This is a genomic window from Pseudonocardia sp. CA-107938, assembly GCF_050936315.1.
GTDB lineage: Bacteria > Actinomycetota > Actinomycetes > Mycobacteriales > Pseudonocardiaceae > Pseudonocardia.
Window position 1 is genome coordinate 229,091 of the sequence record NZ_JBNJNA010000001.1, and the last position, 54,957, is coordinate 284,047.

Consider the following 54,957-nt stretch of genomic DNA (forward strand, 5'->3'; position numbering starts at 1 on the left):
AACTGCTTCCTGGCCATGAAGCTGTCGTTCGTCAACTCGTTGGCCGACCTGTGCGAGCGCCTCGGCGCCGACGTCGTCGAGGTCACCGAAGGCATGGGCCACGACCGCCGCATCGGCCAGACCTTCCTCTCCCCCGGACCCGGCTGGGGCGGCTCCTGCTTCCCCAAGGACACCCACGCCCTGCTCCAGATCGCCGAGGCCGCCGGCATGGACTTCGACCTCGTCCGCGCCAGCCTCGCCGTCAACACCAAGACCCGCGCCCTCGTCGTCGACAAGATCCGCACCGCCGTCGGCGGCACCCTCACCGACAAGCGCATCGGGCTGCTCGGACTCACCTTCAAAGCCGGCACCGACGACCTGCGCGACTCCCCCGCCCTCGCCGTCGCCGCCCTGCTCCGCGCCGAAGGCGCCCACCTCACCGGCTACGACCCCGCCCACCCGGCCGGCGTCCCCGGCGTCACCGACGACGTCACCGTCGTCGACGACCCGCTGACCATGGCGAAGGAGGCGGACGCGCTCGTGGTGCTCACCGAATGGCCCCAGTTCCGCACCCTCGACTGGGCCGCCCTGGCCGGGGTCACCACCACCCCCGTCGTGATCGACACCCGCAACCTCCTCGACGCCGACATCCTCCGCCGCGCCGGCTTCACCTGGATCGGGATGGGCCGCGGGTAGGCCGGGATGCACCTCGCTCGTCTCCTCTGAGACGTACCCAGCGTGAGGTCGTCCATCGGATCACCGGCTCGAGCAGTACCTGGACGACACTCGGCGCCGGGATGCGCGGAGTCAGCCACGGCTTCGGCGCGCCGTGCACCGGTCCACGACGAAGAAGTAGCCGTCCTCGTCGCGGTAGGCCAGGTCGCCGGTGTGGAACCACCCGTCGCGGACGGCCTGCGCCGGGGCCTCGGGCTTCTTGTGGCACCGCGAGCGTCTGCTGGACCTGACCAGCGCGGCGTCTGCCTCGCCGAGGTGCTCGATCACGTGGTCGCGCAGGTCCGCGCCACCGCAGGGCTCCCCCACCGGACCGCGACGACTGCACTCCTCAACCAACTCGGACGCGGACGGGGATGCTCTCCCAGGCTCGCAGGGTGTTGTTGTGGTGCCGCGCGGTCGGGCCGGCGAGCTCGATGGTGCGCACCCTTCGGGCCAGTGCTGTGAGCAGCGCCTCGGCCTCGAGTCGCGCGACGTGCTGGCCGACGCACTGGTGGAGCCCCATGCCGAACCCGACGTGGCCGGAGGGGTCGCGGGACAGGTCGAACGCGTCGGGGTCGTCCCAGCGCCGCGGGTCGCGGTTGGCTGCCCCGAGGAACATGAGGATCTTCTTGCCCTCCGGGACGACGTGGTCCCCCACCCGGACGTCGACGGTGGCCGTGCGGAAGAAGGTCTGCACCGGTGACTCCCAGCGCACCGCCTCGTCGAAGGCGACGCGCGCCAGCGGCGGCTGCTCGCGCAGCCGCTGCCACTGCTCGGGGTGGGTCGCGAATCCGTAGAGCGCTGCGGACAGGCCGTGCACGGTCGTGTCCACGCCCGCGGTCAGGAGCGAACGGACGATGAGGGGTGCCTGCTCGGGGGTGATGTCGCCGCGGTCGGCCGCTGCCCAGATCTGCGCGCCGAACCCGCCGTCGGTGAGTGCCTCGCGGGCGCACTGGGCGTTGAGCCACGCGGACAGTTCCGCGATCCGGGGCGCGCCCTGCGCGACCAGGTCGTTGTGGGGACCGAAGGCGTTGAACGCGAAGTCACCGTAGGGCAGCAGGTTCTCCCGCCCCTCCTTCCCGATGCCGACGGCGTCGGGGAAAACCCGCAGGGGGAACACCGTCGCCAGCGACGCGACCACGTCGAACTCGGCGCCGCCGGCCAGGACCTGCTCGACGAGGTGCTCGGCGTCGGTGAACCACTGCTCGCGCAGCCGGCGCAGCGACCGCGGACCGATGATCTTGCTGAGCACGCGACGCGGCGCGTCGTGCCGCGGAGGGTCGGCCTCGAGCAGCAGGCTGGGCGGGCGCCACGGCTTCTCGTACCGGAAGTTGGACAGACCCACGCCGGCCGCCGACTGGAAGTCCTGCCAGTCGACCAGTGCGGCGTGCACCTGCTCGTAGCGGGCGAACGCGTACACGTCGTAGGTCGAGAGGTGCACCACCGGTCCGGCGTCGCGCAGCGCCGCGTGCAGCGGCAGCGGGTTCTCCAGCACGTCGTGGCTGAACGGATCGGTGTCATTCGTCGGCAATGTGGTGCCAGAACCCATGATCGCGGTCACAGCAACCCCTCCGTGGTCAGAGATCGAGGACGAGACAGTCACTGCGGGCACGGGACACGCAGATGAACATGCAGTCGTTCGCCTGGCGCTCGTGGTCCTCCAGCAGCGCGTCGCGATGGTCGGGCTCGCCGGCCAGCACCGTGGTCTCGCAGGTTCCGCAGATGCCCTGGCGACAGGAGGAAAGGACCTCCACCCCGACCTTGCCGACGGCTTCGAGGACCGTCATCCCGGGTGGAACGGTCACCGTGACCCCGGTGCGGGCCAGCTCCACCTCGAACGGGGCCCGCCGGGCGGCGGCAGCGGGTTCGTCGCTCACGAACCGTTCGGTGCGCAGGGTGTGCGGGCTCCACCCGGCGCAGGCGGCTGCCGTGGCCGCCAGCAGCGGGGCGGGCCCGCAGGCGTAGATCTTGACGCCCGGACGGGGTGCGCCGAGGAAGCCGGGCACGTCCAGCAGGCCGAACTCGTCCTGCGGAACGACCCGGACCCGGTCGCCGTAGCCCGCCAACTCGTCGAGGAACGCCATCGACGCCCGCCGACGGCCGCCGTAGAGCAGGCGCCAGTCGGTGCCCAACATGTCGGCCTGCCGCACCATCGGCAGCAGCGGCGTGATGCCGATTCCTCCCGCCAGGAACAGGTACTGCTCCGACGGCACCAGCGCGAAGTTGTTCCGCGGACCGCCCACCCCGACCGGGTCCCCGACCGCGAGCTCGTCGTGCACGTAGGCGGACCCACCGCCGCCGGCCTGCTCGCGCAGCACCCCGACCCGGTAGGTGAACGGGTCCCAGCGGTCACCGCACAGGGAGTACTGGCGGGTCATCCCGTTCGGCAGCAGGAGATCGATGTGGGCGCCGGGCGCCCAGTCCCGCAGCCGCAGACCCGACGGCGAAGTCAGCTCCAGCACCACCACGTCCTCGGCCACGAGCTCCTTGGCGGTGACGCGCAGCGTGGCGACATCGGCGGAGACGGCGCCCTTCTCGCTGCCGATCACACCCGTCAACGTGTGGATCACTCGACCTCCTCGTCGTTGCCCGAAGGGTCGGGCACCCCGCCCGGGCGACCAAGCCCGTTCTCAATGGACGAGAGACCTGCGACACTGCCTCCGTGCCGCGCACCGCCACCGGGGAGTCGTCCCTCGCGCGCGCCGTCCGCATCATCGCCGCGTTCACGCCCGAGGAGACCTCCCTGCGGGTGTCCGAGATCGCCCGCCGGACCGGCCTGCACATCGCGACGGCGTCCCGGCTGGTCGCCGAGCTCACCGCGCACGGGCTGCTCGACCGGGGACCCGACCGGGAGGTCCGCATCGGGGTCCGGCTGTGGGAGCTCGCGGCCCGGGCGTCGCCGACCCTGTCGTTGCGCGACGCGGCCCTGCCCTACCTGGAGGACGTGCACGCCGTGGTCGGCCACCACGCCCAGCTCGGCGTGCTGGACGGCGCGGACGTGTTGTTCCTCGAACGGCTGTCGGCACGCGACGCGGTGATCAACTACACCCGGATCGCCGGCCGCCTACCGCTGCACCTCTCCTCGTCCGGGCAGGTGCTGCTCGCCCATGGCCCACCCGAGCTGCAGGAACGCGTCCTGCAGGGACCGCTGCAGCGCTACACCGCCGCCACGATCACCACTCCCGAAGCGCTGCGGGCCGCGTTGGCCGAGGTGCGCCGCCGCGGCTACGCCCTCACAGCGGGCCACGTCCACGAGGACGCGACCGGGGTCGCCGTGCCGGTGCGGGGTGCCCTCAACGAGGTGGTGGCAGCGCTGTCGGTGATCGTCCCCAACGACGGCCACGCGGAGGCCCGCGTGCCGGTGCTCATGGCCGCCGCCCGCGGCATCAGCCGATCACTCGCCGCCGCGCGCCCTCCCGCCTGAGCGGCATCTCCGCTGCTGCCGAGCAAAGGAAGGTAGGACCTCCGGCCGCGGCGGGTCGGGCGCGCGGAACTGGCGGAAGGCCCGGACGTACACCTCTCTCGTCTCTTCTGAGACCGTACCCAGCGTGAGATCCCACTCCTCGGCCAGCTCGAGAAGCTCGTCCATCGGAAGATTCCTCCCTGATGGTCTCGTCGCCGACGAGCGCTGTGCGGAACCGGCGGAGGGCGGCACAGCATGAGCGACGACGGCATCGTCGCTGGTCACGTGGCTGAGCTGCCGCTCACCGGCGAACGCACGGTGCCCGGCATCGCCGAGGAGAACTACTGGTTCCGCCGGCACGAGGTGGTCTACGAAGCCCTGCTGCCGCGCTGCCGGGACCTCGACGTGCTGGAGGCGGGCTGCGGCGAGGGCTACGGCGCCGACCTGCTGGCCGGGATGGCGCGCCGGGTGCTCGCGCTGGACTACGACGCGGTCACGACGGCGCACGTGGCGCGGCGCTACCCGCGGCTGGACGTGCTGCGCACCAACCTCGTCGCGCTCCCGGTGCGCGACTCGTCGATGGGTGCGGTCGTGTCGCTGCAGGTCATCGAGCACCTGTGGGAGCAGGAACGGTTCCTGCGCGAGTGCCGGCGCGTGCTCGCGCCCGGGGGTCAGCTGCTGGTCTCCACGCCGAACCGGATCACCTTCTCCCCCGGCCGCGACACCCCGCTCAACCCGTTCCACACCCGCGAGCTCGCCCCGGCCGAGCTCGCCGGGCTCGTCGCCGACGCCGGGTTCACGCAGGTCGAGCTGCTGGGTCTGCACCACGGCCCCCGCCTGCGGCAGCTCGACGCCGCGCACGGCGGGTCGATCGTCGACGCGCAGACGGCGGTGGTGCTGGGCAGCGGCGAGTGGCCGCCGCAGCTGCTCGCCGACGTCGAGTCGGTGGCGTGCGCGGACTTCGACCTCACGGCCGACGATCTCGACGCCAGCCTGGACCTGCTGGTCACGGCGGTGCGCCCGTGATCCCCGGCGCGTTCTGCCTGGTGCTGCACAGCCACCTGCCGTGGCTCGCGCATCACGGGCGCTGGCCCGTCGGCGAGGAGTGGCTGTACCAGAGCTGGGCGCACGCCTACCTGCCCGTCGTCGACGTGCTGGAGCGGCTGGCCGCCGACGGGCAGCGCGACGTGCTCACCCTCGGCGTCACGCCCGTACTGGCGGCGCAGCTGGACGACCCGCACTGCCTGCGCGGGATGCACCACTGGCTGGGTGACTGGCAGCTGCGCGCGCACGGCGTCGCACCGCGGCTGCCGGAGCTGGCCGTGCACGAGCACCGGGCGGCCGCACGGGCGCTGGAGCTGTTCGAGACCCGGTGGCGGCACGGCGCGTCGCCGGTGCTGCGGCCGCTCGTCGACGGCGGCGTGATCGAGCTGCTCGGTGGCCCGGCCACGCACCCGTTCGGCCCGTTGCTGCTGCCGGAGGTGCGCGCGTTCGCGCTGGCCGCGGGCCTGGCCGACACGTCGCGTCGGCTCGGGTCCCGTCCGGCCGGGATCTGGGCGCCCGAGTGCGGCTACGCGCCCGGCATGGAGACCGGGTACGCCGCGGCCGGCGTGCAGCGGTTCCTCGTCGACGGCCCGTCGCTGCACGGCGACACCGCGCTCGCCCGGCCCGTCGGCGGCTCGGACGTGCTCGCGTTCGGCCGCGACCTCGACGTCACCTACCGGGTGTGGTCGCCGAGGTCCGGCTACCCCGGCGGGCGCGACTACCGCGACTTCCACACCTACGACCACGAGTCCGGCCTCAAACCGGCGCGGGTCACCGGCCGGCACGTCGAGCCGCACGACAAGCGGCCCTACGACCCGGAACGGGCCGCCGCCGCCGTGGCCCGCGACGCCGCAGAGTTCGTCGACGTCGTGCGTGACCGGCTCACCGAGCTGCACGCGCGGCACGGACGCCCTCCGCTCGTCGTCGCGGCGTTCGACACCGAGCTGTACGGGCACTGGTGGCACGAGGGCCCGGCCTGGCTGGAGGCCGTGCTGCGGGCCCTCCCCGAGGCAGGGGTGCAGGTCACGACGCTGCGCGGCGCCGCGGACGCGGGGTTCGTCGGCGAGCCGGTGGAGCTGCCGGCGTCGTCGTGGGGCTCGGGCAAGGACTGGCGGGTGTGGGCGGGCGAGCAGGTCACCGACCTCGTCGAGGCCGGTGACCGGGTGCAGAAGACGCTGGTCCAGACCGTGTCCGACACCCTGGTGGCCGACGGGCTGGCGAACCGGCTGGCCGAGGAGGCACTGCTAGCGCTGTCCAGCGACTGGGCGTTCATGGTGAGCAAGGACTCCGCCGCCGGCTACGCCCGCGACCGCGCGTACGGGCACGCCGGCCGGGTCGGCGAGCTGGCCGAACTGCTGCAGGCGGGCCGGCGCGACGCGGCGCACCGGCTCGTCGCGGACTGGGCTCCGGCCCCGTTCGGCCACGTCGACGCCCGCGCACTGGCCCGCCCCTGACGACGTCACGTCGGCGGGGACCGCCGCTGGTCCCGCGTGACCCAGTCGCGGTAGGAGACGTCGAGGATCACCCCGTCGATCCCGCTGCACCAGGTCGGTTCGAGGTGGACGAACTCCCTGGTCAGCACGTCGAACCGGACCGGTCGCAGGCACACGTCGCACGGCGGGCGGCTACCTGGCTTCGGCACCATCCGCACGCACCTCCTCCGCTGCGGCGGCCGCGGCGTAGATGGAGCAGGGCCACCGGCTGCGGCCGGCCTGCGCACCGAGCTGGCACGCGGTGCAGCGACCCGTCCCGTCGTCGCGGTGCTGCGCGATCAACCGGCCGGCCATCCCCGGTTGGGAGACGATCAACGTCACCAGCGGGGTCATCGTGCCGGCCTGCACCGGCACCTCACGTACGCTCTCCATCGACCTGGGACTCCTCAGTTCGGGTCACCGAGGCCTCGGCGGCCGCAACCCGCCGGGGCCTCACCTGTAGCCGCGGTCCTCTGCGGCCACGGCACAAACTATGCGAGTTCTATGCAGATATCAAGCAGCGCTAGACAGAAGCCTCCCAACCTTGCAGAATCGCCATCTCGGACTGATTCAGCATGGAAGGAACATCATGCGACTTACGACCCTCGCTAAGGACAAGAACAGCGGCACCGAGGGGTGCAAGTCAGTCCATCGGAACGAGGACACCGGGCGACTCGTCTTCCAAGGCCCTGGCGTCGATATGAAGTACCTACCCAACGCGCTGCCCGGCGAGCTGGCCGTCGAGCTCGACGAGGAGATCGTGCGCGACGCCGCGCACGCGTTGGGGTGGCTGTGATCGGTACGCCCGAGTTCCAGGCAGCCTTTGAATCAGCCCAACGGACGATCTTCCGGCTGGAGACGCTGCAGTACTACGACGCCGACCCCGGCTTCGATCGTTTCCTGGCCGGGGAGGCCTGGGAGGCCACCGACTCCAAGCAGCACTGGGTGGATCGAGTCCGCCGGATCGTGGATCGGGGCGTCCCGATGCAGCGGGTGCACGTCGTGACCGAGCCATGGACGGACTACATCCGCTTCGAACTGACCCAGTCGTACCCGCCCAACGTGGAGGCGGGCGAGGACATCCGGATCATCACGGCACCCGAGCCCTGGCCTGGTCCCGACTTCTGGATGTTCGACGACGAGTGCGTCTGGCTGATGCATTACGACGAGGCCGGCGTCCTGGTGGGAGTGGAGGACGTCTCGGCGTCGACCGCTACCGTCCGGGCATGTGTGGCACGCAAGGACGAGGCCCTCGCGAAGAGCACGCCGCTGCGCCAGGTCGTCGACATGACAGGCTGATCGCGGGCGGACGCTCATGACCCATCCGGCGCGGATACGTCTCGCCGAGCGGCTGCGTGCTGTCCGCGCACCCCGGTTCCGCTCCGGATCGGCACTCGCACGCCATCTCGGATGGCAGCAGAGCAAGGTGTCCCGCATAGAGCTTGGCCAGCAACTGCCGTCCCGCGAGGACCTCGACCAGTGGATCGCAGCCGTCGGCGCCGACAGCGAGGAGCTGCACCAGCTCCTCGACGACGCGCATGTGCAGACGGTGTCAATTCGCGCCGCAGCGCGCAGCGCCGCGGGCGTGCCCGGTGTCCAGGTCGATCTCGCCGATCTCGAACGACGCTCAACCCTCGTGGCCGAGTACCAGCCCCACATGGTGCCCGGTCTCGCCCAGACCGCAAGTTATGCACGCAGCTGGCTCACCCAGGCCGATCGACCGGAGGTTCTGGCGAGCGTCGACGTCGAAGGCGTGATCAACGCTCGTATCGCCCGGCAAGCGATCCTCTACCAGCCCGGACACGACGTAGTGATCGCGATCGGGGAGGCAGGTCTCCGCAACAGCCATGGCGATCCCTCCGTCCAGCGACAGCAGCTGGGGCATCTCCAGGTACTGGCCGAACTGCCCACCGTCACGCTGCTGGTCGAGCCGGCACACGCAGCGATGGCCACGATGCGCGGCTTCCGAATCCTCGACGACCGAGTCGTTCTCGAGGACACCGAGGGCGCGCGGCACCTCACCGATCCCGCCATCGTGGGCCGCTTCACCGCCGCGCTGGCGGCACTGCGCAGCCGCGCCCTCGCAGGCGAGGACGCCGTCGCGTTCATCCGCAAGGTGGAGCGCGCCCTCTGACCCCGGCGACGTCACACACCGTGCGGCCACCTCACACAGCGCACAACCTGTGTGACGTGGCCGCGCGTTGTGTGACGTCACCATCGGGTGCGTTTGCTACCGCGGGTAAGTTGTGGCGATGCGGGTGCTGATGCTGTCGTGGGAGTACCCCCCGGTCGTGATCGGCGGGCTGGGGCGGCACGTCCACGCGCTGGCCACGCACCTCGCCGCCGCCGGGCACGACGTCGTCGTGGTCTCCCGCCGCCCGGCCGGCACCGACGCCGAGACCCACCCCACCACCGACGACATCGTCGACGGGGTGCGGGTGATCGCCGCGGCCGAGGACCCGGCGCACCTGGAGTTCGAGCGTGACCTCGTCGCCTGGACGCTCGCCATGGGCCACGCGCTGCTGCGCGCGGCCCTCACCCGCCTCGACGGCTGGCGGCCCGACGTCGTGCACGCCCACGACTGGCTGGTCGCCCACCCCGCCGTCACGCTCGCCGACACCCTCGGGGTGCCGCTCGTCGCCACCGTGCACGCCACCGAGGCCGGACGGCACGCCGGCTGGCTCTCCGGCGCGCTCTCCCGTCAGGTGCACTCCGTGGAGTGGTGGCTGGCCCGCCGCGCCGACGCCCTGATCACCTGCTCGGCCGCGATGCGGCAGGAGGCCGTCGAGCTCTTCGACGTCGACCCGGCGACCGTCACCGTGCTGCACAACGGCATCGCCCCGCAGGCGTGGGCGGTGCCTGCGAGCCGGGTCGCGGCCACGCGGCGCCGGCTCGCCCCAGGGGGCGCGCCGCTGCTGCTGTACTTCGGCCGCCTGGAGTACGAGAAGGGCGTGCAGGACCTGATCGCGGCGCTGCCCCGGATCCGGCGCACCCACCCCGGCACGCGGCTCGCCGTCGCCGGCACGGGCACCGCCACCGACATGCTCGTGGCCAACGCCCGCACGCACCGGGTCCGGCGCAGCGTCGCGTTCCTCGGCCACCTGCCCGACGGGGAGCTGCCCGCGGCCGTCGCCGCCGCCGACGCGGTGGTGCTCCCGAGCCGCTACGAACCGTTCGGCATCGTCGCGCTGGAGGCGGCCGCTGCCGGCGCGCCGCTGGTCACGTCCACCGCGGGCGGGTTGGGCGAGCTCGTCGAGGACGGGTGCACGGGCGTCTCGTTCGCGCCTGGCGACGTCACCGGTCTCGCGAACGCCGTGCGCACCGTCCTGGACGACCCGGCCGCCGCCGCGCAGCGGGCCACCGCGGCCCGTGCGCGGCTGGCCACCGACTTCGACTGGCAGCGGATCGCCGCCGCCACCGCCGACGTCTACGCCGGAGCGCCGACGGGCGGTCCGCAGGAGCTGCCGCGCCCGAAGATCCCGACGGGCAACGTGTTCGGCCGCACCTGAGTCACGCCGGCGGGTAGGCGCGCACGAACACGTCGGCCAGCTGCGGCAGCATGCTCGTGAACACGCCGTCCTCGAACGAGAGGTGCGGCTCGTTGGCCATGTGCTGGCTGAGCGCGCCGGTGAGCAGCACCCCGATCAGCCGCACCCCGTCGTCGGACGCGCCGGCGGGACCGATCTCGCCCTGCGCGGCCGCGTCGTCCAGCGCAGCGGCGAACCGCGCCACCATCTCCACGCTGGGTGCGAACGCGTCCGGTTGCGGTTCGAAGCCGGCGATGGGCCGCCAGAACAGCAGCTGCGCGAGCGGGCCGTTCGCCACCGACCAGCGACCGGCGGCATCCATCCCGGCCCGGACGGCCGCCATCCCCGCCGGTGCGGCGTCCATCGCGGCGGCGACCACCCCCAGGTGCTCCTGCTGGCCGCGCCGGAACAGGGCGTCGTAGATCGCGCTGAGCGAGGGGAAGTACTTGTAGAGCGCCGGCGGCTGCACGCCGAGCCGGCGGGCGACGGCGGCGAGGCTGAGCCCGCCGACGCCCTCCTCCGCCATCACGTCGACGGCGAGCCGCAGGATCTCCTCGATGGTCTCCTGGCGGCGCCGGGCGCGGCGGTCGGTCGGCGCGGCAGCGGGGGGCACGGCGCTACGCTACCCGATCGGTTCCGGTTGACAACTTTGGTTAATGGTCGTAACTTTTGCGACGACCCACAACCGAGGAGGGGCCATGCGCCGGTTGACCAGCGACGAAGTACGCGCCCACGTACCCGCGCCGCCGGAGCGCGTGTACCAGCTCGTCTCGGACGTGACGCGGATCCCCGAGTGGAGCCCCGAGGTGGTCCGCTGCACCTGGCTCGACGGCGCCACCGGGCCGGCCGTCGGCGCCCGGTTCCGCGCGACCAACAAGAAGCGCTGGTTCCGCTGGTCCAACAAGCCGGTCGTCGACGTCGCCGATGCACCCCGCGAGTTCGCCGTCACCCGCACGGAGCCGGGCGGCGGCAGCATCCGCTGGACCTACCTGCTCAGCCCGGACGGCACCGGCACCGAGGTGGCGCTGCGCTACGACGTGCTGCAGCCCGTTCCCGTGGGCCTGCACGTCGTGCTGCGCGTGCTGCTCGGCGTGCGCGACCTGCACGACGACCTGCACGCCAACATGGAGACCAGCCTGCAGCGCATCGCGCAGATCGTCGCCAGCGCGGCCCCGGTCGCCGACTGACGCGCTCAGAACGACCGGCGCACGGCCTGCCACTGCCGGCGCACCGCCTGCCCGCAGCGGCGACCCAGCCGGCCCGCAGCCGCGACGCCCCGCCCGGCCCACCGCAGCGGCGCGCTCACACCGCGCCAGAGCCACCGCAGGAACCGCGCGGCGATCCGCAGCACCTCCGGCCCGTACGCGGCCCGCCACAGCCACGCGATGCCGGCGCCGACGGCCCGCAGCACCCGCCCGACCAGCCGGACGAACCAGGCCACGCCACGTCCCGCTGCGGCGAACGCCCGGCCGATCAACCTCAGGACCTCCGGCCCGTACGCGGCGCGCCACAGCCACGCGACGCCGGCGCCGAGGGCGCGCAGTGCCTGCCCGGCCAGCCGGATCGACCACACCACGCCGGCGACGAGGCCGGACAGGACCCGGTCGATCCCACGTGCCACGGCGAGCAGCGCCCGACCGACCGGCGCCAGGACCGTCCGCAACCGGACGGAGATCCAGCGCAGGCCGCGACCCAGCCACCGCACCATGGCGCCGATCCCGCGTGCGACCCGAACCAGCACCCGCCAGATCCAGCGGCCGACGGCGGCGAACCCGCGGCCCAGCCACCGGAAGAACGGAGCCGCCCAGCGGACGAGCCGCCGGCCGGCGGCGATCGCCGCGCGAGCGGTGGAACGCAGCAGCTGCCAGCCGGCGACGAACGGCACGACCAGCACCGCCACGGCGATGACCAGCGGGTTCGACTCCGGCTCGGCGGGCTCGCGCGGGCGCAGCGGCGCCTCGGGTGCAGGCGCGTCGGTCCTGGCGGGCACGAGTACTCCGATCGGTGACGCCGAGTGGATCACCTCAGCCGTCGTGCCCGACGGCACCCGCGTTACCTCGTCAGGCGGCGGCGGTGTGCCCTTCCGCCCGCTCCTGCTCCACCTGCGTCGGCTCGATCGAGGTGTCGAGCTCGTCGATCTCCAGCACCAGCGCTTCGAGCCGGCGCACCGTGTCGTCCTTCATCGGTCCATTCCTCCCCCGAAGAAACCCTGCACCCGTTAGACGAACGAGACCACGGATTTGATTCAGCAGGGGACACAATTCACACTTCAGGGCCCCACGGACTCCGTGCGCTGCAGCCGCTGCTGCACCGACGCGGCGGTCTTGCGGGCGATGTCGGCCAGCGCAGCGCGTTGCTCCGCGGCCGCCTCGTAGTCGGCGAGCCGGTTGCGCACCACCCGTGCCGGCGCCCCGACGGCGATCGAGTACTCCGGGATGTCCCCGCGCACCACGGCGTGCGCGCCGAGCACGCTGCCGCGCCCGACCCGGGTGCCGCGCAGCACGCTCACCTTGGTGCCGATCCAGCAGTCGGGCCCCACCCGCACCGGCGTCTTGACGATGCCCTGGTCCTTGATCGGGATGGTGACGTCGGCGATGCGGTGGTCGAAGTCCGTGATGTACACCCAGTCGGCGACGATCGTGGTGGCCCCGATCTCGATGTCCAGGTAGCAGTTCACGGTGTTGTCCTTGCCGAACACCACCTTGTCGCCGATGCGCAGCGAGCCCTCGTGGCAGCGCAGCGAGTTGCCGTCGCCGATGTGCACCCAGCGGCCGATCTCCAGCCGCCCGTAGCCGGGGCGGGCGTGCAGCTCCACGCGCTTGCCGAGGAACACCATGCCGCGCAGGACGACGTGCGGGTTGGCCATGCGGAACCGCAGCAGCCGCCAGTAGCGCACCAGGTACCAGGGGGTCCACGCGCGGTTGCGCACGATCCAGCGCAGCGACGCGAGCGTGACGAAACGGGCCTGCTCGGGATCGCGCCTGGCCCCCCGCCGGTAGCGGCTCCACATCGACGCGCCCCACATCGTCGTCATGCCGCGAGCCTAATCAGCGGCCGGTGATCACCTCGTCCAGCCGTCGCTGCAGGAACGCGCGCGCCTGCTCGTTGGCCGCGCCCGCCACCGCGGCGCGGTAGGCGATCTCCGCCTCCGCGGTGCGGCCGGCGCGGCGCAGGAGGTCGGCGCGGGTGGCCGTGACCTGGTTCGATCCGGCCAGCCGCGGGTGGTCGGCGACCTCGTCGAGCGCGGCCAGCCCGGCGGCGAACCCGTCCCGGAACCCGACGGCCAGCGCGCGGTTGACCAGCACCGCCGGCGACCTCGACCAGGTGGCGAGCTCGTCGTAGGCGTCGACGACCGCGGCCCAGTCGGTGGCCTCCCAGCTCGGAGCGACCGCGTGCGCCCCGGCGATCCGGGCCTGCGCGAGGTACGGGCCGCGCCCCCGCTCCGCCGCCGACACGAGGTACTGCAGCCCCTCCCGGATCGCCGCGCGGTTCCAGGCGGAGCGGTCCTGCTCCTCCAGCGGCACCAGCTCGCCGGACGGGGTGCGGCGCTGCGCCCGCCGGCTGTCGTCGAGCAGCATGAGCGCGAGCAGGGCCGCCGCCTCCGGCTCGTCGGGGAGCAGCGCCACGAGCAGCCGGCCGAGCCGGATCGCCTCGTCGCACAGCTCGTCGCGCACGGCCTCCGGCCCGTCCGTGGCGAAGTAGCCCTCCGCGAACACCAGGTAGATGCAGGCGAGCACGGCCGGGGTGCGTTCGGGCAGCAGGTGCGCCGGCGGCACCCGCAGCGGGATGTTCGCCTGCCGGATCTTCGCCTTGGCCCGGGTCAACCGGTTGGCGACGGTGTGCTCGGGCTGCAGGAACGCGCGCGCGATCTCCGCGGTGCGCAGCCCGCAGACCAGCCGCAGGGTGAGCGCCACCCGCGACTCGGGCGCGAGCGCCGGGTGGCAGCAGGTGAAGATCATCCGCAGCTGGTCGTCGGCGACGGGGGTCATCTCGGGCTCCTCGACGGGCGGGGCGAGGAGCACCGCGTCGGACTCCTTGCCCTCGCGGGCGGACTCGCGGCGCAGCCGGTCCAACGCCCGGTTGCGCGCCACCGTGGTGATCCACGCGCCGGGGTTGCGCGGTGTCCCGCGCTCGGGCCAGCTGCGCAGCGCGTCGGCGAACGCCTCCTGCACCGCGTCCTCGGCCAGCCCGATGTCCCCGACGAGCCGCGCCACGGTGGCGAGCGCCCGGCCGAACTCGACGCGGTACAGCGCCGCGAGGTCCGTCACGTCACCCGCCGAGGTGCACGACCCGGCGCAGCTCCAGGCGGCCCTTCGCACCGAGCGGGATCTGCACCGCGATCGCCGTCGCGGCGGCCTCGTCGGGCGCGGCGAAGAGGTAGTACCCGTTCGCCACCTCCGCGGCCTCGGTGAACGGGCCGTCGGTGAGCAGGGCCTGGCCGTCGCGCACCCGCACCGTCGTCACCGACGAGGCAGCGAGCAGCGCACCGCCGCCGCGGATCGCGTCGGCGACCTTCGCGCCGAACGCCATGTGCCGCGCGACGCCCGCCTCCCACTCGGGCGTGCCGGGCGCGACGACGTCGCCGGGCGGCTCGAGCAGCAGCGCCATCCACCAGTCCGGGCCGGACTCGGCGACCTGCGAGAACTCCGCCATCGGCCACACCTCGACGTAGCCGTCCTCGGCCGCGGGCAGGCCCTTCGCCAGCTGCAGGCAGTCGTCGAGGTGATCGTTCTCGAACACGGTGAAGCCACCGACCACCTCGGCCTGCTCCACGAACGGACCGTCGGTGACCACGCCGTCCCGGACGTGCACCGCCGTGCTGGACGGGTACAGCGCGGCGCCGCCTGCGATCGCTTCGCCTGCTGCCGCCTCGAACGCCGCGTACCGGGCCAGCTCCGCGTCGAACTCCGGGGTGCCGGGCTCGACGGGCGACGCGTCCTCGCGGCCGTACAGCAGAGCCATGTAGTGCATGTCGTCATCCTTCCTGGGTGGCAGATCCTCCTGCCATGACGACGAACGGGCTCCCCGGTTCTCCTAAGCGAGGCCGTGCTCGATCGCGTACCGCACGAGGGCGGCCCGGTTCGGCAGGCCCAGCTTGCGCAGCGTGTTCTGCACGTGGTTCTCGACGGTGCGCGGCGAGAGCACCAGCCGCGCCGCGACCTGCTTGCCGGTGAGCCCCTCGACCACCAGCCGCAGCACGTCGGCCTCCCGCTCGGTGAGCCGCTCGACCACCGAGCCCGCGCGGCCGTGCTCCTCCAGCACCAGCTCGGCCAGGCCGGGGCTGTACACGGCCTCGCCGGCCGCCAGCCGGCGCACGGCGTCGGTGAGGCGCAGCATGCTCACCGGCCCGACGAGGTAGCCGGCCGCCCCGGCCCGGACGGCCGCGAGGACCGTGCCGTGCTCGGCGCTGCCCGACACCGACAGCACCGGTGCGTCGGCGAGCCGGCCGATCGCGTCCAGCGCGTCGAGGCCGGGCGTTGCCATGTCGACGACCACGACCTGCGGTTCCTTCGCCGCCGCCGCGGCGGCGGCCTCGTCCACGTCGGCGGTGCGGACGAGCAGGTCGATCTCCGCGGCCGCCAGTGCGGTCGCGGCGCCGGAGTCGGCCGCGCAGACCGCCACGACCGTGATCGAACCGCTCAATCCGCCAACCCCTGCTCGATGGCGTACCGCACCAGCTGGGCCCGGTTGTGCAGCTGCAGCTTGCGGAGGGTGTTCTGCACGTGGCTCTCCACCGTGCGGTGCGACACGACGAGCCGGTCGCCGATCTGCTTGGCCGTGAGCCCCTTCGCGACCAGGCGCAGCACCTCGGTCTCGCGGTCGGTGAGCGCCGGGACGGCGGGCGAGCCGTCGCGCGGGGCCGGTTCGTCGGCCAGCCGCCGGTACTCGCCCAGCACGAGCCCGGCCAGGCCCGGCGTGAACACGGGGTACCCGGCCGCGGTGCGCCGCACCGCTTGCAGCAGCTCCTCGGCGCCGGCCGACTTCACCAGGTACCCGGAGGCGCCGGCCTTCACCGCCGCCAGCACGTCGGCGTGCTCGCCGCTGGCCGACAGCACCAGGATCCGCGTGTCCGGGTGCTTCGCGAGGATCCCCTCGATCGCCGTGACCCCCGACGTGGCGCCCAGGTTGAGGTCCATCAGCACGACCTGTGGACGGGTGGCGTTGGCGATCCGCACGGCCGCGTCGGCGTCCGGGGCGGTGGCGACGACCTTCAGGCCGCGCTCGGTGAGGTCGCGCGCCACCCCTTCCCGCCAGATCGGATGGTCGTCGACGACCATCACGGTGATGTCCGCGTCCTCTTCGCTCATGATCCGTGCTGCCCTCTCCCCGTTGGAGGGCCCGGCAGGTGAGGGTCCGGGCTTTCGGCGCCCAGGCGGCCCCTCGCGGCGTTGCCGCCCTTGCAAAGACGCCCGGTCTGAGCTGCGGGCGGCGCCTTGCGAGGAACCACCTGGACACCGAAAGCCGCACGAACCCTCACCTGCCGGACCCTCCTACCTTGATGATCCACTCCGTGCCCTGGTCCGGGCCCGTCTCGCACTCGATGGAACCGCCCAGGTCGAGCACCCGGCCGCGCATCGACCGGACCACCCCCATCCGGCCCTCCTGCTCGGCGGCGGCCAGCCGCCCGGGCGGGATGCCCGGCCCAGCGTCGCGCACGCTGATCTCCACCCCGTCACCGAGATCTTCCAGCAGCACCCACGCGGGCGCGTCCGGGCCGACGTGCACGGCGACGTTCGCGAGCGCCGCCCCCACCACCGCCACCAGCTCGTCGACGGTGCGGGCAGGCAGCAGCACCGGGTCCGCAGGCGCCGACACGCTCACCCGGGACGTGCCCAGCAGCCGCAGCGCGGCGGCCAGATCACGGTCGCCGTTCGCGTCCACCGACGACGGTCCGGTCACCAGCAGCGTGCGCAGCGCCACCTCCTGCTCACCGGCCAGCACGCCCAGCTCCCGGGCCTGCCCGTCCAGCTCGGCGGCCCGCCGCTTCACGTACCCCAGCACCTGCAGCACCCCGTCGTGGACGGCGCGGGCCAGCCGCTCGCGCTCCGCCGCAGCGGCCTCCGCAGCGGCCGCCTCGCGCACCCGCTGCGCGGAGCGGCGCAGCACCGTCGCGGCGTAGCCGACGGTCACCCCGGCCACGACCAGCAGCTCGACGTCGCCGAGCTCGTTGGCGATGCTCGCCTGCGTCAGCAGCAACGTCACCGAGATCGCGAGCGCGGAACCGATCCCGCCGCGCACCCCGTAGACCAACGCGCACGCCAGCACCGCGCACGACGTCCAGAACGAGCCCATGATCGGCTCGTCGGCCTGCAGCTGGGCGGCGGTCTGCACGAACGGCGTCGTGGCCATGATCGCGATCGTCACCGCGACGTCGACGGGCGCGACCCACCCGCGCCGGCGCGGAGCCCCGGTGCCCAGGTAGGCGAGACCCGTCACGCCCGTCCAGACGACCATGGCGCCGCACACCACGACCGCCGCGACCGGCTGCGCGTACTCGTCGAGCCGGGCCAGCACCACCCCGACCGCGCCCACCACCGTGAGCACCCGGTACACCAGCAACCCTCGCCACAGCGGCTCCAGCGGCCGGCCCAGATCGGTCTCCGTGGCGCCGATCATGGTGGTCGTGGAACCCGGTGCCGGCACCGGCGCAACACTACCTGTGCAGGTCAGAGACATCGGGCCAGCGTCACCGACCCGTGCGCCCGACGGATCGGTAGTACTACCTGCCGCGCGGCTTCGTGCCCGTCACCAACGCGTTGTAGAACCAGGCGCGCGGCACGATCCGGGACAGCTCGCGGTCGAGCCGGGACAGCCGCATCCAGCTGTGGTAGGCGAACATCGCCCAGCGCATGCCCAGCTTGCCCGGCGGCACCGCCGCCTCGAACGTGCGCACCGGCCAGCCCAGCATGGCCGCGGTGAACTCCTCGGTGGCCACCCGCACACCGGACGCCCCGGCCGCGGTGGCGTAGCGCTCCAGGTCGGCCGGGTCGAACACGTGGATGTCGACCAGCGCCTCCAGCGCGGCCGCCCGCGACGACTCGTCCAGCTCCTGCTGCGGACGCCGCCACCCCTGCAACGGGCCGAGCCGCGTGACCGTGGTGGTGGCCTTCCAGGTCAGCGCGCCGAGGCGGCGGGCGTACCAGTCACCGATCTTCGTCGGCTCGCCCGCGAACACGAACCGGCCACCCGGCTTCAGCACCCGCAGCACCTCGCGCAGCGCCAGCTCGACGTCCGGGATGTGGTGCAGCACCGCGTGCCCGACGACCACGTCGAACGTGTCGTCGTCGAACGGGATGCGCTCGGCGTCGGCCACCCGGCCGTCCACGTCGAGGCCGAGGTGCTCGGCGTTGCGCAGGGCCGCCGCCACCATGCCCGGCGACAGGTCGGTGACCGAGCCCTTCTTCGCCAACCCGGCCTGCATGAGGTTGAGCAGGAAGAACCCGGTGCCGCTGCCCAGCTCCAGCGCCCGCTCGTACGGCCACTCCCGGTCGCCCGCGACGTAGCGGAACCGCTCGGCCGCGTACTCGATGCAGCGCTCGTCGTAGCTGATCGACCACTTGTCGTCGTACGACTGGGACTCCCAGTCGTGGTAGAGCACGTTGGCCAGCTTGCGGTCGTGGCGCGCCGCCTCGACCTCCTCCGCCGTGGCGTGCGGGTTGGGTGCCGGATCGCCCTCGCTACTCATGGGTAGCAGCATTGCAGAACTGTCGGTGGCACCCGCCACCCTGTCACCATGACAGCCATGGCGGTGCAGGCGCAGGACCCGCGGATCTCCGCCGAGGATTTCTTGACGCAGGACTACCCGATCGGCTCCGAGCTGATCGACGGGGTGGTCCACGTGAACGACGCGAGCTTCCGGCACAACCGGCTCTGCCGGCGCATCCTCCGCGCATTGGACGACTGGGCGAGCTCGCCGAACGGCCATGGCGAGGCCGGATGGGGCGGCAACTGGGTGCTCTCCGCCGGCAACGTCTACAAACCTGACGTGTGGTGGGCGGCTCACCCGCCGGACGGGACCCGCCATGACGGCCCACCGGACATCGCGGTCGAGGTGCGGTCACCGAAGACGTGGATGCTCGACATCGGCCGCAAGCGCAACGAGTACTTGAGGTCAGGGGTCGGCGAGCTGTGGCTGGTGGACACCCCGGCCAACACCGTCTTGGTCTACCGCAAGGACGAGGACCTCGACGACGCGACGGAGGTCGGGCCGGGCGAGGTCCTCACCTCGCCGCTGCTGCCCGGATTCGCGCTCCCGATCGACGAGGTGTTCGCCTGATCACCGCGTGATGCCGGTGTGCCCGAGCGAGTAGCGCCCCGGTTGCGGCCACACGCACAGCCCGTGCGGGCCGTTCCCCACCGGGATCTGCTTGATCAGGTGGCCGTCGGCGGTGGAGAGCACGTACACGGCGCGGTCGTAGCGCCCGGAGAGCCACAGCTGGGTGCCGTCGGCGCTGACGTTGCCCATGTCCGGGCTGGCGCCGTCCCCGATCGTCCAGGTCGCCGTGATCGCGCCGGTGTAGGCGTCGAGCACGGAGACGGTGCCGGCGTGCCGGTTGGTGACGTACAGCTTGGTGGCGTCGCGGGAGAGGTAGAGCCCGTGCGCGCCGTGGCCGGTGGGGATCTCGCGCAGCACCTTGGTGGCGGCGCCGTCGAGCACCCACACGCCGTTCTGGTCGGAGTCGGCGATGTAGAAGACCGAGCCGTCCGGGGCCAGCTTGATGTCCTGCGGGCCCATCTCCGTGTTCCGCGTGGGCAGGTCGATCATGCGAAGGAGCGTGTGCTCCGCCACGTCGACGACGGCGACGCGACCGGCGAACTCGCAGGTGAACACGGCCGTGCGGCCGTCGGGGGTGAAGTCGGCGTGGTCGATGCCGGCGCAGTCGGGCGTGTTCAGCGTGGTCTGCACCGCCCACGTGTGCGGGTCGTAGAACACGAGCTGCTTCTTGCGCTCGGCCACCGAGATCGCCGAGCGGCCGTCCGGGGTGAAGTACATGTTGTACGGGTCGACCACGGGGAACGTCTTCCCCGGCAGCCCGGTGCGGGGGTCGAACGGGGTGAGGTGGTCCCCGGTGTCGTCGCTCGCGTAGAGGGTCTTCATGTCCCACGACGGCACGACGTGCTGCAGCTCACCGCCGAGCTGGTACTTCCCGACGACGGCGAACGTGGCCGGGTCGATCGTCCACACCTCGCCCGACTTCGTGTGCGGCACGTACACCAGCGGTTTCGCTGCTGCGGCCTCAGGGGAGAGCGCGCCCGCGCCGGCTGCCGCGTACACGTTGTGCGGATCGGTGACGGGCGGCATGCCGGGCAGGGCCGCGACGGCGACCGGTGCGGGGGACGGTGCCGGGGCGGGCGCCGGGACCGGGGCAGGGGCGGGGGCGGCGCAGGCCGTCACGACGGCGAGCAGGGCGGCGACCAGCACGGGTCGGACGATCGGGGACACAGCGGTTCGTCAGGCCTCTCAGGTGAACAGCCGGGTCGCGGTGACCGGGCTGAGGCCGCGGGCGGCCAGGTCGTCGAGCAGGCCGGGCAGCGCGGCGAGCGTGCCCGGATGGCCGAGGTGCAGGCTGACCACGCTCCCGGCGCGGGCGGCGGCGACGTTGCGGCGGATCGCGGCGGCGCCGGGATCGGTGAAGTCGCGGGAGTCGACGTCGTAGGACAGCACCCGCGGGTAGCCCGCCGCCCCGGCCAGCTCACGCACCTGCTTGGTGGCGTGCTGAGCCGCCGACGGGCGGAAGAACGCGCCGGGCCCGCCGGTCAGCGCGACGAGCCGGTCGCGGCAGCGCTCGATCTCCGCCCGCACCCCGGCCTCGTCGAGCGTGGTGAGGGTGGGGTGGGACCAGGTGTGGTTGCCCAGCTCGTGACCGTGGTCGACGGTCATCCTGGCCACATCGGGATAGCTCTGCAGCCAGGTACCGACCGCGAGGACGGTGGCCGCGGCCCCCCGGTCGGCGAGGCCGGCCAGCACCCGCCCGGCCAGCTCCGGGTCACCGGCGCCGTGGAACGTGAGCGCCACCTCGGCCCGCCCCGTGCTCGCCGTCACCAGCTCCTGCGCGGGTCCGGTCGGCGGCGCGGACGTCGTCGGCGGGGCGGTCGTCGGCGGGGCGGTCGTCGCCGGCGGCAGGGCGGCCGGGACCGGTGACGGGGCCGCACACGCGGCGACCAGCGCGGGCGCCGCGAACAGCACGGCCCGGCGTCGCACGCCCGGCCCCTCGACAGTCACGCCGCGACCGTACTACCACCCCTGACCTGGGAATTCCTTTACCCGGCCGCCGGCCGGAAACCCCACGTCACACAGTGTGGGGGTGGCGAGATGGGCCGTGAGCCGGCGGCCCGGCCAGTCCTCGCGCGACCTCACACAGCGCTGGGCCCCCTCACACAGGTCCGGACGTGTGTGAACGGGCCCGGCGGTGTGTGGCGTGGCACGTCAGCGGCCGGTGAACTGCGCCTTCCCCGGACCGTTCTCGACGAAGCTCGTCAAGCCGGCGCGGCCGTCCTCGGTGGAGAAGAGGGCGGCGAACAGCTCAGCCTCCAGGTCGAGTCCGGTGCGCAGGTCGGCGTCCAGCCCGCCGTCGATGGCCTTCTTCGCGGCGGCGAGCGCCATCGCCGGCCCGCTCACGAACTGCTCGGCCCAGCGCCGCGCGGCGGCGTAGACGTCGTCGGGGGCGACGACCTCGTCCACCAGCCCGATCGCGAGCGCCTCGTCGGCCTTCACCATGCGACCGGTGTAGATGATGTCCTTCGTGCGGGACGGGCCGATGAGCCGCGCCATGCGCTGCGTGCCACCACCGCCCGGGATGATGCCGAGCAGGATCTCCGGCTGACCGAGCTTGGCGTTGTCGCCGCAGATGCGCCGGTCGCAGCCCAGCGCGACCTCCATGCCGCCGCCGAGCGCGTACCCGGTGATCGCGGCCACCGTGGGCTTGGGGACCTCGGAGAGCGCACCGAAGCACGCCGAGAGCCGCCGCGCGACAGGCGCCATGTCGGCGTACGACATCTCCGCCATCTCCTTGACGTCCGCCCCGGCGGCGAAAACCTTCTCGCCGCCGTAGACGATCACGGCGCGGACGTCGGCGCGGCGGGTGGCCTCCTCGGCGCAGGCCTTGAGCTCCTCCTGCACCTGGCGGCTGAACGCGTTCATCGGGGGCCGGTCCAGCCGGATCGTGCCCACGCCGCCGTCGACCTCGAGCTTCACGAACTCCGTCACCCGCGGGACAGTAGCAACCGATCGACCAATGCGTCCGGTTCCGAGAGCGCGACGAGGTGCCCGCCCGGGAGCTCCTCGACCGCGATCCCCAGCCGCTCCGGCACCACCCGCTGCTGGAGGGCCAGCGGGAAGAGCCGATCGAGTTGGCCCGCGAGGAACCGGGTGCGCACATTGGGCCACGCAGGGAGCGGCCACGGGTCCCCGAACGGCCGGTCGGCCTGCTCCGGTGGCGGGCCGGCCTGCGCGGCCGCGGTGACGTCGGCGGGCACGTCGTGGAAGAACGTCTCCCACGGATCGAACGGCGCGTCGGGATCGCGGCCCTCGGCGAGGGCGAAGGCGCGCGCAGCACCGGACTGGTCCACGGACTCCCACCACTGCCCCAGTGTCTCCCCCGGCACCGGAACCATGGCGTTGACCAGCACGAACTGCGTGACGGGCAGCCGATCGGCCACCAGCGGGGCGGAGAACCCGGCCATCGACTGCGCCACCACCACGACCTCGCCCTCCGGGGAGGCTTCGACGATCGCGTCGGCGTACTCGGCCAGGCCGGCCGTCTCGTCGGTGGCCGGCAGCTCGACGGCGACGGCGGTGTGACCGTGTCGCTGAAGCAGCGGCACGACCCGGTGCCAGTACCACGCCTGCCCGCCTGCCCCCGGAACCAGAACGAAGGACGTCATACTCCTAATCTAGGAGTGATTGCTACTATGTGGCAATGCCTGAACGGCGCAGTTACGACGACCCCTGTGGCATCGCCCGCGCCCTCGACGTCATCGGCGAGCGGTGGGCCCTGCTCGTCGTTCGCGAGCTGCTGCTCGGCCCGAAGCGCTTCTCCGACCTCGTCCGCGGCCTGCCCGGCACCAGCCAGAACGTGCTGTCGCAGCGGCTGCGCGACCTCGTCGACGCGCAGGTGGTGGGCCGGCGCAGGCTCGGACCGCCGGTCAGCGCGCAGGTCTACGAGCTCACCGAGCGCGGGCGGGCGCTGCGGCCGGTGGTGGTGGAGCTTGGCCGCTGGGGCGGCCGGATCGCCGCAGGCACGAGCGGCGAGCTCTCCCCCGACGCGTTCGCGATCGCCCTCCTGACGACCTTCGCCGGCGCACCCGACTCCCGGATCGAGCTGCGGATCGACGACGACGTCATCGGCGTGACCATCACGGACGGGCAGGTCGACGTCGCCCGCGGCGCGCCGGATCGGCCCGATGCCGTCCTGACCGGACCGGTCGCCGCACTGCGCGGGGTCGTGTTCGGTGGGGCGCCGCTCGCCGAGCTCGACGTGACCGGCGACCGGACGGCTGCGGAACGGTTCGTGCGGGCGTTCCCGCGGCCCGTCCCGTTCGCTACTTGAGCCAGGCCGTGTAGCGCCCGCGGCGGCGCTGCACGGCGAGCGGCAGGCCGAACGTGGCCGTCAGGTTCTCGTCGGTGAGCACGTCGTCGAGCAGCCCGGCCGCCACCACCCCGCCCTCGCGGAGCAGGATGCCGTGGCTGTAGCCGATCGGGATCTCCTCGACGTGGTGGGTCACCAGCACCGACGCGGGCGCGTCGGCGTCGGCGGCCAGCGCGGTGAGCCGGGCCAGCAGGTCCTCGCGCCCGCCGAGGTCGAGCCCGGCCGCCGGCTCGTCCAGCAGCAGCAGCTCCGGGTCGGTCATGAGCGCGCGGGCGATCATGGTGCGCTTGCGCTCGCCGTCGGACAGCGTGCGGAACTCGCGGTCGGCCAGGTGCCCCACGCCGAGCGCGGCGAGCAGGTACTCCGCCCGCGCGTCGTCGGTCTTCTCGTACTCCTCGCGCCACCGCCCGAGCACGCCGTAGCCGGCGCTCATGACGACGTCGCTCACCTTCTCGTCGCCGGGCACCCGCTCGGCCAGCGTGCCGGTGCACAACCCGATGCGGGTGCGCAGCTCGAACACGTTCACCCGGCCCATCCGCTCGCCCAGCACGTCGACGGTGCCGGTGGTGGGATGCAGCTCGGCGGCGGCGAGCCGCAGCAGCGTCGTCTTGCCGGCGCCGTTGGGCCCGAGGACCACCCAGCGCTCGTCCAGCTCGACGTCCCAGTCGACGTCGTGGACGAGAGCCGCGTGGCCGCGGCGCACCGCGACACCGTTCATGTGCACGACGAGGTCGGTCAGGTCGGGCTCCACGTGCCTATCCTGTCCGATCGTGCCGGTCTTCCCGTTGGGTGCCCATGCCGATCACGACGGGGTTCGGTTCGCCGTCGCCTCCACCAGCGCGGAGCTGGTCGAGGTGTGCCTGATCGACGGCCCTGCCGGGGCGCTCACCGAGCGCCGCTTCACCCTGCCCGAGCAGACGTTCGGCGTGTGGCACGGGCGGATCGACGGTGTGCGGCCGGGGCAGCGCTACGGCTACCGCGTGCACGGCCCGTACCGTCCGTGGGACGGCGTCCGGGCCAACCCGGCGAAGATCCTCGTCGACCCGTACGCGCGGCGGATCGTCGGCTCCGTCACCGATCTGGACGCGGCGCGGGGCTGGTTGCACGACCCGATGTCGGGGGTGCGCAGCGAGATCGACTCGCTCGGGCACGTCCCGCTGTCGGTGATCACGGAGCCGGACGAGCCGGTGACCCGCGCCCGGCCGGACGTGCCGTGGTCGGAGACGGTGATCACCGAGCTGCACGTGCGCGGGGCGACGATGCTGCACCCGTTCGTGCCGGTCGAGCTCCGCGGCACCTACCTCGGGCTCGCCCACCCCGCGTTTGTCGACCACCTGAAGCGCATCGGCGTCACCGCGGTCGAGCTGCTGCCCGTGATGGCGATGGCCGACGAGCCGTCGCTGCTGGCGCGCGGCGGCACCAACTACTGGGGCTACGCGACGCTGGCCTTCCTCGCCCCGACCGCGCGGTACGCGAGTCAGCCGGGCGCGGAGATCGAGGAGTTCCGGGCGATGGTGGCCGGCCTGCACGCGGCCGGCATCGAGGTGATCCTCGACATCGTGCCCAACCACACCGCCGAGGGCGGCGTCGGCGGCACCACGCTCTCCTACCGCGGCCTGGACGCCCCCGCGTACTACAGCCTCGGCGGGAACGGCCACGACGCCGACATCACCGGCACCGGCAACACGCTCGACTCCGGCTCTCCCACCGTGATCCGGCTGGTCTGCGACGCGATGCGGCACTGGGTGGTGAACTTCGGCGTCGACGGCTTCCGCGTCGACCTCGCGAGCGTGCTGGGCCGCCCGCACGCCGGCCCGTTCGACGCCAGCTCGGCGCTGCTCACCGCCATCGCCACCGACCCGATCCTGTCCACGGTGAAGCTGATCGCGGAGCCGTGGGACGCCACCGGCGAGGGCTACCGCGTCGGCGGTTTCGGGGTGGCGTGGTCGGAGTGGAACGGCCGCTTCCGCGACGCCGCCCGCGACTTCTGGCGCGGGCGGGGCGGCATCGGCGAGCTCGCGTCCCGGCTGACGGGCAGCTCCGACCTGTACGCGCTCTCCGGACGCCGGCCGTGGGCGTCGATCAACTTCGTCACGGCGCACGACGGGTTCACCCTGCGCGACCTGGTCTCCTACGAGCGCAAGCACAACGAGGCCAACGGCGAGCAGGGCCGCGACGGCACCGACGACAACCGGTCGCAGAACTTCGGCGTCGAGGGCGACCCGGCACCGCCCGGCGTCCAGTGCCGGCGGGCGGCCACCGCGCGGGCGCTCTACGGCACCCTGCTGCTCGCCACCGGCACCCCGATGGTGCTCGGCGGGGACGAGCGCTGGCGCACCCAGCAGGGCAACAACAACGCCTACTGCCTCGACGACGAGACGTCCTGGATCGACTGGACCGACGACGACACCACCCGCGCCATGACCGCGTTCGCCGAGCGCGTCGCCGCCATCCGGCGCAGCTCCCCCGCGCTGCACCGCGACACGTTCTACCGCGACGGGGAGGTGCTGTGGTGGCACCCCGACGGACGGCCGCTGGCCGGCCACGACTGGCACGACGGCACCCTGCACAGCCTCGGCGTGCAGCGCGCGGAGTGGCTGCTCCTGCTGCACGCCGGACCGGCCGCGATCGCGTGCACCCTGCCGGCCACCGGCCCCTACACGCCGGTGCTCGACAGCACCCGCAACGACGGGTCACCGATCTCGGTCCGGCCGCTGCCCGGCGGCACGACGATCACCCTCCCGCCCCGCAGCCTGATCCTGCTGCAGGACCAGCCGCGGTAGGGCGCGGCTCACGCACACCGTCGGGTGCCCACGCACATGCTGGGACGTGTGCGTGGGCACATCAGGCTGTGCGTGAGCGGCGGTCTCAGGCGCGCAGGCCCGCCAGGACGGCCTCCGCCTTCGCCCGGATCCGGCCCACGGCGTCGGCCCCGACCGGCAGCCGCAGCGGCGGTTCCGGCGCGTCGGCCAGCCCGATGACGGCCGCGGCCAGGTCGGCCGGGTCGCCCGGCGGCTCGCCGTCGTCGTACCGGTCGACCGCCTCGGCGGCGACGACGTAGTCGTCGATCACGTCGCTCGCCATCTCCGAGCTCGACACCGCGAACCCGGTGCCGAACACCCCGGGCTGCACGATGGTGACCGCGATCCCGAACGGCGCGAGCTCCTCGGCCAGCGCCTCGCCCATGGCCTCCACCGCAGCCTTGCTGGCCGCGTAGACCCCGAAACCGGCGCCCGACGCGAAGCCGCCCATCGAGCTCATCAGCACGATCCGGCCGCTGCGCTGCGCGCGCATCACGGGCAGGGCGGCCCTGGTCACGGCCAGCACGCCGAGGACGTTCGTGTCGAACAGCGCGCCGGCGTCGGCCGGCGTCGTCTGCTCGACGGCCCCGAACAGCCCGCGTCCGGCGTTGTTCACCAGGACGTCGATGCGACCGAACCGCGCCACCGCGGCGTCGACCGCCGCCCGGCTCTCCTCCTCCGATCGCACGTCGAGCGGCGCCACCAGCAGCCGCTCGTGCTCGCCGCCCAACGCGTCCAGGGCCAGCTGCGGTCGGCGGGCCGTCGCCACCACCGCGTCGCCCCGTCCCAGCGCCTGGCGGGCGATCTCCAGACCGAACCCGCTCGACGTGCCCGTCACGAACCAGACCGTCATCGTTCCTCCGTTTCCCAGTTCAGCGCTCCGCTGGCGATGTCCTCGCGCAGCGCGCGCGTCAGCTCGACGTCGGCCCGCAGGTGGGCCTGCATGTGGCGCATCTCGACGAGCGCGACCGGCGGTGTGCCGGCGTCGATCAGCGCCGCGTGGCGTGCCTGCGCGGCGGCCAGCTCGCCCTCCAGCAGCACCGATCGCAGTGCCAGCCGCTCGGCGGCCTCCGCCGGCGGCAGGAGCGAGAGCAACGCGAGCGCCGCGCAGTAGGTCGACCGGTCGGGTTCGGGTGTCGCCAGCAGCTCCCGCAGCCGTTCGCGGGCGACCTCCCGGCCCGCGGGCGTGATCGCGTAGACGGTGCGCTCCGGCCGGTTGCCCTGCCGGCTGGTCTCGGCGGGTTCGATGAGCGCGGCCTTGGCCAGCGACTCGACCGTGTAGTAGAGCGCGCCGTGGGTGACCTTGAGGATGGTGTCGAGCCCCTGGTCCCGCATCTGGCGGCGCAGCTCGTACGGGTGCTGGGGCGCGACGGCCAGCAGCCGCAGCACGGCCAGACCCAGGACGGTGGGGGAACGCATGCGCACCTCGGTCAGTCCGATCCGATTAGTTTGATCAGACTATCAGTAGAGTGGATCACGATGCGCGTCTTCCTGGCCGGAGCGACCGGCGTCGTCGGGCGGCGGCTCGTGCCGCGCCTGCTCGCCGCCGGTCACCACGTCACCGCGCTCACCCGCCACCCGGACCGCGCCCCCGCGCTGCACGCCGCGGGCGCCGAGCCCGTGGTCGCCGACGTGTTCGACCTGCCCGCGATCTCCGCAGCGGTCGCGGCAGCGCACCCCGACGCCGTCGTGCACCAGCTGACCGACCTCGCCGACCGGGACCTCGGCGCCAACGCCGCCATCCGCGAGACCGGCACCACGAACCTCGTCGAGGCCGCGCTCGCCGCCGGCGCACGGCGGATCGTCGCGCAGAGCATCTGCTGGGCGTACGTGGACGGCGAGCCGGCCGCCCGCGAGGACGAGCCGCTCGACCTGCAGGCACCCGAGCCGCGGGGGCAGACCGTGCGCGCCGTCGCCGCACTGGAGAAGGCCGTCGGCCAGGCCCCGGAATGGGTCGTGCTGCGCTACGGCCTCTTCTACGGCCCGGGTACCTGGTACGCCCCGGACGGCGCGATCGCCGCGGCCGCCCGGAGCGGGCGGCTGCCCGCCGACCGTGACGTCAAGAGCTTCGTGCACGTCGACGACGCTGCGCAGGCCGCGGTCGCCGCGCTGACCTGGCCGTCGGGACCGGTCAACGTGTGCGACGACGAACCGGCCGCCGGCCACGAGTGGGTGCCGGTCTTCGCGCAGGTGCTCGGGGCGCCACCGCCCCCGGTGACCGAGTCACCCCGGGCAGGCTGGGCGCGCGGCGCGGACAACCACCACGCTCGCAGCGACCTGGGCTGGACGCCTGCCCACCCGACCTGGCGCCGGTCGCTCGGACAGGCCTGACTCAGCCCAGCTCCAGATCCAGGTGCTCCCCGAGGAACCGCGCCCGGTCGACGAACGCCGCGGGGTCGGTGAGCACGTGGCCGCAGTCGTACCAGCGCAGTTCCTTGGGCTCGCTCGCCGCCGCGAAGAACGCCTCCGACTCCGCCGCCGTCACGCCGACGTCGAAGCGGGCCGACTGGAACAGCAGAGCGGCCGGCGCGGCGTCAGCGACGAAGTGCACGGCGTCGTACGGGCTCATCGCCGCGATCGTGGCGGCGAAGAGGTCCGGCGGAGTCGTGGCGCGCAGCTGCTCGTGCACGGGGCTGTCCCGGAAGTGGAAGCTCAGCCCGGAGAGCCCCGACTCGAACACGAAGCAGGCGAACCGGCGGTCGATCCCGCTGACGGTGCCGGCGTACATCGCGCCGGCGCTGTGCCCGACGCAGCCGAGCCGGCCGGCACCGTACTCGCGCTGGAGCACGTCGGCGGCGCGGCGGATCGCGAGGATCGACCGGCGCCCGTCCGCGACGGGGTCCAGCGACTGGACGGTGCCGATCGACAGCGCCACACCGCCGGCCGCGGCCACCGCCACCGCCTCGGCGACGAACGCACCGCGTCCGCCGGTGGAGTGCTGGTACACCACCCCGGCCGGCGCTTCCGTCCGCGGCCCGCTCGGCTGGGCCAGCCAGCCGGTCACCGGCTCGCCCTCGACGTTGTCGAAACGGCACCCGGCCAGCACGACGCCCGGCCGGTCGGCGCCGGGCTCGACGACCAGGTTCAACGGCAGGTCGGCGGCGTAGTCGAGATCGATCACGGCGTCGATCCTGCCGGGAGCCGGTCTCACGGGCCTTTCACGGTGTGGTCCAGGATCGCCGGGACGACGACGTCCCACAGGTGCCGTGGAAACACCTCGTGCCCGGTCTGCGACATCGGGAGGAACCGCGCGCCGGGGATCTCCGCGGCGAGCGCGTGCCCGTGCTCGATCGGGAACATCGGGTCCTCGGTGCCGTGCAGCACCAGCGTCGGCGCGCCGACCTGCCCGAGCCGGGCCCGCCACGGCGCGCCCGCGTCGATCATGAACGGGTTGGTCAGCTGCGCGGCGATGTCGGCGGCCCGGTCGACGATGCGCGCCGCCGCGGCGCGTTGCCCCACCTCGTCGAAGGGCCGGGAGTGCGCGGCGAAGGGCCGTTCGGCCTCGACGAGGTACTCGATCACCGCGGCGCGGTCGGCCCAGTCCGGCTCGACGGGCTCGACCGTGAACAGCTCCCGGATCGCCTGCTCCGGGCCCGGCAGGTCGGCGTGGTGGTGACCGGGCCCGCCGGGGGCCGACGACGCCACTGTCAGGGAGGCCACCCGGCCCGGGTGGTCGAGCGCCAGCAGCTGGGCGACGGCCGCACCCTGCGACATCCCCACGACGTGCGCGGCCGCGACGCCGAGCGCGTCGAGCAGCGCGGCAGCGTCGGCGACCAGGTCACGGAGGCCGTGCGCGGGGGCGCCGGCGGGAGCGGTGGTGGACCGGCCGGCGTCCCGGCTGTCGTAGCGGATCACGTGGCGTCCGCCTGCGGCCAGCCGGGCGACGAGCTCGTCGTCCCAGGCGAGGAGGGAGTGGCCGGCGCCGTGGATCAGCAGAACGGTCGGGTCGGCCGGGTCGCCTGACGTCCGGACGCACAGCTGCACGCCGTTGACCTGGACGAGGCGCTCGTCGGTGTTCATCTCGTTCCTCCGGGATGGTTTGAAAGGGGTCAGGAGCGGCGGCGCAGCGCCGGCGCGAGCGCCCGCTGAGCCGCGAACAGCGCGAACCCGATCGCGGTGGCCGCGGCCCACACCGCGCCGCGCCCGCCGAGGTCGAGCAGCGCGGTGCCGGCGAGCGGGGCGAGCACCGAACCGACGCTCCACGTCGTGGAGGCGATGCCCATGTACCGGCCGCGCAGGTCGGCCGGCGCGAGGCCGGCGAAGGTCGCACCGAACACGACGGAGACACCGATCTGGCCGAGGGTCCAGACCAGGACCGCAGCGGCCACGGCCGGGACGCCTTGCACGACGATCGCAGCGCCCCCGCCGAGGCCGACCAGGAGCATCGATGCGGCCAGCACCGGCGCCGTCGGGCGGCCGTCGAGCAGGCGCACCGCGACCGGCTGCGCGACGACGATCACGATGCCGTTGAGGGCGAGCAGGCCGCCGTAGACGGCCGGCACGTGGCCGTCGGCGGCCATGACGAGCGGCAGCGTCGCGAACAGCTGCAGGAACATCGTGAAGTAGACGACGTGGATCGCGATCATCGCGAGCATCAGCCGGTCGCGCAGCAGCACCGGCAGCAGGGCCCGGCGCGGCGCGTCCGACGGCGCGGGCCGGGTCTCGGGGACGTGCCGCCACACGATCAGCGCCGCGCCGACCGACGCCGCCGCGTTGATCCAGAACAGGACGCCGTACCCGTGCTGGACCAGCGCGCCGGCGGCCACCGTCGAGACCGTGAAGCCGACGTTCGCCGCCCAGAAGAGCATCCCGAAGGCGCGAACCCGCTGGTCGGCGGGCAGGTCCGCCACCGCGGCCGAGGCGACCGGGCGGAACAGCTCCGTCGTCAGACCGACCGCGAAGGCCGCGGCGACGAGCGCGGGGAGCGTCTGCGCCGCGCCGAGCGCGACGAGCGCGACGGCGGTGCCGAGGAACCCGGCGAGCATCGTGGTGCGCCGGCCGATCCGGTCGCCGAGCCAGCCGCCCAGTAGTTGCGACGCGACGTCGCCGGCGCCGACCGCGGCGAGCACGGCGCCGGCCGTCGTCGGCGCGAGACCGTGCTCCTGGGTCAGGAAGAGCACCAGGAACGGCCGCGCCACGCCACCGGCCCGGCTCACGAACTGGGTCGCGGTGAGGGCCCGCACCAGGGTCGAGCGGCTGGCCGGCCGGACCGGGGCCGGAGCGGTGTGCGTCGTCATGCCGAGGACGCTAGGTTCGTGAGCGCATCGTGAAAAGCGATTGATCGCGATCGAGTCGATCGTCGATCACGATGTTTGGTCCGCGGGTTATCCTCCAGCCGTGCCGCGCTACGAGTTCCGCTGCCGCGAGTGCGCGCAGACGTTCGAGGTGGACCGCCCGATGAGCCGCTCCGGCGACCCCGCCGAGTGCCCCGACGGCCACGCCGACACGGTGCGACTGCTGTCCACCGTCGCCGTCGGCGGGCGCGCACCGGCGCCGTCGGGCGGCTGCTGCGGCGGCGGGTGCTGCGGCGGCCGCTGACGGGACCGTCGCGCGCCGGTCACGGTGGGGTGAACGTCGTGCACGGATCGTGGGGCCGGCGCTGCGGGGTTACCACCGGTTCCAATAGTCTCCGGGCCGCCGGAACGGCCGGGCCCAGCACGGGGCCCGGTGAGCGCCGGCCGAAACGAGGGGACATCGCATGGGCGACACGATCCAGGCCCCCGGCAGCCTGTCGGGTGACCAGCGCATCGACTCGGCCAACGGCCAGTACCACTTCGGCGTCCTGCCGGACGGCAACCTCGCCGTCGGTGGGCCGGACGGGGCCGAGTGGGACGCGGACATCCACGACGCCCCTGGCTCGCGCCTCGACGTCCAGGAGGACGGCAACCTGGTGCTGTACCGCCCGGACGGCAGCGTGCGCTGGGCGTCCAACACGTCGGGCCAGAACGCCCGTCTGGTGATGCAGGACGACCGCAACATCGTGCTGTACAACGGCGACGGGGCGGTCCTGTGGTCGCCGAACAGCTACGTGCAGTGAGCTGACCAGGCGCGACCGGCGCTCCGCCCCGACGGGACGGAGCGCCGTTCTGCGTAACCGCACGTGAAGGGGCCTGCCGAGCCGTGGCTGAGCACCGCTGCACGATCGTCCGGATCGACCCGGTCCCACCCGCCACGGCGGCGGCGTTGGGGACCGCGCTCGCGGGCTGGCTGCAGGACGCCCGCATCGTGGTGGTGAACCGAGCCGTCGATCCCGTGTGGGAGCCGTGCGCCTTCCGGCCCGGCCCGCGGTGGTGGACGACGTTCGCACAGGCAGGCGATCGCTTCGGGCCGGAGGTCTCCGCCACCGGGATGGACGTGCTGGTCGACCGCGAGGCGCACACGCCCAGCCGGAACCTGGTGCCCCCGCGCTGCCCAGGGTGCGGCAGCGCCGGCGACGAGGACGAGTACGTCGACCACGCGGGTCGCTGGGTCGCCGCGACCGAGCCCGCAATGACGTGCGCGAGCTGCGGTCGCGCTGCACCCCTCGGCGAGTGGGCCGACGGCCGGTTCGGCATCGCGGTCGGCGCACCCGCCGTGCGGTTCTCCAACTGGTGGCCGCTCGCCGACGACTTCGTCACCGAGGTGCGGTCGCGGCTCGGCGGCCGCACCTCGGTGGTCGAAGCGAAGATCTAGCTGGCCGTCTGCGGCAGGACGACCTTGCCCAGCTCGGCCGGCGAGGCGAGCAGTGCGTTGTGCGGCAGGACGCGCACGGTGTACCCGGTGAGCCCGGCCGACGGCAACGCGACGACCGCCTCGAAGCGGTCCACCCCGTCCACCGACTCGACGTGGGTCATCGCGACCGTCTCGGCGGCGGTGAGGTCGTCGGTGTCGTCGACCTGGCCGACGACGGCCTGCACGGTGACGTCGGACGGGTCGAGGCCGGCGAGCGCCACGCCGGCGCGCACGGTCATCGGGGCGCCGACGACGGGCGTGTCCGGCAGGCCGGAGGCGTCGACGCCGACGATCTCCACCTGCGGCCAGGCCGCGTTGAGCCGGGCCCGGTAGGCGGCGATCTCCTTGGCACCTGCGTACCCGTCCGCGACGACCTCGGCCGCGGCCCGCGCCGCCGGCGCGTACAGGCCCTGCGCGTACTCCGTGACCATGCGGGTGGCCTGCACCTTCGGGCGCAGCGTGGTGAGGGTGTGTCGCACCAGCTCCACCCAGCGCGTCGGCACGCCGGCCTCGCGGTCGTAGAACGCCGGCGCGACCTGCGTGGAGAGCAGCTCGTACAGCGCGTTGGCCTCGAGGTCGTCGCGGCGGTGCGGGTCGTCGATGCCGTCGGCGGTGGGGATCGCCCAGCCGTTGCGGCCGTCGTAGAACTCGTCCCACCAGCCGTCACGGATGGAGAGGTTGAGCCCGCCGTTGAGCGCCGACTTCATGCCCGACGTGCCGCAGGCCTCCAGCGGCCGCAGCGGGTTGTTCAACCACACGTCGCAGCCCCAGTACAGGAACCGCGCCATCGACATGTCGTAGTCGGGCAGGAACACGATCCGGTGCCGCACGGCCGGGTCGTCGGCGAACCGGACGATCTCCTGGATCAGCGCCTTGCCGCCGTCGTCGGCGGGGTGGCTCTTGCCGGCCACGACGAGCTGGACGGGCCGCTGCGGGTCGAGCAGCAGCTCGCGCAGCCGGTCCTTGTCGCGCAGCATCAGCGTGAGCCGCTTGTAGGTGGGCACCCGGCGCGCGAACCCGACGGTCAGCACGCCTTCGTCGAAGACGTGGTCGGTCCAGCCCAGCTCCGGGGTGGACGCGCCGCGCACCAGCCACGCCTCGCGGACGCGCCGGCGCACCTCGGCGACGAGCCGCGCCCGCAGCGCGTTGCGCAGCTGCCACAGCTGGTCGTCGGCGACGTCCGCCACCTCGGCGCCGGGCTCGCCGATCAGCTCGGTGACCTCCCGGGCCTCCCAGGTGGCGCCGTGGACGCCGTTCGTGACCGACCCGATCGGCACCTCGTCGGCGTCGAAGCCGTCCCACAGGCCGCCGAACATGCCGCGCGAGACCGCGCCGTGCAGCTGGGACACGCCGTTGGCGCGCTGGGCGAGCCGCAGCCCCATGTGCGCCATGTTGAACATGGCCGGGTTGTCCTCGCGACCCAGCGCCAGCACCCGGTCGGTGGGCACGCCCGGCAACAGCTCAGGAGCGAAGTAGTGCTTCACCATCTCGAGTGGGAACCGGTCGATGCCGGCGGGCACCGGGGTGTGCGTGGTGAACACGGTGCCGGCGCGCACGGTCGCGAGCGCGTCGTCGAACGACAGGCCGGGCCCTTCGTGCAGCTCGCGGATGCGCTCGAGGCCGAGGAACCCGGCGTGGCCCTCGTTGGTGTGGAACACCTCGGGTGCCGGGTGGCCGGTGAGCGCGCAGAAGGCGCGGACGGCCCGGACGCCACCGATGCCGACGAGGATCTCCTGGCGGATGCGGTGGTCCTGGTCGCCGCCGTAGAGCCGGTCGGTGATGGTGCGCAGCTCGGGCTCGTTCTCCTCGATGTCGGAGTCGAGCAGCAGCAGCGGCACCCGGCCGACGGCCGCCTGCCAGATCCGCGCCTTGAGGACGTGCCCGCCCGGCATCGCGACCTCGACGAACGCGGTCTCCCCGTCCGCCGTCGTGAGCAGGTGCAGCGGCAGGCCCTGCGGGTCGAGCACCGGGTAGTGCTCGAGCTGCCAGCCGTCGAGGGAGAGGGTCTGGCGGAAGTAGCCGGAGCGGTACAGCAGCCCGACCCCGATCAGCGGCACGCCGAGGTCCGACGCCGCCTTGAGGTGGTCGCCGGCGAGCACGCCGAGGCCGCCGGAGTAGTTCGGCAGCACCTCGCTGACGCCGAACTCCATGGAGAAGTAGCCGACCGCCGCCGGCAGCGTGGCGTCCTCCTCCCGGGCCTGCTGGTACCAGCGCGGCTCGGCGAGGTAGCCGGCGAGGTCGTCGGCCAGCTCGCGGACGGTCGCCACGACCGACTCGTCCGCGGCGAGCTCGGCGATCCGCGCGGTGGACAGCTCGCCGAGCAGGCGGACGGGATCGTGTCCGGCCCGTTCCCACGCGCGGGGATCGAGTCCCGCGAAGAGGTCCTGGGTCGGCTGGTGCCAGCTCCAGCGCAGGTTGGTCGCGAGCTGTTGCAGCGGGGCCAGCGCGGTCGGGAGCTGGGCACGGACGGTGAAGCGTCGGAGGGCGCGCACGTGGCGACTGTAGTGAATCGGTCCGGGAATCGGTCCAGACCGACCGTCACCCGGGTCACTTGAACGCGTTCAACAATTGCCGTACCGTCCGACTTGAACGCGTTCAAGAAGGAGCGGGCCATGGACCACACCGTCGTCACGTACCTCGTCTACCTGGGGATCGCCGTGCCGCTGACCGTCTGGGTGGCGAGCACGCTGCGCCGCAACGGGCTGCGGTTCCTCGTCGACGTCTTCGGCGACCCCGAGCTCGCCGCCTCGGTCAACCAGCTGCTCGTCGTCGGCTTCTACCTGGTGAACCTCGGGTTCGTGGCGCTCTTCCTGCGCATCGACGCCGACGTGCTCGACGTCCGCGGCGTCATCGAGACGCTCAGCGTCAAGCTGGGGATTGTGCTGCTCGCCCTCGGCGTCCTGCACCTGATCAACGTGCGGGTGTTCACGGCACTGCGGAACCGCAGCCGCCGGGAGGCCGCGGCCGTTCAGCGCGGGCCACTGATGCCTCCGGCCCCGATGCCGGACCCGACACCGCGGTGATCGGCAGCTACCGTGCCCTACGTGCGGCCCCGCTCCGCCCGCGGCGAGCAGACCCGCGCCTCGATCGTGACCGCGGCGCTCGCGCTGTTCCGTGAACGCGGCTACGAGGGCACGACCATGCGCGCGGTCGCCGATGCCGCGGGTGTCTCGCTCGGCAACGCCTACTACTACGTGCCGTCGAAGGAACACCTGATCCTGGCGTTCTACGACCGGCTCCAGGAGGAGCACGCCGCGGCGGCCGTCGACGTCCTGGCGCGCGAGACCGGGTTCGCGCAGCGGCTGGCAGGGGTCGAGGAGGTGTTCGTCGACCTCGCCGAGCCCTACCACGAGTTCGCGGGCGCGTTCTTCCGGCACGCGGCCGAGCCGACCAGCCCGCTCTCCCCGTTCAGCCCGGAGTCCGGGCCGGCGCGTGCGGCGAGCGCCGCGATCTACCGCGAGGTGGTGACGGGCTCGGGCATCAAGGCGGCCCCGGGCGTCCTCGCCGAGCTGCCCGAGCTGCTGTGGCTCGCGCACATGGGCGTCGTTCTGTTCTGGGTGCACGACGCGAGCCCCGGCCGCACCCGCACCCGCACCCTCGTCCGGCGAGCTGCCCCGCTGGTGGAGAAGCTGGTGCGGGCCACCCGACTCCCCGGCATGCACGGCATCGCCGACGACCTGGTCGGGCTGGTCCGCTCCCTCGGCTGACCCCGAGGTCAGGAACGGGCGAAGTAGCTGCCCGGCGTCACCCCCGTCGTGCGCCGGAAGGCGGCGACGAACGCGCTGGGCGTCTCGTAGCCGACGGCGCGCGCGACGACCGCCACCGGCACGCCGGCCACGAGCCGGGGCAGCGCGGCCTGCAGGCGCAGCTGGGTGCGCCACCGGGCGAAGCTGGTGCCGGTCTCGGCGAGCCAGATCCTGGCCAGGGTGCGGGCGCTCGCGCCGACGGTGCGCCCCCAGGCCGCGAGCGTCCGCTGGTCGGCCGGATCGGCGTCCAGCGCGTCCGCGACGGCGCGGGCGCGGTCGTCACGCGGCCACGGCACCCGCACGGTGGCGGTCCTCACCGGCTCGAGCAGCTGCACGGCCAGCGCCTCTGCCTCCGCCCGTCCGGCGGCGCCGGGGGACGCGAGGTGTTCCAGCAGCTCGCGCAGGAGCGGCGAGACCGCGACGACCGTCGGCTCCGTCCACGTCACCGGGCAGCGCTCCGGCGCGAGGTAGATCCCGCGCAGGTCCAGCGCGTCCACGGCGCCGGTGGCGTGCTCGACGCCGGCCGGCACCCACAGCGCCAGCGACGTCGGCAGCACGAACGTGCCGTCGCCGGTGCGCACGCCCACCGCGCCGCGGGCAGCCCACACCAGCTGGTGCTCGCCGTGGCTGTGCGCGGGGTACCACTGCCCCGCGGCCAGTGCCAGCCTGCCCACGACGATCACGTCCGCCGGCCCGATCGGAGCCGGCGGGGTGCGGGTCATGCCCGACGACCTTAGCGACCCTGGCCGGATCGCGACATCATCTGTCGTCCTGCTCTGTTCCGGCCACCGGCGGCCCGACCTAGCGTCGCCGGCATGCCGATGAACCTCGTCCACCGCCGCCTGTGCAGCTCAGTCACCTGGGCCGATCGCGTCGAACGGGAGCTGCTGCCGTGGGCGCTGCGCGGTGTCGACCTGGGTGACGACGTGCTGGAGATCGGGCCGGGGTTCGGGGCCACCACCCGTGTGCTGGCCCGCGCCACGCCGGCGCTCACGGCGCTGGAGGTCGACCCGGCGTCCGCCAGCGGGCTGAGGGCCGAGTTCGGCGACACCGTCGACGTCGTGGAGGGCGACGGCGGCGCGATGCCGTTCCCGGACGGGCGGTTCTCGGCGGTCGTCTGCTTCACGATGCTGCACCACGTGCCGTCGCCCGCGCAGCAGGACGCGCTGCTGCGGGAGGCGGCCAGGGTGCTGCGTCCGGGTGGTGTTCTCGCCGGCAGCGACAGCCGGGTGTCGCTCCTCTTCCGGCTGCTGCACATCGCTGACACGATGGTCGTCGTCGACCCGGCGACGCTGCCCGAGCGACTCACCGCGGCGGGGTTCACCGACCCTGAAGTGGATCTTTCCCGGCACTCGCTGCGCTTCCGCGCGCACCGCCGCCGGGCATGATCCACCGCGTTCGGGCCAGCGCGTCTTGACCGATCGGGATACCGTGGTGGTGTGCCCTCCGCGGGCGTCCTTCTCCCAGGCAACCGACCTGGTGGGCCACTCGATCGGGTCGCGGGCGGATGGGTAGGTTGTTGGCCACAGCACGCACTGCCATGCAGGGGGTAACCCGGTGACCGGACGCCTGGGTATCGACGATGTCCGCCCCGCGGTCGGCGACGGCCGGCACCCGAGCAAGGCCGTGGTCGGCGAGGTGATCCCCGTGACGGCCACCGTGTGGCGCGAGGGCCACGACGCGGTCGCCGCCAACGTGGTGTGGAAGCGGGTCGGCGCCCGGGGTGCGGCCGAGCACGTGCGGATGGTCCACGCCGGACCGGGCACCGACCGGTTCGACGCCGTCGTGGTCGCCGACGAGCCGGGGCTGTGGAGCCTCCGCGTCGACGCGTGGAGCGATCCGTGGGCCACGTGGCGGCACACCGTCAACGCCAAGCTGAAGGCCGGCCAGAGCGCCGACGAGCTGGCCAACGACCTGGAGGTCGGCGCCCGGCTGCTGCACAAGGTGGGCCGCAGGCCCGCCGAGCGCGAGCACCGCGACGTGCTGCTGGGGGCGGCCAACGCGCTGCGCGACACCGCGCTGCCGCTGCACGGCCGCGTGGCGCCGGCGATGTTCCCCGCCGTCGACGCGATCATGACCGAACGGCCCGTGCGCGAGCTGATCACCCGCGGGCGCCCGCAACAGGTCTACGTCGACCGCGAGCGCGCCCTCTTCGGCTCCTGGTACGAGTTCTTCCCGCGCTCCACCGGCGGCCGCGACGAGCAGGGTCGCGCCGTGCACGGCTCGTTCGTCACGGCGGCGAAGGAGCTCGACCGCATCGCCGAGATGAAGTTCGACGTCGTGTACCTGCCGCCGATCCACCCGATCGGCACGGTGCACCGCAAGGGCCGCAACAACAACGTCAACGCGGGGCCGGGCGACGTCGGCTCGCCGTGGGCGATCGGGTCGGCCGCGGGCGGGCACGACGCGATCGAGCCCGAGCTGGGCACGATCGACGACTTCGACGCGTTCGTCGCCCGCGCGCGCGACCTCGGCCTGGAGATCGCGCTCGACTTCGCGCTGCAGTGCGCGCCCGACCACCCGTGGGTCGAGGCGCACCCGGAGTGGTTCACCGTGCGGCCGGACGGCTCGATCGCCTACGCGGAGAACCCGCCGAAGAAGTACCAGGACATCTACCCGATCAACTTCGACAACGACCCGGCCGGCATCTACGCCGAGTCGCTGCGGGTGGTGCTGCACTGGGTCGAGCACGGCGTGCGGATCTTCCGCGTGGACAACCCGCACACCAAGCCGCCGAACTTCTGGCACTGGCTGATCTGGCAGGTCAAGGCCCGCTACCCGGACGTGCTGTTCCTCGCCGAGGCGTTCACCCGCCCGGCCCGGCTGTTCGGGCTGGCCCGGCTCGGGTTCACGCAGTCGTACACGTACTTCACGTGGCGCACGGAGAAGCACGAGCTCGAGGAGTTCGCGCTCATGCACGCCGAGCGCGCCGACGAGTGCCGACCCAACCTCTTCGTCAACACCCCGGACATCCTCCACGAGTCGCTGCAGCACGGCGGCCCGGCGATGTTCGCCATCCGCGCCACGCTCGCGGCCACCATGTCGCCGACGTGGGGCGTCTACTCCGGGTTCGAGCTGTACGAGGGCACCCCGGTGAAGCCGGGCAGCGAGGAGTACCTCAACTCGGAGAAGTACGAGCTGCGCCCGCGCGACTTCGCCGGCGCCGCGGCGTCCGGCAACTCGCTGGAGCCCTACATCACCCAGCTCAACGAGATCCGCCGCCGGCACCCCGCCCTGCAGCAGCTGCGCGAGATCGCGTTCCACCACGTGGACAACGCGCAGATCATCGCCTACTCGCGGAAGGACCCCGCGACGGGCGACGTCGTGCTGGTGATCTGCTCGCTCGACTCCCACAACGTCGTCGAGGGCACCACCTCGCTCGACCTGCCCGAGCTCGGGCTGGACTGGAACGACCGGTTCACCGTCCACGACGAGGTCACCGGCAACTCGTTCGAGTGGGGCCAGTTCAACTACATCCGGCTCGAGCCGTGGGCGCACGTGGCCCACATCCTGCGCATCGAGAAGTAGCTCAGGGCACCAGGTCGAGCGTCTCGGCGTGCCGGGGCCGGACGGCGCCGAAGTGCCGCCGGTCGGTCGTGGCCACGGTGGTGACGCCGAGGCGTTCGGCGCAGGCGATCACCGACGCGTCGGTCGTGCCGAGGGGAAAGTCGCGGTAGCGAGCCACCAGTTCGGAGATGCGCTGCCAGTCACCGGGCGCGACAGGCTCCGTGGTGAAGGCCCCTGAAACGAGGTCTGACAGAAACAGGATCTCAGCCCGCGCGCCGAGCCGCTGTCCGATCATGTACGTGACCTCTGCGATGACGAGCTGCGGCACGACGAGCGGGCCCGGATGATTCTCGATGAACGCCCGGCACGGCCCGTGATGATCGTCGTCGGCATCGACGTACGCGAAGAGGGGACCGGCGTCGACAACGACGATCCGGTCAGGCACCCGATGCCTGGCCGCGCTCGCGGTCGGCGTTGAGCAGCTCGGCGAGGATCTCCTCGAACCGCTCCGACGTATCGGTGTGCCCGCTGTTCCCTGCCGCCACAGCGTTGAGCTTCCGCCGGCCCCTCTGGTGTGGCAGGTGGGCCTCGAGCGCCTCGCGCGTCCAGTCCGACAGTGTCAGGCCGCGCCGGGCGGCCTCGTCGCGGATGGCCCGGTCGAGGTCGTCGGGCAGCTTCACCGTCGTCCGCTTCATGTATGTCAGCATACCCGACGCGCCTCAGCCGGCCGCGCGGATCTCCTGCTTCCCGTCCCGGTCCCGGACGGCGACGCCGTACCCCCGCAGGTCCGCCCGCAGGTCGGCCGCTGCGGCGAGCTCCTTCCGCTCCAGCGCCCGGCCGCGCTCGCGCAGCAGCGCGTGCGCCTCGGCGGGCACGTCCGGGCGCCCGTCGACCCAGATGGCGAAGCCTGCGCCGTAGTCCGGGTCGTCGCGCCACGGGTAGCCGTGGTCGGTGAAGGCGGCGCGGAGGCGGGCGGCGGGCAGGTCGGAGACCTTGACGCGGTCGAGCTCGGTGCCGCGGTGGTCGAGGAGGACGAGGTCGCGGCCGTCGCGCAGCACGCCGCGGATCTCGGCGCGGCCGATCCACCGGGCCGGCCGGCCCTTCTCGGAGAGCTGGACGTGGTCACCGTCGACGGTGACCTCCGGGCTCTCCGCGTGCGCGATCCCGGCCAGCACGACGCCGGCGACGAGGCCGAGCAGGCCGGTCACCAGCACTGCCCAGCCGGTGGGCAGGGTGGCGAGCAGCCGCAGTGGCCCGGGCGCGCTGTCGACGGTGCGCAGCAGCCAGCGCACGACAGGTGCCACGACGAACCCGCCACCAACCCCCACGGCCGTCACGAGTGCGGCGAGCCCCCAGGGCACAGCCGCCGGCAGGCGGACGGTGTTCATCACTGCTCCCCCTCGGGCGGTGTGATCAGGTAGCCGCGGACGATCCGACGCACGTGCGGGACGGGATCGCGGCCGGGCTCAGCCGTCAGGAACGCGGCGTCGACGCACCCCTGGATCCACGCCGCCGTCTCGTCGGCCTGCTCCCCAGCCAGGTCGGGGGCAATCTCCCCGGCATCGCCCGCGCGGCGGATCAGCGCAGCCAGCCCGGCCGCCTGGACGGCTGCGACGGTCCCGACGATCTCCTGGAGCTGCTCGTCGCGGTTGATCACGCGCAGGAGCTCGACCATCAGCCCCGCCGCCCCGGACCACCGCGCCTCGGCCGCCATCTCCTCGACGGTCGCGAGGATGCCGGCGAGCGCGGACGGGCTGTCGGCGTGCCGGCGGACCTGCTCCTCCGCGGCCGGCAGGTCGGCCGCGAAGATCGCCCGGAAGATCGACTGCTTGTCCGGGAAGTAGTAGAAGACGCTGGCCGCGCTGATGCCCGCCGCACGCCCTATGTCGGCGGCGGTGGTGCCGTCGAACCCGCGGGTGGCGAACAGCTCGCCCGCAGCGGCCACGATCGCGGCACGGCGGGCCGCGGTGCGCTCGGGGTCGACGCGGCGGGCCACGTCGGCAGCGTAGCAGATTCTTCGACTGACCAATCAGTTTATTAATGACCCCTACGCCACGCCGAGTGTGAGCGTCGCCCGGAACGCCTTCGACGAGTTCGTGCCGAACTGCTGACCGTTCACGGCGGCGGCCATCGCCATGCCGGACGTGTAGGTGATCCGCATGGTCACGGCCTGCCCGTCGACCTGCATCTGCCCCGACACCTCGGCGTTCTGCGTGCCCGTGTAGCCGGTGCGCGACCCCCATGACGCCTCGAACGCGCCGTCGTCGTCGATCCGGCCCGTCAGCGTCGGGAAGCCGTCGGGCTGGCGCATGCTGAACGAGCCGTCCGCGCCGACGACGAAGACCGTGCGGCCCAGCCGCGCGTACGACGCCTGCTTCCACGACTCCTGGCCAGCGACCCAGGTGAACTCGGAGATCGCCGTCGGGGTGAGCGTGAACGACGTGCGGGCTGCGGTGCTGCTCGCCGGCGCCGCGTCGGCGACGCCCGCTCCGGCCAGCGCAACGGCAGCTCCGACGATCAGCGCGACGGCGGCGCGAGCGAGGGTGGTGATCATCGTCTGGGTCCTTCCAGGGTCATCCGGTGCTGTGACCAGCTTGTTCTCCCCGGAGGCGGCCGGTAATGCCCGTGCCGGCGAGGGTTGCGTGACCGCTGGGGGTGACACTTCTGTCACCCTGGCGGTAATGGTCAGGACAGGTCGGCCACGCTCACGGAGCCGCGGCGGATCGCCTCGTTGGCGAGCTGGACGCGGCGGCGGCCACCCTCGTCGGACCGCAGCCCGAACTTGTCGTAGAGCCGCAGCAGGTGCTGCTTGACGGCCGCCTCCCCGACGACGAGCTCCTCGGCGATCGCCTTCTGCGACGCCGGCTCGGTGAACGGGCTGCCACTGGTGATCACCGGCCGGCAGAGCGCCACCAGCACGTCCCGCTCGCGCGGGGTGAGGGTGGGCGGCTCCGGCCCGGCCTGCGTCGCCGCCGACTCGGGCTCGACGGGCTCGTACGAGCGGAACACGAGCGCGCAGTCACCGAGTCGCACCTCGTCCCCGTCCCGCAGCACGCGCAGGCCGATCACGGGCTGCCCGGCCACGGTCGTGCCGACGGTGCTGCCGAGGTCCTGGACGCCCCACGCGCCCGCGATCCGCTCGAAGCGCGCGTGCCGCCGCGACACCGACTTCTCGCCCGCGTCGACCGTCAGGTCGCACTCGGGGTGCCGGCCGACCGTCAGCCGGTCGCCGTCGAGCGGCACCATCTCGGTTCGCCCGCCCCGCCGCAGCTGCAGGAACGCGGCCATCACGAACCTCCGGGGGCGGGCAGCCGCCAGTACCGCAGACCGGTCACCGACACCTGCCCGGTTCCGTCGTCGGCGCTGAGCTCCAGTCCGGGGATCGTCGGCGCGGTGGGCACGCGGTCGTCGGTGACGGTGGCGACCTGCACGCCGTCGACGTACATGGTCAGCTGCGTCCGGTCGACCTGGATGGTGATCGCCACCGTGCGTCCCGACTGCAGGTCGGGGACGGGCACGGCCGGTGTGAGGTCGGTGGAGTAGCCGTCCTCGTAGCGGGCGAACGTGGCCGTGCCGGTCGCGGTGCGCAGGCACCAGTACCAGGCCAGCCGGCCGGGCTTGGCCCAGCGCAGGCTGAGGCACTGCCGCACGTCCGAGCCGGGCCGGACGGACAGCTCCAGGTCCACGACGTACGTCATCAGGCGCGCCCGCATGTCGACCTGCGCGTAGACGTAGCCGCCGGGTGCGGTGGCTTCCAGGCGCAGCGCCCCCTCGTCGTGGCTGAGCTTGGACGACGTCAGGTCCATGGCCGTGCCGGGCGAGTCGACGAAGCCGGTGCCCGCCGTGTCGAACGACGCGGTGTGGAGGGGCTCGCCGACCGCGACGGGCGGTGTGCGCGCCGCGGGCGCGGCGGACGTGGTCGTCGACGGGGTCGCAGTCGCGGTCGGGATCGGTGGCGCGGCAGCGGCCGGCGGCGGCGACGGATCCGTCGTGCCGTTCCGCAGCAGGACCCCGCCGCCCACGAGCAGCACGACGACCACGGCAGCGACCAGCCACGCCGACCGCATTCCGCGGGAACGCGCACCGGGCGCGCGGGACGCGGGAACCGTCGTCGTCGCCCCGGGGTCGGCGGCACCGAGCGCCCCCTCCAGCGCGGCGACGAACTCGTGACCGGAGCCGTACCGGTCGACCGGGCGCTTGGCCAGCGCTCGCTCGAACACGGCGTCCACCGGCCCGGGCAGCTCGGGACGGCGCTCGCTCGCGGCCGGCGGCGGTGTCAGCGCGTGGGCGTTGCCGACGGTCGTGCGCCCGCCCTTCGGGAACGGCGGCGCGCCCGTCAGCATCTCGAACGCCACGCAGGCCAGCGAGTACAGGTCGCTGCGGTGCCCGGCGCGGCCGTCGCGCTGCTCGGGCGCCATGTAGAGCGGTGTGCCGCGCACCTCGGGACCCAACGTCAACGACGTGACGTCGGCGAGCGCCTTCGCGATGCCGAAGTCGGCGAGGTAGGGCCGTTCCGCGGCGTCCAGCAGCACGTTCGCCGGCTTCACGTCGCGGTGCACGACGCCGTGGGCGTGCGCGTGGTCGAGCGCGTCCGCCAGCGCCGTCAGCAGCCGCAGCGCGCGGTCGGGCGCCAGCGGCCCGTCGGCGAGGACGTCGCGCAGCGTGCGCGTCTGCAGCAGCCGCATGGCGAGGTACGGCCGGCCGTCATCGGCCGTGCCGGCGTCGTGGATCGGCACGATGCCGGGGTGCTCCAGGTCGCGCATGATCGCGGCCTCGCGCAGGAACCGGGCGACGACCTCTGGCTCCTCCGCCATCTCGTCGGAGAGCACCTTGAGCGCCACGAAGCGGTCCATGCGCCGCTGCCGGGCGCGGTAGACCACGCCCATGCCGCCACGGCCGAGCAGCCCCGCGATCTCGAAGTCACCGACGAGGGCGCCCGTGGCGAGAGGACCCACACCCATACCCCTGACGATCTCCGGCGGACGGTCAGAAGCTCGCCGTTCGCCTGCGGATCGTTACGCCGCGTGCCGGCCCACGAACGCCAACGCGTCCGGCAGCACCCGCCGCCAGAACGCGTCGTCGTGCCCACCAGGGCCGACGACGGCCGGATCGGGCCGGACCCCGGCGATGAGCCGGCGCGCTGCCGCCAGGAACGGGTCCCCCTGCCCGATCCACAGGCCCATCGGCGTGCCGGCGACGTCCGGCAGGTGCCGCAGCGGTTCATCGGCCGCCCATTCCGCCTCGTCGGCGAAGGCGTTGCGGGAACGCGCGTCGGGCCAGCTCAGGAACATCGCCGGGCTGAGCAGCGCCACCGCCCGCAGGTCGCCCCGCACCCGCGCGAGCCGCAGCGCGCCGAACCCGCCCATCGAGATGCCCAGCGCCGCGAACGGTGCACGTCCGATCCACCCGGGCAGCTCGTCGGTCAGCATGCGCAGCGCGTCGTCGTCCGGGTGCGCGGTGAAGTACCCGGCGCCGCAGTCGACCGCGACGGCGGCGAACGGCGGCACCCCGGCTGCCACCGCGGAGGTGAGGAACTGCGGGATACCCAGCCCGACCATGCTGTGCGCGGTGCTCCCCCGCCCGTGCAGCAGGAGGCAGACGGGCAGGTCGCCGCCCTGTCCGGCCGGCCGCACGGTCACCACGTCGACGTCGCGCCGCCGCGCGGCCGAGGCACGCCGCTCGATCGTGACCGGTTCGGGAGCAGCCGACGGCGCGGGCGGCACCACGGGTGCGGCGGCGCAACCGGCGGCCCCCAGCAGCGCAGCGAGCACCGTTCGACGAGCCACCATCGCGCCAGCGTCCCACCCTGCAACCGGAAGGGCGGCCGGCACCGTCCTCCCGGCATGGCGCACCTCCGCATCGCAGCGCTGGTCATGGCAGCCCTCTCCCTGCTCGGGTGCGGGCAGGTCCGGGCCGCGACGGACACGCCGGTGCCGGCCGAGGTGGTGGAGTTCGATCCGCAGGAGTACGGCCGGCCCGGGTACGCCGCGCTCACCACCGAACCCGTGCGGCTGTCGGTCTTCGCCGGCTGGTACGGCCGCGCCGAACCGGGCGGCGACCGCGTCGTCCCCGACCCGGGTCGCACGCTGCTGGCCGTCGCGGGCGACACCGGGTGCCGGCTCGCCACCGGGGTGGCGCTGCACCGCGTCGGCGACGACCTGCGCGTCGACTTCACCGGCGGCACGGCGAGCCAGACGTGCACGCGCCCGTTCGGGCCGGTGGCGCTCCTGTCCGTGCCGACGGCCGCCGTCGCCGGGGTGCGGACGGTCGACGGACGGCCACCGGTCGCGGCGACGGGTCCGGGCGTCCTGACCGGGTTCGTCCGGCTACCGGCCGGGCCGCAGGCGGCCGTCGAGCTCGGCCCCGCGGCGGCGGCGCTCGCCGCGCAGGTGCGGGACGACGCGCAGGCCCGAGCCCTGCTCGACCGTCCGGTGCCCGCAGGCGCTCGCGCGTTCGCGTTCGTGCTGAGCGGATGCCGCGACACGAGCGCCGAGCTGCTGGTCAGGCCCGGTGGGATGGCGGCGGAGCCGGTGGGCGGTGACGGCGTCGCCTGCTTCCTGCCCGAGTACTACCTGGCGACGTTCGAGGTGCCAGCCGATCGTGTCCCGGAGCCCGCACTGCTCGACCGGTGAGCCGGCTGACCCGCGCGCTACCCTCGCCGGACACCCGCCTCGTGCTGCGCGACACGCCTCCCCGCGGTAGGACGGTAAGGGTGCCGCCGTCCATCCCCGCCCGGTAGGAATCGCGATACCTCCATGTCGATCGACAACGCGCCAGCAAGCCCCGACCACGCCGTGAACGAGCAGCTGGTCGAGACCTCCTCCGACGACTTCGGCCACGCCCGAGCTCTCGACGTCGAACCCGAGTGGTTCAAGAAGGCCGTCTTCTACGAGGTGCTCGTCAGGGCGTTCTTCGACTCCAACCGCGACGGCACCGGCGACCTGCGTGGCCTGACGGAGAAGCTCGACTACATCCAGTGGCTGGGCGTCGACTGCATCTGGCTGCCGCCGTTCTACGACTCGCCGCTGCGCGACGGCGGCTACGACATCCGCGACTTCCGCGCGGTGCTGCCCGAGTTCGGCACCGTCGACGACTTCGTCACCCTGCTCGACGAGGCGCACAAGCGCGGCATCCGCGTCATCACCGACCTGGTCATGAACCACACCTCGGACACCCACCAGTGGTTCGAGGAGTCGCGGCGCAATCCCGACGGTCCCTACGGCGACTTCTACATGTGGGAGGACGACGACTCCCGCTACCCCGACGCGCGGATCATCTTCGTCGACACCGAGGCGTCCAACTGGACCTACGACCCGGTGCGCGGCCAGTTCTACTGGCACCGGTTCTTCTCCCACCAGCCCGACCTGAACTACGACTGCGAGGCCGTGCAGGACGCGATGCTCGACGTCCTGCGGTTCTGGCTCGACCTCGGCATCGACGGGTTCCGGCTCGACGCCGTCCCCTACCTGTACGCCCGGGACGGCACGAACTGCGAGAACCTGCCGGAGACCCACGCGTTCCTCAAGCGCACCCGCAAGGTGATGGAGGACGAGTACCCGGGCCGGGTCATGCTCGCGGAGGCCAACCAGTGGCCCGCCGACGTCGTCGAGTACTTCGGGGACCCGGAGGTCGGCGGCGACGAGTGCCAGATGGCGTTCCACTTCCCGCTGATGCCGCGCATCTTCATGGCGGTGCGGCGGGAGAACCGCTTCCCGATCTCGGAGATCCTGGCGCAGACGCCGCCGATCCCGTCCGGCTGCCAGTGGGGCATCTTCCTGCGGAACCACGACGAGCTGACGCTCGAGATGGTCACCGACGAAGAGCGCGACTACATGTACGCGGAGTACGCCAAGGACCCGCGGATGAAGGCCAACATCGGCATCCGCCGTCGCCTCGCGCCGCTGCTGGAGAACGACCGCAACCAGCTGGAGCTGTTCACCGCGCTGCTGCTGTCGCTGCCCGGCTCTCCCGTCCTCTACTACGGCGACGAGATCGGCATGGGCGACAACATCTGGCTCGGCGACCGCGACGCCGTGCGCAGCCCGATGCAGTGGACGCCCGACCGCAACGCCGGGTTCTCCACCAGCGATCCCGGCCGGCTGTACCTGCCGCCGATCATGGACCCGCTCTACGGGTACCAGGCCGTGAACGTGGAGGCGCAGCTCAACTCCACCACGTCGCTGCTGCACTGGACGCGGCACATGATCGAGATCCGCAAGCGGCACCAGGCGTTCGGCCTGGGCACGTACACCGAGCTGGGTGGGTCCAACCCGTCGGTCCTCGCGTACGTGCGGGCGCACGGCGACGACGTCGTGCTCTGCGTCAACAACATGTCTCGGTTCCCCCAACCGGTGGAACTCGACCTGTCGCCGTGGAAGGGTGGCGCTCCACACGAGCTGACCGGAGGGGTGCCGTTCCCTCGCATCGGCGAGCTGCCCTACCTGCTCACCCTGCCCGGCCACGGCTTCTACTGGTTCTCGATCAAGCCTGCGGAGGACACTGCGTGAGTCCGGACCCGACCCTCGACGAGGCGCTGCCGCGCCTGCTGCCCGACTGGCTGCCCACCCAGCGGTGGTTCGCAGCGAAGGGCCGCGCGATCACGTCGGTGTCGGTCGTCGCGGCCGTCCCGCTGCGGACCGGGGATGCGCCGCTGCTCGACCACGTGCTGGTCGCGGTCACGTTCGACGACGGCGGGACCGTCCAGCACTACCAGCTCTACGTCGCCCGGGACGAGGCGCCGAGCGGCGAGCTGGAGCACGTGGCGATCGGGCCGGTCGGCGGATGCATCGCGTACGACGGGCTGTGGGACCCGCGGGTGACGGAGTGGCTGATCGGTGCGCTCCGCGACGGGCTGGTCGTCGGGGACCTGCGCTTCGTCGCCGAGCCGGGCGCGGACATCGCCGAGCCCGGCCCCGGTCGGGTGCTCGGCGTGGAGCAGTCGAACACGTCCGTGTCGTGGGGGGACCGCTCCATCCTCAAGACGTTCCGGCTGGTGCAGCCGGGCGTGAACCCGGACCTGGAGATGCACCGGGCGCTGCGGTCGGTCGGCAGCATCGACGTCGCGGCGCTGCAGGGCGCGGTGGAGGGCGTGCTGCACGGCGAACCCGTCACGCTCGGGATGCTGCAGGACTTCGCGGCCAACTCCGCCGACGGCTGGTCGATGGCGCTCGCCAGCGTGCGCGACCTGCTCGCCGAGGCCGACCTGCGCGCCGACGAGGTGGGCGGCGACTTCGCCGGCGAGTCCGCCCGGCTCGGCGAGACGATCGCCGTCGTGCACGCCGAGCTGCGCGCCGCGCTGGGGGAGAGCTCGCGCGAGGCCGCGGAGCTGGTGGCGGGCTGGAACCGGCGGCTCGACGACGCCGTCGCCGAGGTCCCGGCGCTGGCGCCGCACGCCGACGCGATCCGCGCCGTCTACGCCGAGGTGACGGGCACCGTCGCGACCCAGCGGATGCACGGCGACCTGCACCTCGGCCAGACCCTGCGCACGCCGAAGGGCTGGCTGGTGCTCGACTTCGAGGGCGAGCCGGCGTCCCCGCTCGTCGAACGCACCCGGCCGGACTCGGCCCTGCGCGACGTCGCCGGCATGCTGCGCTCGTTCGACTACGCGGCCTTCCACTCGTTCGCCACCGACGCCGAACCCGACCAGCAGCTCGTCTGGCACGCCGGCGAGTGGGCCGCCCGCAACCGCGCGGCGTTCTGCGACGGCTACGCCCTCCGCGCCGGCACCGACCCGCGCGCCGATGGCGCCCTCCTCAACGCGTTCGAGCTGGACAAGGCCGTCTACGAGACGGTGTACGAGACCCGCAACCGGCCGTCGTGGGTCCCGATCCCGCTGGGGTCGATCGCCCGCCTCGTCGGCGCCCGGTGATCACGGCCTTCTCCGTGTGAGGCCCGCGCTCACCCTCGTCGTCTGCGGTGCCCCGCTGGCGGCGCGTTCGGCAGAGGTGGCGACCGCCCTCGCCGACCGTGGGTGGAGCGTCACGACCGTCGTCTCGCCGTCGGCTCTCCAGTGGCGGTCCGCTCCACCTGTGGCCGCCCGCACGCCGCGTCCGGCGACCGTCCTCGCGCTGCCGCTGACGTTCAACTCGGCCAACAAGGTGGCCGCCGGCATCATGGACACCCGGACCTGCGGTGCCTTGTGCGACGCGCTCGGCGCCGGTGTGCCCGTGTTCGCGGTCGCGATGGTCAACGACCGGCTGTGGGGGCACCCGGTGTGGTCGTCGACGCTGCGCGCACTCACCGGTGCGGGCGTGCGCTGGCTCGACCCCCTGGACGGACCCGTCGACCGTCCGGCGGCCGTCCCGTCCGGGACGGGTGACGAGTTGGTCCGATCGTTCGACCCCGTAGCCATCGCCGCCGCCATCGTGCCTGGTGAGCGCTCCGTGCAAGCTCCGTGAAATCTGGATCGCCAGACTGTCGCCGACAGGATGACCATCGTTTTCCAGGCGGGGGACAAGATCATGATCGACGGGCGACGCATAGTGGCCGCGGTCGCGGCGCTGGCGCTGCTGGCCCTACCGGCGTGCGGGCGGGGCGAGCAGGGCCGCGCCACGTCGGCCGGCGCGCTCGCCGCGCCGGGCACCGCCGCGCCGTCCGCGAAGTCCGGGTCCGGCACCGCGAACGCGGTCGCGACCAGCACCAAGGTGCGCGCGGACAACCTGCGGCTGGTGCGGTCGGGCAACGCCGACATCGCGCTGCAGTTCGAGTTCGTCAACACCGGCACCGACGCGGTCACCCCGTCATCACTCGGGATGGACCCGTCGACGCACGTGATCGCGTTCCTGGTCGACCTGCCGCGCGGCACCGGCTACGCGGTGCAGCGGAGCACGCAGGCGAACCCGGACATCGACTTCTCCAAGCCCGAGCAGGCCCGCGCGAGCGCCAGCACGACGAAGGACGTGCCGGGCGGCGGTTCGAGCACGGTCACGCTGGTCTACCCGGCCCCGCCCGCCGAGACGGCGTCGATGCTGGTGCTCGTCGACGGGTTCGTCCCGACCGAGGTGCCCGTGCAGCCGGCCGGTTCGCCGTCGCTCAAGGACGATCCGGTGCTGCACCAGTCGAACGTGCCGTTCGACGACCTGTTCCAGCCCGTGCAGCCGCTGGTCTGCCCCGTGGAGGGCGCGGCGAAGCCGTCCGGCCCGGTGGGACCGTCCTCGTTCCGGCTGCCCAGCGACGCGCTGTTCGCGTTCGGCAAGGCCGACCTCAGCCCCGCCGCCAGCGGCGCGATCGACGCGCTCGCCAAGCAGGTCACCGCGAAGTCCGGCACCGTGACGATCGAGGGCCACACCGACTCGATCGGCGGCGACGCCGAGAACCAGAAGCTCTCCGAGGCCCGCGCGGCGGCGGCGCAGAAGGCACTGGCGGACAAGCTCGGCTCCGGTTTCACCTACAGGACGGTCGGCTTCGGCGAGACCAGGCCGGTCGCGCCCAACACGAAGCCGGACGGCAGCGACGACCCCGACGGGCGCGCGCAGAACCGGCGCGTCGAGATCACGGTCGACGCCGCGGCCGCGGCCGCGCCGGAACCGCCGCCGGCCCGGGACGAGCCCGACGTCTCCCTCGACGGCTCGGGGCTGCAGCCGAAGGTGCAGAGCGTCACGGCGCTCGCCGGGTACACGGTGGCCCAGGTGGCGATCACCAACGGCGGCAGCGCCGCGAAGGACCTCGGCTACCTGAACGACCCCAACCGCAACGGCGTGAACGGCATCCGCGCCGACACCGGTGGCGAGCTGAGCATCAACCTCACCTCCGGCTCGCAGCTGCGTGGCTGCCTCTTCACCCCGTCATGGTGGGGCGTGCTGGAGAACGGCAGCGGCGCCGACCGCATCCCGGCGGGCGGCACGTTGGTCCAGTGGGCGGTCTTCGGGCCCGTCCCGCCGGACCAGAAGTCGGTCACCGTCGGCGTCGGCGGCTTCGCCACGCCGTTCCCCGCACGGGTCGCCAGCAGGTAGCAGCCTCCCGCGAAACCCGGTCGGTCCAGGTCCCTGGGCCGGCCGGGTGGATCACCCGCCCGACCGGGCAGGGTGTGCCGGGGAGCACTAGGGTTGTCCGGTGGCTGGCGAGGAGACCCGGACCCCGACCATCGACCCGTGTCCGCCCGACCCCGGCACCGTCGACAAGGTGCTCGGCGGAGCGCACCACGATCCGCACTCGGTGCTCGGCGCGCACCCGCACCCGGACGGCACGGTCGTGCGGGTGCTGCGCCCGCACGCCGACGAGGTGCACGTGGTGCGCGAGGGCGGGGAGGGTCATCCGCTCGTCCGCGTCCACGACGCGGGACTGTTCTCCGGCGTCGTGCCGGGCCCACCGGCGGACTACCGGCTGGCCGTGCGCTACGGCGAGCGCGTCGACATCGTCGACGACCCGTACCGCTGGCTGCCCACGCTCGGCGACATGGACCTCCACCTGATCGGTGAGGGCCGCCACGAGCGCCTGTGGGACGTGCTGGGTGCGCACGTGCGCACCTACGACACCCCGGCGGGGCCGGTCACCGGCACCAGCTTCGCGGTGTGGGCGCCGAACGCGCAGGGCGTCCGCGTCACCGGCGACTTCGACGGCTGGAGCGGCTGGGCGCACCCGATGCGCGTGCTCGGCTCCGCCGGCGTGTGGGAGCTGTTCGTGCCCGGGATCGACGTGGGCACCCGCTACAAGTTCCGCGTCCTCGGGCGTGACGGGCAGTGGCGCGACAAGGCCGACCCGATGGCGTTCCGCACCGAGATCCCCCCGGCCACGGCGTCCATCGTCGACGCGGCCGCGCACGAGTGGGGCGACGGCGAGTGGATGGCGGCCCGCGCGCAGCGGCAGCCGCACGCCGGGCCGATGAGCGTCTACGAGCTGCACCTGGGCTCGTGGCGGCAGGGCCTGTCCTACCGGGACGTCGCGCACCAGCTCGTCGACTACCTGGCCGAGACCGGGTTCACGCACGTCGAGCTGCTGCCGGTGGCCGAGCACCCGTTCGGCGGGTCGTGGGGCTACCAGGTCACCTCGTACTACGCCCCGACCGCGCGGTTCGGCACTCCCGACGACTTCCGGTACTTCGTCGACCACCTCCATCAGCACGGATACGGCGTCATCGTCGACTGGGTGCCGGCGCACTTCCCGCGCGACGAGTGGGCGCTGGCGAAGTTCGACGGCTCCGCGCTGTACGAGCACGCCGATCCGCGGCGCGGCGAGCAGCCCGACTGGGGCACCCTCGTGTTCGACTTCGGCCGCCGCGAGGTCCGCAACTTCCTCGTCGCCAACGCCCTGTACTGGCTGGAGAGCTTCCACGTCGACGGCCTGCGCGTCGACGCGGTGGCGTCGATGCTCTACCTCGACTACTCCCGCAAGGACGGGCAGTGGCTGCCCAACATCCACGGCGGCCGCGAGAACCTCGATGCCGTGGCGTTCCTGCAGGAGATGAACGCGACCGTCTACAAGAACCACCCCGGCGTCGTGACGATCGCCGAGGAGTCCACGGCGTGGCCGGGCGTCACCCGTCCCACGCACCTGGGCGGGCTCGGGTTCGGGTTCAAGTGGAACATGGGGTGGATGCACGACACGCTCGACTACATCGGGCGCGACCCCATCTACCGGGGCTACCACCACAACCAGATGACGTTCTCGCTGATGTACGCGTTCAGCGAGAACTTCGTGCTCCCGATCAGCCACGACGAGGTCGTCCACGGCAAGGGCTCGCTGTGGGAGCGCATGCCCGGCGACGCGTGGAACAAGGCGGCCGGCATCCGCGCGCTGCTCGCGTACATGTGGGCGCACCCGGGCAAGCAGCTGCTCTTCATGGGCGGTGAGTTCGGGCAGCAGCGGGAGTGGTCGGAGCAGCGGTCGCTGGACTGGCACCTGCTCGAGGACCCGCTGCACTCCGGCATCAAGTCGCTCGTCGGCGACCTGAACCGGGCCTACCGCGACGCCCCAGCGCTGTGGACGATGGACGGCTCGCCGGAGGGCTTCTCCTGGATCGACGCCAACGACAGCGGCGGCAACGTGCTGTCGTTCCTGCGTCAGGGCACCGACGCGGACGGGCGTCCGGTCGTGCTCGCGTGCATCGCCAACTTCTCCGGCACCCCGAAGCCCGACTACCGGATCGGGCTGCCGTTCGGCGGACGCTGGCGGGAGGTGCTCAACACCGACGCCGTCAGCTACGGCGGCTCGGGCGTGGGCAACCTCGGTGCCGTCGACGCGGAAGCACGGGTGTGGCACGGACGACCGGCCTCGGCCGTGCTGCAGCTGCCGCCGTCCGGTGTGCTGTGGCTGGTGCCGGAGCCCTACACCGGGAACGTGCGGCGCAGCGAGGTGGCGGCGGCCCCGGCGGTGGAGCCCGCCGACCCGGACGACGTGGCCGACGAGGTCCCGCCGAGCGACGCCCCGGCGCGCGTCGACCCGGATGCCGGGACGACGACGGACGAGGCCTCCGGTCAGGCTTCGGCGGCCCCGGCGGACGACGTCGACACCGCGGGTTCGGCCGGTG

Annotated in this window: 61 protein-coding genes (3 of these 61 cut by a window edge); 25 read left to right on the forward strand and 36 right to left on the reverse strand. The window is 73.2% G+C overall.

The features are described from left to right. Nucleotides 1-675 carry the 3' portion of a UDP-glucose dehydrogenase family protein gene (locus ACQEVB_RS01015; protein ID WP_432963482.1) on the forward strand. Its footprint begins 639 nt before the window's first position, so the window shows 675 of its 1,314 coding nt (coding positions 640-1,314); its start codon lies off the left edge, out of view; the stop codon is at nt 673-675. Between the two features lie 111 nt (nt 676-786). Here the strand turns inward: ACQEVB_RS01015 and ACQEVB_RS01020 are convergent, their stop codons facing one another. The 3 genes from ACQEVB_RS01020 to ACQEVB_RS01030 are packed head-to-tail and all read right to left on the reverse strand — an operon-like array spanning nt 787 to nt 3,239. Then, entirely contained in the window at nt 787-1,020 is a 234-nt protein-coding gene (locus ACQEVB_RS01020) for a hypothetical protein (protein WP_432963485.1), read from the reverse strand. Between the two features lie 22 nt (nt 1,021-1,042). Continuing rightward, nucleotides 1,043-2,242: a cytochrome P450 gene (locus ACQEVB_RS01025; protein WP_432980031.1), complete on the reverse strand. Its 1,200-nt coding sequence runs from the start codon at nt 2,240-2,242 to the stop codon at nt 1,043-1,045. A gap of 28 nt (nt 2,243-2,270) precedes the next feature. Beyond that, on the reverse strand, nt 2,271-3,239 hold the full coding sequence (locus tag ACQEVB_RS01030) for a PDR/VanB family oxidoreductase (protein ID WP_432980034.1): 969 nt from the start codon (nt 3,237-3,239) through the stop codon (nt 2,271-2,273). 116 nt (nt 3,240-3,355) lie between these two features. Between ACQEVB_RS01030 and ACQEVB_RS01035 the strand changes: the two genes are divergently transcribed. The 3 genes from ACQEVB_RS01035 to ACQEVB_RS01045 all read left to right on the forward strand — a co-directional run bounded on the left by ACQEVB_RS01035 (nt 3,356) and on the right by ACQEVB_RS01045 (nt 6,594). Continuing rightward, entirely contained in the window at nt 3,356-4,117 is a 762-nt protein-coding gene (locus tag ACQEVB_RS01035) for an IclR family transcriptional regulator (RefSeq protein WP_432963488.1), read from the forward strand. A 234-nt stretch (nt 4,118-4,351) separates the two neighbouring features. After that, nucleotides 4,352-5,122 (forward strand): class I SAM-dependent methyltransferase, encoded by a 771-nt coding sequence (locus ACQEVB_RS01040; RefSeq protein ID WP_432963491.1) that lies wholly within the window; start codon nt 4,352-4,354, stop codon nt 5,120-5,122. After that, nucleotides 5,119-6,594: a 1,4-alpha-glucan branching protein domain-containing protein gene (locus ACQEVB_RS01045; protein WP_432963494.1), complete on the forward strand. Its 1,476-nt coding sequence runs from the start codon at nt 5,119-5,121 to the stop codon at nt 6,592-6,594. Before ACQEVB_RS01040 ends, ACQEVB_RS01045 begins: the two co-directional genes overlap by 4 nt. Nucleotides 6,595-6,599: 5 nt before the next feature. Here ACQEVB_RS01045 and ACQEVB_RS01050 read toward each other — a convergent pair whose 3' ends face one another. Next, nucleotides 6,600-6,785 carry a hypothetical protein gene (locus ACQEVB_RS01050; RefSeq protein WP_432963497.1) on the reverse strand — a complete coding sequence of 62 codons (186 nt, stop codon included), beginning with the start codon at nt 6,783-6,785 and terminating at the stop codon, nt 6,600-6,602. Then, nucleotides 6,766-7,005: a hypothetical protein gene (locus ACQEVB_RS01055; protein ID WP_432963500.1), complete on the reverse strand. Its 240-nt coding sequence runs from the start codon at nt 7,003-7,005 to the stop codon at nt 6,766-6,768. The genes ACQEVB_RS01050 and ACQEVB_RS01055 overlap by 20 nt, the downstream gene beginning before the upstream one ends. 399 nt (nt 7,006-7,404) lie before the next feature. Here ACQEVB_RS01055 and ACQEVB_RS01060 point away from each other — a divergent pair, with 399 nt between their 5' ends. The 3 genes from ACQEVB_RS01060 (at nt 7,405) to ACQEVB_RS01070 (ending at nt 10,121) form a co-directional block, all read left to right on the forward strand. Beyond that, on the forward strand, nt 7,405-7,911 hold the full coding sequence (locus ACQEVB_RS01060; protein WP_432963503.1) for a DUF6879 family protein: 507 nt from the start codon (nt 7,405-7,407) through the stop codon (nt 7,909-7,911). A 16-nt stretch (nt 7,912-7,927) separates the two neighbouring features. Continuing rightward, complete coding sequence (locus ACQEVB_RS01065) at nt 7,928-8,746, forward strand: helix-turn-helix domain-containing protein (protein WP_432963506.1); 819 nt, start codon at nt 7,928-7,930, stop codon at nt 8,744-8,746. Nucleotides 8,747-8,864: 118 nt separating this feature from the next. Next, nucleotides 8,865-10,121, forward strand: coding sequence for a glycosyltransferase family 4 protein (locus tag ACQEVB_RS01070; RefSeq protein WP_432963509.1), 1,257 nt, complete (start codon nt 8,865-8,867; stop codon nt 10,119-10,121). Nucleotide 10,122: 1 nt separating this feature from the next. Here ACQEVB_RS01070 and ACQEVB_RS01075 read toward each other — a convergent pair whose 3' ends face one another. After that, entirely contained in the window at nt 10,123-10,752 is a 630-nt protein-coding gene (locus ACQEVB_RS01075; RefSeq protein WP_432963512.1) for a TetR/AcrR family transcriptional regulator, read from the reverse strand. A gap of 85 nt (nt 10,753-10,837) precedes the next feature. Between ACQEVB_RS01075 and ACQEVB_RS01080 the strand changes: the two genes are divergently transcribed. Further along, on the forward strand, nt 10,838-11,326 hold the full coding sequence (locus tag ACQEVB_RS01080) for an SRPBCC family protein (protein ID WP_432963514.1): 489 nt from the start codon (nt 10,838-10,840) through the stop codon (nt 11,324-11,326). 5 nt (nt 11,327-11,331) lie between these two features. Here the strand turns inward: ACQEVB_RS01080 and ACQEVB_RS01085 are convergent, their stop codons facing one another. From ACQEVB_RS01085 to ACQEVB_RS01125, 9 genes are all read right to left on the reverse strand, one after another. Continuing rightward, the gene (locus ACQEVB_RS01085) at nt 11,332-12,129 is read right to left on the reverse strand and encodes a hypothetical protein (RefSeq protein WP_432963517.1); all 798 of its coding nucleotides are present in this window, start codon (nt 12,127-12,129) and stop codon (nt 11,332-11,334) included. 70 nt (nt 12,130-12,199) lie between these two features. Next, a complete protein-coding gene (locus ACQEVB_RS01090) occupies nt 12,200-12,322 on the reverse strand; it encodes a hypothetical protein (protein WP_432963520.1) in 123 nt (40 codons plus the stop codon). A gap of 86 nt (nt 12,323-12,408) precedes the next feature. Continuing rightward, nucleotides 12,409-13,173: an acyltransferase gene (locus tag ACQEVB_RS01095; RefSeq protein WP_432963523.1), complete on the reverse strand. Its 765-nt coding sequence runs from the start codon at nt 13,171-13,173 to the stop codon at nt 12,409-12,411. Between the two features lie 13 nt (nt 13,174-13,186). Beyond that, nucleotides 13,187-14,407 carry an RNA polymerase sigma factor gene (locus ACQEVB_RS01100; RefSeq protein ID WP_432963526.1) on the reverse strand — a complete coding sequence of 407 codons (1,221 nt, stop codon included), beginning with the start codon at nt 14,405-14,407 and terminating at the stop codon, nt 13,187-13,189. 1 nt (nt 14,408) lies between these two features. After that, nucleotides 14,409-15,110, reverse strand: coding sequence for a YciI family protein (locus ACQEVB_RS01105; RefSeq protein ID WP_432963529.1), 702 nt, complete (start codon nt 15,108-15,110; stop codon nt 14,409-14,411). 63 nt (nt 15,111-15,173) lie between these two features. Beyond that, nucleotides 15,174-15,782, reverse strand: coding sequence for a response regulator transcription factor (locus tag ACQEVB_RS01110; protein WP_432963532.1), 609 nt, complete (start codon nt 15,780-15,782; stop codon nt 15,174-15,176). Continuing rightward, nucleotides 15,779-16,447 (reverse strand): response regulator, encoded by a 669-nt coding sequence (locus ACQEVB_RS01115; protein ID WP_432963535.1) that lies wholly within the window; start codon nt 16,445-16,447, stop codon nt 15,779-15,781. The genes ACQEVB_RS01110 and ACQEVB_RS01115 overlap by 4 nt, the downstream gene beginning before the upstream one ends. Nucleotides 16,448-16,613: 166 nt before the next feature. Further along, the gene (gene macS / locus ACQEVB_RS01120; protein ID WP_432963538.1) at nt 16,614-17,783 is read right to left on the reverse strand and encodes a MacS family sensor histidine kinase; all 1,170 of its coding nucleotides are present in this window, start codon (nt 17,781-17,783) and stop codon (nt 16,614-16,616) included. Between the two features lie 76 nt (nt 17,784-17,859). Continuing rightward, entirely contained in the window at nt 17,860-18,825 is a 966-nt protein-coding gene (locus ACQEVB_RS01125; RefSeq protein WP_432963541.1) for a class I SAM-dependent methyltransferase, read from the reverse strand. A 48-nt stretch (nt 18,826-18,873) separates the two neighbouring features. On the opposite strand from ACQEVB_RS01125, the gene ACQEVB_RS01130 reads away from it, so the two are divergent. Further along, a complete protein-coding gene (locus ACQEVB_RS01130; protein WP_432963544.1) occupies nt 18,874-19,416 on the forward strand; it encodes a Uma2 family endonuclease in 543 nt (180 codons plus the stop codon). Here the strand turns inward: ACQEVB_RS01130 and ACQEVB_RS01135 are convergent, their stop codons facing one another. From ACQEVB_RS01135 to ACQEVB_RS01150, 4 genes are all read right to left on the reverse strand, one after another. Beyond that, on the reverse strand, nt 19,417-20,562 hold the full coding sequence (locus ACQEVB_RS01135) for a YncE family protein (RefSeq protein ID WP_432963547.1): 1,146 nt from the start codon (nt 20,560-20,562) through the stop codon (nt 19,417-19,419). Between the two features lie 39 nt (nt 20,563-20,601). Further along, nucleotides 20,602-21,363, reverse strand: coding sequence for a polysaccharide deacetylase family protein (locus ACQEVB_RS01140; RefSeq protein WP_432963550.1), 762 nt, complete (start codon nt 21,361-21,363; stop codon nt 20,602-20,604). A 204-nt stretch (nt 21,364-21,567) separates the two neighbouring features. Then, the gene (locus ACQEVB_RS01145; RefSeq protein ID WP_432963553.1) at nt 21,568-22,347 is read right to left on the reverse strand and encodes an enoyl-CoA hydratase/isomerase family protein; all 780 of its coding nucleotides are present in this window, start codon (nt 22,345-22,347) and stop codon (nt 21,568-21,570) included. Further along, complete coding sequence (locus tag ACQEVB_RS01150) at nt 22,344-23,024, reverse strand: alpha/beta fold hydrolase (RefSeq protein WP_432963556.1); 681 nt, start codon at nt 23,022-23,024, stop codon at nt 22,344-22,346. Before ACQEVB_RS01150 ends, ACQEVB_RS01145 begins: the two co-directional genes overlap by 4 nt. Before the next feature lie 35 nt (nt 23,025-23,059). Here ACQEVB_RS01150 and ACQEVB_RS01155 point away from each other — a divergent pair, with 35 nt between their 5' ends. Further along, on the forward strand, nt 23,060-23,689 hold the full coding sequence (locus ACQEVB_RS01155; protein ID WP_432963559.1) for a winged helix-turn-helix transcriptional regulator: 630 nt from the start codon (nt 23,060-23,062) through the stop codon (nt 23,687-23,689). Here ACQEVB_RS01155 and ACQEVB_RS01160 read toward each other — a convergent pair. After that, entirely contained in the window at nt 23,682-24,446 is a 765-nt protein-coding gene (locus ACQEVB_RS01160; RefSeq protein WP_432980037.1) for an ABC transporter ATP-binding protein, read from the reverse strand. The two genes, ACQEVB_RS01155 and ACQEVB_RS01160, sit on opposite strands and share 8 nt — an antisense overlap. Nucleotides 24,447-24,498: 52 nt before the next feature. Here ACQEVB_RS01160 and glgX point away from each other — a divergent pair, with 52 nt between their 5' ends. Then, the gene (glgX, locus tag ACQEVB_RS01165; RefSeq protein WP_432963562.1) at nt 24,499-26,511 is read left to right on the forward strand and encodes a glycogen debranching protein GlgX; all 2,013 of its coding nucleotides are present in this window, start codon (nt 24,499-24,501) and stop codon (nt 26,509-26,511) included. Nucleotides 26,512-26,596: 85 nt separating this feature from the next. Here glgX and ACQEVB_RS01170 read toward each other — a convergent pair whose 3' ends face one another. Then, the gene (locus ACQEVB_RS01170) at nt 26,597-27,382 is read right to left on the reverse strand and encodes an SDR family oxidoreductase (RefSeq protein ID WP_432963565.1); all 786 of its coding nucleotides are present in this window, start codon (nt 27,380-27,382) and stop codon (nt 26,597-26,599) included. Beyond that, a complete protein-coding gene (locus ACQEVB_RS01175; protein ID WP_432963568.1) occupies nt 27,379-27,948 on the reverse strand; it encodes a PadR family transcriptional regulator in 570 nt (189 codons plus the stop codon). The genes ACQEVB_RS01170 and ACQEVB_RS01175 overlap by 4 nt, the downstream gene beginning before the upstream one ends. 60 nt (nt 27,949-28,008) lie before the next feature. Between ACQEVB_RS01175 and ACQEVB_RS01180 the strand changes: the two genes are divergently transcribed. Next, entirely contained in the window at nt 28,009-28,860 is an 852-nt protein-coding gene (locus tag ACQEVB_RS01180) for an NAD-dependent epimerase/dehydratase family protein (RefSeq protein ID WP_432963571.1), read from the forward strand. Between the two features lies 1 nt (nt 28,861). On the opposite strand, the gene ACQEVB_RS01185 is transcribed toward ACQEVB_RS01180, so the two are convergent. From ACQEVB_RS01185 to ACQEVB_RS01195, 3 genes are read right to left on the reverse strand one after another with little or no spacing between them, the layout of a single operon-like run. Then, nucleotides 28,862-29,650 (reverse strand): prolyl oligopeptidase family serine peptidase, encoded by a 789-nt coding sequence (locus tag ACQEVB_RS01185; RefSeq protein ID WP_432963574.1) that lies wholly within the window; start codon nt 29,648-29,650, stop codon nt 28,862-28,864. 26 nt (nt 29,651-29,676) lie between these two features. After that, a complete protein-coding gene (locus tag ACQEVB_RS01190) occupies nt 29,677-30,549 on the reverse strand; it encodes an alpha/beta fold hydrolase (protein ID WP_432963577.1) in 873 nt (290 codons plus the stop codon). A gap of 29 nt (nt 30,550-30,578) precedes the next feature. After that, the gene (locus tag ACQEVB_RS01195; RefSeq protein WP_432963581.1) at nt 30,579-31,766 is read right to left on the reverse strand and encodes an MFS transporter; all 1,188 of its coding nucleotides are present in this window, start codon (nt 31,764-31,766) and stop codon (nt 30,579-30,581) included. Between the two features lie 100 nt (nt 31,767-31,866). Between ACQEVB_RS01195 and ACQEVB_RS01200 the strand changes: the two genes are divergently transcribed. The 3 genes from ACQEVB_RS01200 to ACQEVB_RS01210 all read left to right on the forward strand — a co-directional run bounded on the left by ACQEVB_RS01200 (nt 31,867) and on the right by ACQEVB_RS01210 (nt 33,201). Beyond that, entirely contained in the window at nt 31,867-32,067 is a 201-nt protein-coding gene (locus ACQEVB_RS01200) for an FmdB family zinc ribbon protein (protein ID WP_432963584.1), read from the forward strand. Between the two features lie 160 nt (nt 32,068-32,227). Next, complete coding sequence (locus ACQEVB_RS01205; RefSeq protein WP_432963587.1) at nt 32,228-32,566, forward strand: hypothetical protein; 339 nt, start codon at nt 32,228-32,230, stop codon at nt 32,564-32,566. A gap of 83 nt (nt 32,567-32,649) precedes the next feature. Then, nucleotides 32,650-33,201 carry a hypothetical protein gene (locus ACQEVB_RS01210; RefSeq protein ID WP_432963590.1) on the forward strand — a complete coding sequence of 184 codons (552 nt, stop codon included), beginning with the start codon at nt 32,650-32,652 and terminating at the stop codon, nt 33,199-33,201. Here ACQEVB_RS01210 and glgP read toward each other — a convergent pair. Then, on the reverse strand, nt 33,198-35,732 hold the full coding sequence (gene glgP, locus ACQEVB_RS01215; RefSeq protein WP_432963593.1) for an alpha-glucan family phosphorylase: 2,535 nt from the start codon (nt 35,730-35,732) through the stop codon (nt 33,198-33,200). The genes ACQEVB_RS01210 and glgP overlap by 4 nt on opposite strands. 120 nt (nt 35,733-35,852) lie before the next feature. Between glgP and ACQEVB_RS01220 the strand changes: the two genes are divergently transcribed. Continuing rightward, a complete protein-coding gene (locus ACQEVB_RS01220) occupies nt 35,853-36,263 on the forward strand; it encodes a hypothetical protein (RefSeq protein WP_432963596.1) in 411 nt (136 codons plus the stop codon). A gap of 21 nt (nt 36,264-36,284) precedes the next feature. Further along, the gene (locus ACQEVB_RS01225) at nt 36,285-36,947 is read left to right on the forward strand and encodes a TetR family transcriptional regulator (RefSeq protein WP_432963599.1); all 663 of its coding nucleotides are present in this window, start codon (nt 36,285-36,287) and stop codon (nt 36,945-36,947) included. An 8-nt stretch (nt 36,948-36,955) separates the two neighbouring features. Here the strand turns inward: ACQEVB_RS01225 and ACQEVB_RS01230 are convergent, their stop codons facing one another. Further along, nucleotides 36,956-37,708, reverse strand: a complete 753-nt coding sequence (locus ACQEVB_RS01230) for an AraC family transcriptional regulator (RefSeq protein ID WP_432963602.1) — start codon at nt 37,706-37,708, stop codon at nt 36,956-36,958. A gap of 93 nt (nt 37,709-37,801) precedes the next feature. On the opposite strand from ACQEVB_RS01230, the gene ACQEVB_RS01235 reads away from it, so the two are divergent. Together ACQEVB_RS01235 and ACQEVB_RS01240 are read left to right on the forward strand one after the other, a co-directional pair. Then, nucleotides 37,802-38,374 (forward strand): class I SAM-dependent methyltransferase, encoded by a 573-nt coding sequence (locus ACQEVB_RS01235; RefSeq protein ID WP_432963608.1) that lies wholly within the window; start codon nt 37,802-37,804, stop codon nt 38,372-38,374. Nucleotides 38,375-38,543: 169 nt separating this feature from the next. Further along, entirely contained in the window at nt 38,544-40,514 is a 1,971-nt protein-coding gene (locus tag ACQEVB_RS01240) for a maltotransferase domain-containing protein (RefSeq protein ID WP_432963611.1), read from the forward strand. A 1-nt stretch (nt 40,515) separates the two neighbouring features. Here ACQEVB_RS01240 and ACQEVB_RS01245 read toward each other — a convergent pair whose 3' ends face one another. The 8 genes from ACQEVB_RS01245 to ACQEVB_RS01280 form a co-directional block, all read right to left on the reverse strand. After that, entirely contained in the window at nt 40,516-40,938 is a 423-nt protein-coding gene (locus tag ACQEVB_RS01245; protein ID WP_432963614.1) for a type II toxin-antitoxin system VapC family toxin, read from the reverse strand. After that, nucleotides 40,931-41,188, reverse strand: coding sequence for a ribbon-helix-helix protein, CopG family (locus ACQEVB_RS01250; protein WP_432963617.1), 258 nt, complete (start codon nt 41,186-41,188; stop codon nt 40,931-40,933). The genes ACQEVB_RS01245 and ACQEVB_RS01250 overlap by 8 nt, the downstream gene beginning before the upstream one ends. A 24-nt stretch (nt 41,189-41,212) precedes the next feature. Next, the gene (locus ACQEVB_RS01255) at nt 41,213-41,881 is read right to left on the reverse strand and encodes a YqeB family protein (RefSeq protein ID WP_432963620.1); all 669 of its coding nucleotides are present in this window, start codon (nt 41,879-41,881) and stop codon (nt 41,213-41,215) included. Then, on the reverse strand, nt 41,881-42,489 hold the full coding sequence (locus tag ACQEVB_RS01260; protein ID WP_432963623.1) for a TetR/AcrR family transcriptional regulator: 609 nt from the start codon (nt 42,487-42,489) through the stop codon (nt 41,881-41,883). Before ACQEVB_RS01260 ends, ACQEVB_RS01255 begins: the two co-directional genes overlap by 1 nt. A gap of 51 nt (nt 42,490-42,540) precedes the next feature. Next, nucleotides 42,541-43,047, reverse strand: coding sequence for a hypothetical protein (locus ACQEVB_RS01265; protein WP_432963626.1), 507 nt, complete (start codon nt 43,045-43,047; stop codon nt 42,541-42,543). 131 nt (nt 43,048-43,178) lie between these two features. Beyond that, nucleotides 43,179-43,781, reverse strand: coding sequence for an FHA domain-containing protein (locus tag ACQEVB_RS01270; RefSeq protein ID WP_432963628.1), 603 nt, complete (start codon nt 43,779-43,781; stop codon nt 43,179-43,181). Beyond that, nucleotides 43,781-45,454 carry a serine/threonine-protein kinase gene (locus ACQEVB_RS01275; RefSeq protein WP_432963631.1) on the reverse strand — a complete coding sequence of 558 codons (1,674 nt, stop codon included), beginning with the start codon at nt 45,452-45,454 and terminating at the stop codon, nt 43,781-43,783. Before ACQEVB_RS01275 ends, ACQEVB_RS01270 begins: the two co-directional genes overlap by 1 nt. A gap of 54 nt (nt 45,455-45,508) precedes the next feature. Continuing rightward, nucleotides 45,509-46,282 (reverse strand): alpha/beta hydrolase, encoded by a 774-nt coding sequence (locus ACQEVB_RS01280; protein WP_432963634.1) that lies wholly within the window; start codon nt 46,280-46,282, stop codon nt 45,509-45,511. A 54-nt stretch (nt 46,283-46,336) separates the two neighbouring features. Here ACQEVB_RS01280 and ACQEVB_RS01285 point away from each other — a divergent pair, with 54 nt between their 5' ends. The 6 genes from ACQEVB_RS01285 to glgB all read left to right on the forward strand — a co-directional run. After that, nucleotides 46,337-47,125 carry a hypothetical protein gene (locus ACQEVB_RS01285; protein WP_432963637.1) on the forward strand — a complete coding sequence of 263 codons (789 nt, stop codon included), beginning with the start codon at nt 46,337-46,339 and terminating at the stop codon, nt 47,123-47,125. 123 nt (nt 47,126-47,248) lie between these two features. After that, complete coding sequence (gene treS / locus ACQEVB_RS01290) at nt 47,249-49,000, forward strand: maltose alpha-D-glucosyltransferase (RefSeq protein ID WP_432963640.1); 1,752 nt, start codon at nt 47,249-47,251, stop codon at nt 48,998-49,000. Next, on the forward strand, nt 48,997-50,361 hold the full coding sequence (locus ACQEVB_RS01295) for a maltokinase N-terminal cap-like domain-containing protein (RefSeq protein WP_432963643.1): 1,365 nt from the start codon (nt 48,997-48,999) through the stop codon (nt 50,359-50,361). Before treS ends, ACQEVB_RS01295 begins: the two co-directional genes overlap by 4 nt. A gap of 16 nt (nt 50,362-50,377) precedes the next feature. Further along, nucleotides 50,378-50,890 carry a flavoprotein gene (locus ACQEVB_RS01300; RefSeq protein WP_432963646.1) on the forward strand — a complete coding sequence of 171 codons (513 nt, stop codon included), beginning with the start codon at nt 50,378-50,380 and terminating at the stop codon, nt 50,888-50,890. 30 nt (nt 50,891-50,920) lie between these two features. Beyond that, nucleotides 50,921-52,444 carry an OmpA family protein gene (locus ACQEVB_RS01305; protein ID WP_432963649.1) on the forward strand — a complete coding sequence of 508 codons (1,524 nt, stop codon included), beginning with the start codon at nt 50,921-50,923 and terminating at the stop codon, nt 52,442-52,444. A 130-nt stretch (nt 52,445-52,574) separates the two neighbouring features. Continuing rightward, nucleotides 52,575-54,957, forward strand: partial view of a 1,4-alpha-glucan branching protein GlgB gene (gene glgB / locus ACQEVB_RS01310; protein ID WP_432980040.1) — the 5' portion only. The gene runs 53 nt beyond the window's last position; the window shows 2,383 of its 2,436 coding nt (coding positions 1-2,383); its start codon is at nt 52,575-52,577; its stop codon lies off the right edge, out of view. Continuing rightward, a protein-coding gene (locus ACQEVB_RS01315) for a glycosyltransferase family 87 protein (RefSeq protein ID WP_432963652.1) crosses the window boundary here: on the reverse strand, nt 54,905-54,957 show its final stretch. Its footprint extends 1,138 nt past the window's final position; the window shows 53 of its 1,191 coding nt (coding positions 1,139-1,191); its start codon lies off the right edge, out of view — the gene reads right to left on this strand; it ends in the stop codon at nt 54,905-54,907. The genes glgB and ACQEVB_RS01315 overlap by 106 nt on opposite strands.

Excerpts from the sequence above, each read along its gene's own strand:
- ACQEVB_RS01025 (WP_432980031.1), bottom strand. The coding sequence starts at position 2,242 with ATGGGTTCTGGCACCACATTGCCGACGAATGACACCGATCCGTTCAGC.
- ACQEVB_RS01040 (WP_432963491.1), top strand. The coding sequence starts at position 4,352 with ATGAGCGACGACGGCATCGTCGCTGGTCACGTGGCTGAGCTGCCGCTC.
- ACQEVB_RS01050 (WP_432963497.1), bottom strand. The coding sequence starts at position 6,785 with ATGGTGCCGAAGCCAGGTAGCCGCCCGCCGTGCGACGTGTGCCTGCGA.
- ACQEVB_RS01055 (WP_432963500.1), bottom strand. The coding sequence starts at position 7,005 with ATGGAGAGCGTACGTGAGGTGCCGGTGCAGGCCGGCACGATGACCCCG.
- ACQEVB_RS01065 (WP_432963506.1), top strand. The coding sequence starts at position 7,928 with ATGACCCATCCGGCGCGGATACGTCTCGCCGAGCGGCTGCGTGCTGTC.
- ACQEVB_RS01070 (WP_432963509.1), top strand. The coding sequence starts at position 8,865 with ATGCGGGTGCTGATGCTGTCGTGGGAGTACCCCCCGGTCGTGATCGGC.
- ACQEVB_RS01080 (WP_432963514.1), top strand. The coding sequence starts at position 10,838 with ATGCGCCGGTTGACCAGCGACGAAGTACGCGCCCACGTACCCGCGCCG.
- ACQEVB_RS01090 (WP_432963520.1), bottom strand. The coding sequence starts at position 12,322 with ATGAAGGACGACACGGTGCGCCGGCTCGAAGCGCTGGTGCTGGAGATC.
- ACQEVB_RS01095 (WP_432963523.1), bottom strand. The coding sequence starts at position 13,173 with ATGACGACGATGTGGGGCGCGTCGATGTGGAGCCGCTACCGGCGGGGG.
- ACQEVB_RS01105 (WP_432963529.1), bottom strand. The coding sequence starts at position 15,110 with ATGCACTACATGGCTCTGCTGTACGGCCGCGAGGACGCGTCGCCCGTC.
- ACQEVB_RS01115 (WP_432963535.1), bottom strand. The coding sequence starts at position 16,447 with ATGAGCGAAGAGGACGCGGACATCACCGTGATGGTCGTCGACGACCAT.
- ACQEVB_RS01125 (WP_432963541.1), bottom strand. The coding sequence starts at position 18,825 with ATGAGTAGCGAGGGCGATCCGGCACCCAACCCGCACGCCACGGCGGAG.
- ACQEVB_RS01130 (WP_432963544.1), top strand. The coding sequence starts at position 18,874 with ATGACAGCCATGGCGGTGCAGGCGCAGGACCCGCGGATCTCCGCCGAG.
- ACQEVB_RS01150 (WP_432963556.1), bottom strand. The coding sequence starts at position 23,024 with ATGACGTCCTTCGTTCTGGTTCCGGGGGCAGGCGGGCAGGCGTGGTAC.
- ACQEVB_RS01155 (WP_432963559.1), top strand. The coding sequence starts at position 23,060 with ATGCCTGAACGGCGCAGTTACGACGACCCCTGTGGCATCGCCCGCGCC.
- ACQEVB_RS01160 (WP_432980037.1), bottom strand. The coding sequence starts at position 24,446 with ATGAACGGTGTCGCGGTGCGCCGCGGCCACGCGGCTCTCGTCCACGAC.
- ACQEVB_RS01170 (WP_432963565.1), bottom strand. The coding sequence starts at position 27,382 with ATGACGGTCTGGTTCGTGACGGGCACGTCGAGCGGGTTCGGTCTGGAG.
- ACQEVB_RS01175 (WP_432963568.1), bottom strand. The coding sequence starts at position 27,948 with ATGCGTTCCCCCACCGTCCTGGGTCTGGCCGTGCTGCGGCTGCTGGCC.
- ACQEVB_RS01180 (WP_432963571.1), top strand. The coding sequence starts at position 28,009 with ATGCGCGTCTTCCTGGCCGGAGCGACCGGCGTCGTCGGGCGGCGGCTC.
- ACQEVB_RS01190 (WP_432963577.1), bottom strand. The coding sequence starts at position 30,549 with ATGAACACCGACGAGCGCCTCGTCCAGGTCAACGGCGTGCAGCTGTGC.
- ACQEVB_RS01195 (WP_432963581.1), bottom strand. The coding sequence starts at position 31,766 with ATGACGACGCACACCGCTCCGGCCCCGGTCCGGCCGGCCAGCCGCTCG.
- ACQEVB_RS01205 (WP_432963587.1), top strand. The coding sequence starts at position 32,228 with ATGGGCGACACGATCCAGGCCCCCGGCAGCCTGTCGGGTGACCAGCGC.
- ACQEVB_RS01220 (WP_432963596.1), top strand. The coding sequence starts at position 35,853 with ATGGACCACACCGTCGTCACGTACCTCGTCTACCTGGGGATCGCCGTG.
- ACQEVB_RS01230 (WP_432963602.1), bottom strand. The coding sequence starts at position 37,708 with ATGACCCGCACCCCGCCGGCTCCGATCGGGCCGGCGGACGTGATCGTC.
- ACQEVB_RS01235 (WP_432963608.1), top strand. The coding sequence starts at position 37,802 with ATGCCGATGAACCTCGTCCACCGCCGCCTGTGCAGCTCAGTCACCTGG.
- ACQEVB_RS01250 (WP_432963617.1), bottom strand. The coding sequence starts at position 41,188 with ATGAAGCGGACGACGGTGAAGCTGCCCGACGACCTCGACCGGGCCATC.
- ACQEVB_RS01255 (WP_432963620.1), bottom strand. The coding sequence starts at position 41,881 with ATGAACACCGTCCGCCTGCCGGCGGCTGTGCCCTGGGGGCTCGCCGCA.
- ACQEVB_RS01265 (WP_432963626.1), bottom strand. The coding sequence starts at position 43,047 with ATGATCACCACCCTCGCTCGCGCCGCCGTCGCGCTGATCGTCGGAGCT.
- ACQEVB_RS01270 (WP_432963628.1), bottom strand. The coding sequence starts at position 43,781 with ATGGCCGCGTTCCTGCAGCTGCGGCGGGGCGGGCGAACCGAGATGGTG.
- ACQEVB_RS01275 (WP_432963631.1), bottom strand. The coding sequence starts at position 45,454 with ATGGGTGTGGGTCCTCTCGCCACGGGCGCCCTCGTCGGTGACTTCGAG.
- ACQEVB_RS01280 (WP_432963634.1), bottom strand. The coding sequence starts at position 46,282 with ATGGTGGCTCGTCGAACGGTGCTCGCTGCGCTGCTGGGGGCCGCCGGT.
- ACQEVB_RS01285 (WP_432963637.1), top strand. The coding sequence starts at position 46,337 with ATGGCGCACCTCCGCATCGCAGCGCTGGTCATGGCAGCCCTCTCCCTG.
- treS (WP_432963640.1), top strand. The coding sequence starts at position 47,249 with ATGTCGATCGACAACGCGCCAGCAAGCCCCGACCACGCCGTGAACGAG.
- ACQEVB_RS01305 (WP_432963649.1), top strand. The coding sequence starts at position 50,921 with ATGACCATCGTTTTCCAGGCGGGGGACAAGATCATGATCGACGGGCGA.